This is a genomic window from Azotobacter vinelandii CA, assembly GCF_000380335.1.
Taxonomy (GTDB): domain Bacteria; phylum Pseudomonadota; class Gammaproteobacteria; order Pseudomonadales; family Pseudomonadaceae; genus Azotobacter; species Azotobacter vinelandii.
The window spans coordinates 4064690-4118297 of record NC_021149.1 but is presented as its reverse complement, the minus strand read 5'-3'; the positions used below and the strand labels follow the sequence as shown (position 1 = coordinate 4118297).

The window sequence follows — 53608 nt, the reverse complement described above, 5'->3', positions numbered from 1 at the left end:
CGACGGCAGCGTGTTCGACAGCTCCTACCAGCGCGGGCAGCCGGCCGAATTTCCGGTCAACGGCGTGATCGCCGGCTGGACCGAGGCGTTGCAACTGATGAATAGCGGCAGCAAATGGCGTCTTTATGTTCCGAGCGAGCTGGCCTACGGCGATCAGGCCATCGGCAGCATCCCGCCGCACAGCGTGCTGGTGTTCGACGTCGAACTGCTGGACGTGCTGTAAAAGGCGGATACCCGCCGGTTTGCCGCAGGTGGAACGAAGAAGCCGGGCCCATGGCCCGGCTTCTTCGTTCCGTCCGAACCCGGCTCGGCGTCAGTGGGTGCGTGCCACGGCGAAACGGCTCAGCTCGACGAGGGCATCGCGATATTCGCCGGGCGGCAGGGTATCCAGGCAGGCGATGGCGCGCTCGGCGTGCTCGCGGGCCCGGCGGGCGGTGTAGTCCAGGGCGCCGGCGGCCTCCACGGCGGCGACGATGGCGGTCAGGTCCTCGATCCCGCCCTTCTGGATCGCCCGGCGTACCAGGGCGGCCTGCCCGGGAGTGCCTTCGCGCATCGTATAGATGAGCGGCAGGGTCGGTTTGCCTTCGGCCAGGTCGTCGCCGACGTTCTTGCCCAGGGTCTCGGCATCGCCGCGGTAGTCGAGCAGGTCGTCCACCAACTGGAAGGCGACGCCGAGCGAGTCGCCGAAGCAGCGCAGCGCCTCGGCCTGTTCCGACGTGGCGCCGGCCAGGCTGGCGGCGCCATGGCTGGCGGCCTCGAAGAGCATCGCGGTCTTGCCGCGGATGACTTCCATGTAGGTTTCTTCCGTGGTGCTGGCGTCGCGCACCTTGGACAACTGCAGCACTTCGCCCTCGGCGATCACCCGGGTGGCCTGGGACATGATGCGCATCACCGGCATGGAGGCCAGCTCGACCAGCATCTCGAAGCAGCGCGCATAGAGAAAGTCGCCGACCAGCACGCTCGGCGCATTGCCCCAGAGGGCGTTGGAGGTAGAGCGGCCGCGGCGCAGCTCGGAGTCGTCGACCACGTCGTCGTGCAGCAGGGTGGAGGTGTGCAGGAACTCGATGGCGGCGGCCAGCAGGCGCATCCGCTCGTCACACTTGCCGAGAGCGTTGCCGCACAGCAGCACCAGCAGAGGACGCAGGCGCTTACCACCGGCGGAGATGATGTAGTCGCCGATCGTTTCCACCAAGGGGACACGCGATGTGAGCTGTTTGCGGATGATGCCGTCAACAGCGCTGAAATCGTCCGCGACCACGCGGTAAAAGGCCTGGGGTTGCATCAACGCATCGAGCTCCTGATCAATTGCCGCGGCATGCTAGGTGGCAGGGTATAGGCTGTCAAGGCGAGGCCCGGCGCCGCTTGCGCGGCTTCCGGTGCTTGCGTACAATCGCGGACCCTAACTTTCCTGGGTATTTCCCTGTCTTACGCAATGGCGCAGGCGGTCGAACCCGTCCGCGCAGCCATGCCGGCCAACGACTCCTTCTATAAAGCGCCGGGTGAGCAGGATCAACGGAGACATACCATGTACGCAGTAATTGTGACCGGCGGCAAGCAATACAAGGTTGCCGAAGGCGAATTCCTCAAGATCGAGAAGCTCGAAGTGGGCACTGGCGAATCCGTCACTTTCGACCGCGTGCTGCTGGTCGGCAACGGTGACGACGTGAAGATCGGTGCCCCCGTGGTCGATGGCGCCAAGGTGACCGCCGAGGTCGTGGGCCAGGGCCGTCACGACAAGGTGAGCATCATCAAGTTCCGCCGCCGCAAGCACCACATGAAGCACCAGGGCCACCGTCAGTGGTTCACCGAAGTCAAAATCACCGGTATCCAGGCCTGAGCCTGAATAGCCGCTATCTGGAGTAACGAACTCATGGCACACAAAAAAGCTGGCGGTTCTACCCGCAACGGTCGCGACTCGGAAAGTAAACGCCTTGGCGTGAAGATCTTCGGCGGCCAGGCCATCAGGGCCGGCAACATCATCGTGCGTCAGCGCGGCACCCAGTTCCATCCCGGCTTCGGTGTGGGTATCGGCAAGGATCACACCCTGTTCGCGAAGGTGGAGGGCGTGGTCAAGTTCGAAGTGAAAGGTGCCTTCGGTCGTCGCTACGTGAGCGTCGTACCCGCCTGATTTCGAGAGCGCCGGAAAAGCCCTGTCAAGCGACGGGGCTTTTTTGTTTCTGTATCCTGTATCACCCGTTTCACTCGGCCCGTCCCATTGGCGGGAGGCGTACCCATGAAATTCGTCGATGAAGTTTCGATTTTTGTAAAGGCCGGTGACGGTGGCAACGGCATGATGAGCTTTCGTCGCGAGAAGTTCATCGAAAAGGGCGGCCCCAATGGTGGCGACGGTGGCGACGGCGGTTCCGTGTATCTGGAGGCCGACGAGAACCTCAACACCCTGGTGGACTACCGCTACACACGCCGCTTCGAGGCACAGCGCGGCGAGAAGGGCGGCAGCAACGACTGCACCGGGGCCAAGGGAGATGATCTGATCCTGCCGGTACCGGTCGGCACCACGGTGATCGATTCCGGCACCCAGGAGATCATCGGCGACCTGGTCCGTCCCGGGCAGCGCCTGCTGGTCGCCCAGGGGGGCTGGCACGGCCTGGGCAACACCCGCTTCAAGTCCAGCACCAACCGCGCGCCGCGGCAGACCACGCCGGGCAAGCCGGGCGAGGCGCGGGATCTCAAGCTGGAGCTCAAGGTGCTGGCCGATGTGGGGCTGCTCGGTTTGCCGAACGCCGGCAAGAGCACCTTCATCCGTGCCGTATCGGCCGCCAAGCCGAAGGTCGCCGACTATCCCTTCACGACCCTGGTGCCGAATCTCGGGGTGGTCAGTGTCGGCCGCTACAAGAGCTTCGTGGTCGCCGACATCCCCGGACTGATCGAGGGCGCGGCGGAGGGCGCGGGGCTGGGCATCCGTTTCCTCAAGCATCTGGCGCGTACCCGCCTGCTGCTGCATCTGGTGGACATGGCGCCGCTCGATGGCGGCGATCCGGCCGGGGCGGCGGAAACCATTCTGCGCGAGCTGGAGAAGTTCAGTCCGGCGCTGACCGAGCGCGAGCGCTGGCTAGTGCTGAACAAGGCCGATCAGTTGCTCGACGAGGAGCGCGAGGAGCGGTTGCGCGCGGTGCTCGAGCGACTCGACTGGCAGGGGCCGGTATATGTGATCTCCGCGCTGGAGCGGGAGGGTACCGAGGCACTCTGCCAGGACATCATGCACTACCTGGACGAGCGCGCCCGGCGCATCGCCGAGGAGCCGGAATACGCCGAGGCGCTGGCCGAGCTGGATCGGCACATCGAGGATGAGGCGCGTACGCGCCTGCAGGCGCTTGACGATCAGCGCGCGTTGCGCCGCGCCGGCCTGAAGAGCGCCGATGCGCTGGAGGATGAGGACGACTTCGACGACGAGGACGACGGTGACGGACCGGAGATATTCTACGTGCGGTGATCCTGTAGGGCGGACGGGTTCCGCCCGCGATTGGCGGCGGGGCAGGCCCGCCGTCTGACAGACAGAGCGGAAAGGCGGAGATGATGCGCGATAAGGTGACAGGTGCGCGGCGTTGGGTGGTGAAGATCGGCAGTGCCTTGCTGACCGCCGACGGTCGTGGCCTGGACCGTTCTTCGATGGCGGTCTGGGTCGAGCAGATGGTGGTGCTGCGCGAGGCCGGCGTGGAGCTGGTGCTGGTGTCTTCCGGCGCTGTGGCCGCCGGCATGAGCCAACTGGGCTGGAGCGCCCGCCCGAAGGCCATCCACGAGTTGCAGGCGGCGGCCGCAGTGGGGCAGATGGGGCTGGTGCGGGCCTGGGAGTCGAGTTTCGCCGAGCACAGCCGGCATACCGCGCAGATCCTGCTGACCCATGACGACCTCTCCGACCGCAAGCGCTACCTGAACGCCCGCAGTACCCTGCGCACCCTGCTGGATCTCGGTGTCGTTCCGGTGATCAACGAGAACGACACCGTGGTCACCGACGAGATCCGCTTCGGCGACAACGATACCCTGGCGGCGCTGGTGGCCAACCTGGTGGAGGCGGACCTGTTGGTCATCCTCACCGACCGCGACGGCATGTTCGATGCCGATCCGCGCAACAATCCCGATGCCAGGTTGATCTTCGAGGCGCGCGCCGACGACCCGCGCCTGGACGGCGCCGCCGGCTCCAGCGGTGGCGCCCTCGGCCGCGGCGGCATGCAGACCAAGCTGCGCGCGGCGCGGCTGGCGGCCCGTTCCGGGGCCCATACGGTGATCATCGGCGGGCGCATCGAGCGGGTGCTGGATCGGCTCAAGGCCGGCGAGCGGCTGGGCACCCTGCTGGCGCCCGAGCAGGGCATGCTGGCGGCACGCAAGCAATGGCTGGCCGGGCATCTGCAAATGCGCGGCACCCTGGTGCTGGATGCCGGGGCGGTAGCGGCGCTGACCCACCATCACCGCAGCCTGCTACCGGTGGGGGTGAAGTCGGTGGTGGGGAATTTCCGCCGCGGCGAGATGGTGGTTTGCGTCGATCGAGAGGGGCGCGAGATAGCCCGTGGCCTGGTGAACTACAGTTCCGCCGAGGCGCAGAAGATCGTCGGTCATCCGTCCGAGCAGATCGAGCAGTTGCTGGGTTATGTCGACGAGCCGGAACTGGTGCATCGCGACAATCTGATTCTGGTTTGAGGGGGGGGCGCTATGCGCAGGATTCCGTTGTTGCTGGCGCTGCTGTCGCCGTCTCTGGCCCTGGCCGAGCGGATCGGCGAAGTGTCGACCGTGTTCAAGTGGTTCGGCCCGAACGACCGGATCGTCGTCGAGGCTTTCGACGACCCCAAGGTCGAGGGGGTGACCTGTTACTTGTCGCGTCCCAGGACCGGTGGCGTCAAGGGTGGGTTGGGGCTGGCCGAGGATCGTGCCGAAGCCTCCATCGCCTGTCGTCAGGTCGGCAAGATCCATTTCCGCGAGGAGATCAAGGATGGCGAGGAGGTCTTCAAGGAGCGTACCTCCCTGGTATTCAAGAGCATGCAGGTGGTGCGTTTCTTCGACGAGAAGCGCAATACCCTGGTGTACCTGGTCTACAGCGACCGGGTGATCGAGGGCAGCCCGCAGAACGCGGTGACGGCGATTCCGATCCTGCCCTGGGGGGAGTGAGGCCTATACCACCTTCCCGGAAATTTTCCGGAATGCGGAGCGATGTCTGTCGTGGAGTTCTTGCTGGAACGGGTGGAAACGCCGCTCGGCCAAATGTTGCTCGTCACGGATGAGCAGGGCAGGTTGCGCGCCCTCGATTGGCACGATCATGAAGACCGCATGTGCCTGCTGATGCGCAGGCAATACCCCGGCGTCAGGGTCGGCCTGCGGAAGGCCATGTGCGAGTCGTGCGCCGCGCAGGCGATGCGCGCCTATTTCGACGGTGACATCGCGGTCATCGACAAGCTGACCGTCGCAACGGGCGGCACGGATTTCCAGCGCCAGGTCTGGGCGGCACTGCGCGACATCCCCGGCGGCGAAACGCTCAGCTACCGCGATCTTGCCACGCGAATCGGACGGCCTTCGGCCGTACGCGCGGTGGGTCTGGCCAACGGCGCGAACCCTGTCGGCATCGTGGTGCCTTGCCATCGGGTCATCGGAAGCGACCGCACGCTGACCGGCTACGGCGGAGGTCTGGAGCGCAAGCAATGGCTGCTCGACCATGAGCGCAAGTGGCGGGATGCCGGGTCGGTCTGAATTCAATCGTCGATTTCCGAGTTCTTGCGATTGATTCCGGGCACGGGCGGGGCGCAAGCGCGAGCCCGGAGCCGCCGGCGGAAAACAAAAAACCGGCCTTCGGCCGGTTCTTCGCGGAACGCTTCGGATCAAGCAGCGGCTGTGCCGAGTGCCTTGATGTGTGCGTTCAGGCGGCTCTTGTGGCGAGCGGCCTTGTTCTTGTGGATGATGCCCTTGTCGGCCATGCGGTCGATCACCGGAACGGCGGCAGTGTAGGCGGTCTTGGCCTTGTCCAGGTCCTTGGCGTCGATCGCCTTGACCACGTTCTTGATGTAGGTACGAACCATCGAGCGCAGGCTGGCGTTATGGCTACGACGCTTCTCAGCCTGTTTGGCGCGTTTTTTGGCAGAAGGTGAGTTGGCCACCGTCAAGCTCCTCGAAACTGGGGATACGAACAAATAAGGCCGCGAATCATGCCGAGACGCGGGAGGGATGTCAAGGGAAAGGCTCTGTCAGGTCAATCGCATGAGCGGATACGTCAATCGTCCAGGACAATCGCTTGAAACGCCCGCCGAATGGCGGATTGGAAAAATTGTGTGAGCCTCGACATGGTGGCGGTTGGTTATCTTCACTCCCACGCCTCGGGGGAGTAGTTGGCATGGGGGCTTTGGCCGGGAGAGCCTTCCGGGTGAGCGGTGGATGGTCGGCGTAGTGTGCCGTCAATGCCTGGCGGTGCTTGGTATAGCGCAATATGGGGAACCGAATAGGCCGACAGTACATGTGGTTTTATGTAATAGCAGAATCCTGGCCCCGGCCAGTCCCGATCCTTTGATTTCGCGGACGCGAAAAAAGGTCGAACGGGGTGGTGTGCACTCGGCATGCTCCAGACTTTCCGCCTATCCCTCCTATCAGCCATCGTGACATGGAAGCCTGAGTACCCAGGCCCCATGTTGTCAGCCGCTTTTGATCGCTCTATGGCATGTATCCTGAATACAGCTCTGCTTGTCTGGGGCCGATTACCAACCGATTGGATGGGCTGGCTCCAGCGGGATGCACTGTAACGGATACCGGTCCGCCGGATTTTGCGTTCATTGCATATTTCCAGAGCCGGTTATTACCCAGGGAGTGAATATGGAGATCCAGTACATTACCGAGCGAGCGCTGCTGGCCCGAATCAACCGCAAACTGACCCCTCACGACACGCAACTCAAGCGCTGTCAGGCCGATAGCGTCCGCTACCCTGAAGTGGGTCGTTTCTACCATATCGCCACACCTACCGGTGCAGTGTTGGCCGATCATGTGAATATTGAAACCATGGCGCGGGATATCGGTGTGCTGGCCGACTGGGAGCGGCTGGAAAGGCTTTGATCGGATGGGCCGATGCTGACTTCTCCCTTTGTATTTCAGGCATGAAGAGCGGGCCAGCTTGGGGCTGGGTCATGAGGCATTCCGGGTATAGGGATGGCTGGCGCCGGTGTACGGTTCAGCCGATCAGGTTTTCGAGGATGGCGTCGCCCGCGTGGCCTTCGAGTCGCTGGTGCGCGCTGGCATGGCGCAGCACAGCCTTGGCCGCGTCGCGGTTGCGGGGGCGAATCTCCGCCAGCAGCCCCTCGACGAAGAAACGCCGGACGCTCGCCTCGTTCGGCCCTTCGTCGATATAGGCGCCCGGCGACCACGGAGGCCCACTCCTCATCGCTGGCATCGGTCGGGTAGGGGTGATGGGTTATCGCCTGCATGACTGCGAGATAACCAAGGCAGTGGTTAAAACAGGCTTACGGGAAGCATGGACAACAAAAAACCGGCTCAGAGGCCGGTTTTCTGGGGTTCTCGGTGCGTTTGGTAACGCTTGGGACCGGAAGGGACTCGAACCAATCGCTGTATGCCGCGCTATTACTGGATTTGCGGCAAGTTCTGTTTTTGTCATGCCCCCAAATATGCCCCCAAATCGAAAAGTACCCCCCTTTTCGGCCTGTTTTCTTCCCAAGAAGTGCCATGCAATCCCAAGCCGACAGGGGAGCGGTTGATTGCCGCCCCCTTCTGGTTGACGCTGGTGCATACTGGTTATTCGTACAGCATTCGGTAGATTTCGCCGGTAGCTCTCCGGCCTCAGTCTGAGGGTGGACGATTCGCCCCCCGCCGGGGGATGGACTGGAGCCGGATCGGTCGCGCTTCGTTGCCGGGCGCAGGTCACAGCCCCAACTGGCGGGCGACCTCTGCCGCGTCCATGCCGTCGCGTAGGCGTCGCCGGGCGGCTATGACCAACTCCCGCGTCGCCTTGTCCTCAAGCTGTGCCGCCAGCGCCTGCGCCTTCCTGGCGATCAGCTCGGCCAGTTCACGCGGAAAGGCCGGCTCCTTCCGCTCGAGCAGGTAGTCGCGGTGAATGATGCTCATGGTGTGCCCTCGCTGGTGGTCTGGTCGGCGTAGTGTGCCGCCGCTGGCTGGTACTGGTCATCCGTACAGGCATCCATGTTTCGGTAGCCGGCCAGCTACCGCGGTGGGCGCCACCCCTCCTTATGCACGCTCCCCCCCTGTTGGGTCCTTCCCAGCCCCCCAGGGGGCGCGGGTGATTCGCGCCCCGATCTTGGACTACATACGGGCAATCTGCCGCGGACCTGTTTCCGGTTCCGGTTTTGCCTGAAGGTCGCGCCAGCAGTCGCACAGAGGCTGCCAGCAATGCGGAAACCCCCGGACACAGCCAGCACGTTGAGCGGCCCGCATAGCGCGCACAGCGATCAATGGTGCCTTGCCCTTGATTGGTCTATTCCGAAGCGCCAGCGCCAAGCCGGGGCGGGCCTGGCGCCGCACGACAAAACAACAACCAACCTGCGGAATTTGTTCATACATGTTTCGCGGGCGGGGCGCGAATTACCCGCGACCGCCGGGGGGCCAGGAAGGACCCAACAGGGGGCTGGCTCGACCGGTGCAGACCAGCTACATGCGCCTAGGGAATGCCGCGTGACTCGTCGTGGCAGTGCGTGACCGCTCGTGACTTGTCACGCTGCCGGCAAGGCCCGGCTCATAGTCGAGGGGGACTCAGTGAGACCGATCGGTCTATCTCGTACTTTTGATCCGAAACAGACCAATCGGCGCCAGCCTACCGCTTCACCACGCGGGAGCCGCTGGCGTCGTGCACGGTCAGGTCGGGCCGCTTGATGGTCACGGTGCCGTCCGGCTGGACCATGCGAACCGGGGCGCCATAGAGCGGGCCATCCGGGCCGAACGGATCGGGCAGTGTGCCCTTGGGGGCGGTGCGGATGAAGTGCCCCATGGCCTCGATACACGCCTCGAACAGCGGGCCGCGCTTGAAGTCCTCGCCCCGGTAGCCGTGCCAGTAGACGCCCGGCTTGAGCCTGCTTCCCTTTTCGTTCTGCACCCATCCCTGATAGACGCCCCAGCAGGGGCGTTCTGGCTTGATGGCCGGAGCAGTCCTGGCGAAGGGCACGACGTTGCCGCCTGCGCCGGTGGTGTCGTCTCTATGATCGGTCATGAAGCCTCCTGCCTGCGCTGGCGCTTCAGCCACTGGCGCAGGTCGTTGTAATCGGTCAGGTGGAGCGGCGCCCCGGCGGGCCAGGACGGGAACACCACGTCGCAGCCCAGCGCCACGGAGGCACGGTTGGCGGCGATCCGGCCGGGGTTGCCCTTGCCCTCGACCTCGGTCTGGCGGTCGTCGTCGCCGGCCACGACCAGCACGGCGGCCGGGTGGCGGCGTCGCAGTTCCTGCCCGACCGCCAGCAGGTTGCCGGCATTCAGGGCGCAGGCCACGGGGCAACCGGTTTCCTTGAGGATCGTCGCCTCGGTCGCCCAGCCCTCGCAGAGGTAGAGCGGCTGCCCTGGCTCCAGGCGGCCGATGGGCGAATGGCAGCCCGTCACCCGCCCGCCGTACAGGAAGCGCTTGCCGCCAGCGGGCCGAATACCGATTGCAGGGCATCGCGGAACAGGACTTCGGGGTTACTGGTCATGGTCTGCCTCCTTGGTCCGTGCGGCATTCCGCTGCTTGCGGCGTTCCTCCTCGGCACGGGCATGGGCCAGACGCTGAAGCAGGCTTTCGTCGGACGCGGTGTGGCTGGCGCCAGCAGGAAGCGCCAGCCCGGCATCGATCCGTGCGGCATCCCAGGCAAGGCGCCGGGCATCCGCTGCGTCCTTGGCGGCACGGGTCGCCGCCTCGCATGCTGTGGCACTCAGCAGGCCCACGGTCTCCAGCGCCAGCGCTGCCCCAACGGCAAAGCCCGTGGCGTAGGCCAGTTCCTCCCGGCCCTGTGCCCGGTCCAGTTGCGCCAGGTTCGCGTCGATGAGGGTGGCGGCTTCACCGGGCAAGCCGATCCCGTCGCCGCCGACTGGCAGCGTTGAAAATCCGTCATGGGTCAGTCCTCTTGGATGGCGGCGCGGCGGGCGCGGATGCCGTTTCCGGTGTCAGCCAGCTTGGCGGACAGCTTGCCCAGCGTTTCCAGCAGCCAGCCAAGGTCGCTCATAGCATCGGGATCGAGGCCGTGATCGTCGTTCGTGGCCGTGCCGGCCAGCAGGTTGCCGATGGCAGCGATGCCGAAACCGATGTTCATGCCGTAGTCCTCGGTGGCCTGGCCGGCGGCCTCCAGCTTCTCCGGGCTCATGGCTTCGATGGTTTCGTGGTTCGGCAACAGGGCATTCCAGTCGGCGCGGCTCATGCTTGCACCTCTGCGGCATCCAGCCCTCTTTCCAGGCGCTCGGCTTGCGCATCCAGGTAGTTCGCGCAGTCGCTGCTTAGGTCCCATCCCAGGCTAGCCAGATCGGCCACCCGCCGGCCCTCGTTGTGCTCCAGATCGAGGCGGATGGCGGTCATCAGGGCGCCCAACCAGCGGACGTTATCCTTGCCGTAGCGGATGGTTTCCAGGGCCTTGTCGGCGATGGCGGCGGTAGTGCGGACGATGGTGCTCATGCCAGCACCTCCTGCGCTTCCAGGGCGCGGGCCTTGGTCATGTGATCGTTGTAGCGGCGCAGGCGGACGAACAGGGAGGAGTCGGCGCGCAGGGCGGCCAGGGCCATGGCGCGGTGGGCGGCGGCGCGTTGCCGGAGTGCGGACGGATTGGGGGCGTGCGGGTGCTTCATGGGTACAGCTCCGTTTGCTTGGTTGGAGCCGCCACCGACCGCCGCGACGCGGTAACTGGTGGCGACTGTGCGCGGGTTCGCGGACCGGGGCAAACGGGACCCGGCAGGGCCGAAGCCCTCCCACGCACAGCCGCCATGACACGACATTGCGGACACAAAAAAAGCGCCTGCAATGGTCTTGGGGCGCTGGTGCGCCGTTTGCTGAATCGGCCCGCGACGGCCGGCCACGGGATTGACCGTGACGAGCGCACCATAGCGCCAGCGGGAGCGCTTGGCAACACTCGGGGGCATGTGGGCATTGCCGGGCGAATGCTCAGAGGCTAGGCTATGTATCCCAAATGATACGGCTCCAGCATGAAAAGCATCCTCACCACGGACGTGTTCGACCGCTGGTTCTCCGGCCTGCGGGACAGGCGGGCGGCAGTGCGAGTACAGGCCCGCATTGACCGTGCCGAAGATGGCAACTTCGGCGATTGCGAGCCGGTCGGCGAAGGCGTGTCGGAGATGCGCATCCACTACGGGCCGGGCTATCGCGTGTATTTCACGCAACGCGGGCACGAGTTGGTCATCCTGCTGGCCGGTGGCGACAAGTCCAGCCAAGCGAAAGACATCAAGGCCGCTATCGACATGGCGCGGCATCTGTAGGAGGCGAACATGACTACCGTCAAACTGCGCAAGTGGGATAGCGCCGAACACCTCAAGACCGATGAGGACATGGCGCTTTATCTTGAGGCTTGCATCGAGGAGGCTGGCGACGATGCGGCGTTCATCGCCAAGGCTCTCGGCACCATCGCCCGCGCCAAGGGCATGGCCCAATTGGCACGAGACACCGGCCTCGGGCGCGAAAGTCTGTACAAGGCGCTGTCCGGCGAGGGCAACCCCAGCTTCGCCACCATCCTCAAGGTGATACAGGCGCTCGGCCTCCGGCTTCACGTTGAAGCCGGTGCGGCGCACACTCACTGAGTCACCGGCTTCGGCCGGCAGGAATCTGGTTCCCGTCAAGGTCGAGCCAGTAGCGCGGGGGCGGCGATCAGCCGTGACCCCGCGTTTTTCATTCTCCAGGCGCTGCTGGGTTACCTTGGCTCCTCCACGAAAACGCGAAGTCTGGACCATCATTGCAAGCCCTCCGGTTCGTCATGGATTTCGTGGGGCTGCAAGCGTGCGGCGTCGATGGAGCACACCAGCACGTCACGGTCCAGCCCCTTGGCTTGCAGGATGGTCGCCAGGGTCAGGAGCGCGGCGAAGGTGACTACCTCCGTGGGGGTGTCGCTGGCGCCAGCGTGGTCCACGATCAGCGGCAGAAGCTGCTCCAGGATGAAATCCTCGTGGTCCTCGACGCGGTGTCCGGTGTAGGTCGTCATGCGGCGCGGCCTCCCAGCAGCAGGGCACCGACGCCCGTCATGTAGGCCAGTACCGCAGCCTTCGCCTTGCGGAACGCCTCGTGGTGATCGTCGCCGTGCTCAAGGCTGGCATGCAGATGGTTTCGCCAGACCGCCTGAAGCGTCGTCAGCAGCAGGCGCTGCTCGATAGTCAGCGTGTCGCGCTCGCCGCTGGCAATCCCCATGACGGCGTTCAGCGCCTTGTTGGCGTTGATGTGAAACATGCGCTCCGGCGTGCTGCTGCCGCACTCCTTGGCGCGCCGGGCCAGGGCGGCTACCTCGTCGTGCATGGCGTGGTAGAGCGGCAGGTACTGCGTGTCCGTCACGCTGGCGCGGTCGCGGGCCTCGCGGAAGGCAGCGATAAGGTCAGCCTTCAGGTCCACCACGATTTCGGTATTCCGCGACAGCGACAGCAGGTAGTAGCTCTGGTCCTCGTGCAGCAGGGCATAGCGTTCCGGTTGGCCTCCTGCCGAGCCTGCGGTGGGTTTCTCCATTTGAAATGGGAGAGCCCCGAAGCGCTTGAACTTGGCGGCATAGCGATCTATCAGAGCCATTGATGCTTTGTGCTGGTTGTCCAACTGCCCGGCCAGCAGGCGGCTATCTACTCGCGCCTCGCCTTTGAATTGAACCAGGGTAATGGCGTTGCTCATTCGGCCACCTCCTTGCGGCCCTTGGCCGGCCTGTCCAACAGCGCCAGCACGGCACGGGCACGCTGGTGCTGGCTCTCCGGCAGGCTGTAGCGGGTCACGTCGCAGGGAGCGCCCCAGCGGTTCGGCACCTTCTCCGGCTGGCGCTGGAACTCCAGGCCGTAGTTGTGCGTCAGCTTGGCAATGGTCGAGTTGAGGCAGTGGTCGCCAAGCAGTTCGGCCTCGAAGCGGTTCAGCGAATTGCAGGGCACCAGAACGTAGGCCAGGATGCGAGCGATCTTGGTCGGCATATCCACCAACAGCACGTCGGGGCTGGCGCTGGCGGTGATATGCTGGTCCTGCGACGGGCTGGCCTGCTGGGAAAGGGGCTGGCTCTTTTTCATTTCAGGCCACCTCCCCACGGCTCTCGGCGATACGCTCATCACACCAGGCCAGCACCTCGGCTTCGATCCAGACAACGGACTTCGGGCCAAGGGTGACTTGAGCGGGAAAGGTGCCGGCAGCGATCCGGCGGTAAATCTCAGAACAGGACAGGCCGGTAATGTCTTCTACGGCCTGGCGCTTGATGAAGCGGCGGATGGGGTGGGAAGGGGTGATAGTTGCAGCCATCGTCTGCGCCCTCCGGGGCAGTTTGGGTAACGTCGATGGCTAAATGGTGGTACAGCGGTTCGGCTAGAAAAACTCTCCACCCGTAACGGATATGGGGTTATGCGTAACGCTCAGGGGGTTTTCGGCGGCGGCCACCCTTGCGGGCGTAGTCTGATCTTGCCCAGCCTCAGTGGACACCCCGTTAAGCGATACACTGCAACGAGGTGATCCATGACAAGGCAAGCAAGCCCGATGAAACCAACCCGTATCCGCCACTCCCAAGCCTACAAGGACGAAGCGCTGGCCTTGGCCGAACGGATTGGCGTCAGCAAAGCGGCCGAACAGCTTGGGCTGCCCCCCTCCCAGCTCTATGGCTGGCGGAGCAGGAAACAGCAGGCCCAGACCAGCAGCGAGCGCGAGCAGTTGTTGGCCGACGAAAACGCCCGCCTCAAACGGCTGTTGGCCGAACAGTCCGAGGAGTTGGCCATCGTAAAAATCTATGGTCACCCCCGTTTTTGCAATAGTGATCAGCGATGAGTATTGGGCTTGCCTAAATCTATCCGGCGTCCGTTTGGAGCATGCTCCGCGCCACGATGAGAGTCGCGCCTGGCGATCCTGAAAAAGTCGGCGGCTTCGAAAGCCGATTTTTACGCCAGGTTTTTCGCCAGGCCGGTGGGCCGTTCACGTCATCGCTTGTCCAGCTATCGCAAAACCTGGAAGGTGTTCGGGGTACTGCGCAACGGCAAGGTCAGGCCGCCGAGGCGTCTGGCCCCGCTTCGAACTGCGTGTGGTTGGCCGCGATCGACCAGGCGATGCGAGCCAACTTGTTGGCCAAGGCGCAGGCGACCACGTTCGAGTGGCGGCGACTGCGCAGGGCGCGTACCCAGTCGGCCAGGGCGCCGCGCTGATGCTCCAGTCGTTGCAGGTAAACCCTGGCGCACTGGACCAGCAGTTGCCTGAGCCTCTTGTCGCCGCGCTTGCTGATGCCCAGTAGCCTGGCTTTGCCACCGGTGCTGTACTGCCTGGGCACCAGACCGACGGACGCGGCGAAGTCCCGGCTGCATCCGTATTGCCTGCCATCGCCTATTTCGGCAGCCAATAGGCTGGCGGTGATGGGGCCGATGCATGGGATGGTCAGCAAGCGGCTGCCCAGGTCATCGCTCGCGAGCTGGCCTGCAACCTCCTTGTCCAGTTCCCTGATCTGTTTGTCGAGGTAGTCGAAGTGCGCGTGCAGGCGCTGCAGCAGCAGGCTTAACCGAACAGGCAGTGGCCGCTCGGTCAGGACACCGGGCAGGCGCCTCATGACTGCCAACCCTTTGGGCAGACTGACTCCGAACTCCAGCAGAAAACCATGCATCTGATTGGCGGTTTTGGTCCGATCCCGCACCAGGGATTCCCGCATGCGATGCAGGACCGAGAGCGTCTGCTGGGCCTCGGTCCTGGGCGTCACGAAGCGCATTGAGGAACGTGAAAAGCCGGGAGGTTGCCGAAGAACCGCATCATCTGCTGACGCGACGACTTCCTGCGAAAGACCTCTCGGCCGATCTTGTCTTGTCCGTGAAGATGGAAGCTGTGCTTGCCGAGGTCGATTCCTATCAGTGCCACGTCGCTCATGGTGATGGTCTCCAAAATGAAACACCCTGCGAAAGCATGGCCCTCGCAGGGTGTGGGGGTGACCATCTCATTAAGCCGCCGCGTACTTTGCCAGGAGCCTCAAGTGAAGTACGCCTTCATGCAAGCCCATACTCGGCAGTTTCCACTGAAGGTCATGTGCCGTGTGCTGGGCATTGCCCGCAGCGGCTACTACGCCTGGTGTTCGCGCACGCTCTCGAAGCGCCGCCAGCAACAGACCCAACTGGACCGCCTGGTAGCTCAGGCCTACCACGAGCGGAAGGGGCGCAGCGGGGCTCCGCGGTTATGCCTCGACCTGAAGGCGTCGGGCCTGCCCTGCAATCGCAAGACCGTGGCTGCTTCGATGCGACGCCAGGGACTGCGGGCCAGGGCTGCCAGGAAGTTCAAGGCCACCACGAATTCCAGGCACTCACTACCGGTGGCGGACAACCTGCTCCGGCAGGACTTCACGGCAGCGGCGCCCAACCGGAAGTGGGTGGGCGACATGACTTACCTGCGTACGGAAGAAGGCTGGTTGTATCTGGCCGTGATCATCGACCTGTACTCGCGCAGGGTGATCGGCTGGGCCATGAACGAGCGCATGACGGCCGAGCTGGCCTGCGATGCCCTGCGCATGGCCCTGTGGCGGCGCAAGCAGCCTCAAGGCGTGATCGTGCATACGGATCGAGGCAGCCAGTACTGTTCGGCGGCCTATCGGGAACTGCTTCGTGCCCATCGGCTGCGCGGCAGCATGAGCGCGAAGGGCAATTGCTACGACAACGCCTGTGCCGAAAGCTTCTTTCACAGTCTGAAGGTCGAGTGCATCCATGGGGAACGCTTCGGTACGCATGCCCAGATGCGTCAAACCGTGTTCGAATACATCGAAACCGACTACAACCGCCAGCGTCGTCACAGCACACTGGGATACATCAGTCCGGAAGCCTTCGAGGCCCGGATGCGTGCTTAAACCTGTGTCCACGAGGGCTGGGCAAGATCAGTCCGGGGCGACGGGCTTTATCCATTCCTTGATTCGCGTCATGGTCGGTAACTTCTCGATACCTTCACGCCTTAAAATGTCTTCGATCTGCTCGGCCATATCTAAGAGGCGGAACTCGTGTGTAGTATCGGCTTGCCATAAATCTGTAGCAATTTCTCTTGCTCTTTCTATGGCTCTTGCTTTGCATTGATTTATGTTGCTGATTCCTAAAAGCATTTTTTCTAATTTTTTTGATTCGATGCAACTTTAATTGTTCGCTCGCATGTGAGTGCGGTTAGTGCTCCCGCTAATGCGTCTAGGGCTGCATGGTTGTCTTTTATTTCATTGATCAATTGAAATATATATGTTGTTACTCGATCCATGCTGGCGGATTGGTTGTCAACTGAGTCTTTTTTACTGTCTATTGTTGTTATGATATTTAGCATTCCTAGTGCATAGCTCGCAGCGCCAAGAATATCTTTTGGGGGTTTTAGCTTTCCTTTTTTGAGATTTTTTTGAAGGTGCTCGATTTCGTTTGTAAAAGTTTCCATAGATTTATCCAAATAGTGTGTTGTTAGCATTCATGCTTATGCCCTCTTGATGCTCACCACGTTGGCGCCAGCACACAGCGCGTCTATCGAGTCGGCCCAGGCTTGCATCATGTCCCGGCGCTGCTCCAGGTAGGTGGCATGGTTGTAGGTGTCGCGCATCTCGTCTTGGTCGCCGTGGGCGAGCTGGCGCTCGATCCAGTCCCGGTTGTACCCCCGGCTGTTCAGTTCAGTGCTCAGCAGGTGGCGGAAGCCGTGGCCGGTCTGGCGGCCCCGGTAGCCGGCATCGGCCAGGGCCTTGTTCACCGTGTTTTCGCTCATCGGGCGGGCGCTGTTGTTGCGGCCTGCAAAGACCAGCTCATATGCCCCGGTGATCTCTTGCAGCTCGCGCAGGATCGCCATGGCCTGGCGGGGCAGGGGGACGATATGCGGGCGGCGGGCTTTCATGCGCTCTTTCGGGATCGTCCAGACGGCGGCCTTGAGGTCGAACTCTGACCAGGGGGCGGCGCGCAGTTCGCCCGGGCGAACCCCGGTCAGCACCAGCAGGCGGATGGCGTGGCGGGTCAGGACGTTGATGCTGGCGCCCTCGATCTTGCCCAGCAGCTCGGGCAGCTCGGCAAAGGTGACGTGCGGATGGTGGCGGGTGGCCGGCGCATGGGCTGCCACTACGTCCAGGTCGGTGGCGGGGTTGGCGTCGACGCTGCCCTTGGCCAGCCCGAAGCGGAAAATCTGGCTCAGCCACTGGCGGCACTTCTTGGCGACGTTGTGCGCGCCCCGGTCCTCGATCCCGTGCAGCAGCTCCACCAACTCGGGGCGGGTGATTGCCTTCACCGGACGTTTCCCCAGGACAGGCAGCAAGTCCGACTCCAGATAGGCGGCGGTCTTGTCGGCGGTGGACTTCGCCCAACGTGGCGCCCGGTAGGCGTGCCACTCCCGCGCCAGCGTCTCGAAGGTCAGGCCGTCACTCTGCTGGGCTTCCTGCTCGGCCTTGCGTTCGGCGCTGGGGTCTTTGCCTTCGGCCAGCAACTGGCGGGCTGCGTCACGCAGCTGGCGGGCTTTCTGGAGCGTGACGGCAGGGTAGACGCCAAGCGCCAGCATCTTTGCATTGCCGTTGAAGCGGTAGCGGTAGCGCCACAGCTTGGAGCCGGTGGGCGTCACCTCCAGGCATAGGCCGTTGGCGTCCGCCAGCCGATACAGTTTTTCTCTCGGTTTGGCAGTGCGGATGGCTGAGTCTGATAGCGGCATGGGGCGCCCGGGTGTGAGTAGATTTGAAAACCGAACTCGGTCTACTCACGAAACTACTCACAATGTTTTGGGCTTACAAGGGAAGGCTTGGGAATCGCAGGCAACAAAAAACCGGCTCTAAGGCCGGTTTCTCTAGGCTTTCGGGCTTGCTTGGGAAGTCCCGAAAAGTTTGTGTGGTGCCCCGGGAGAGACTCGAACTCTCACTCTGTCGCCAGAAACGGATTTTGAATCCGCCGCGTCTACCGATTCCGCCACCGAGGCACAATGGCGGCGCAGTATAGGGAGGTGTGCGAGGTGGGTCAATCGTGCCGCGTGGTCACTTGTGGCGCTTTCCGGTAAGCTTTGCGCCCCGAAAAGCTGGCCTCTTCATCATGCGTGTCGCCGATTTCCATTTCGAGCTTCCCGAGTCGCTGATCGCTCGTCATCCGCTGGCTGAACGTCGCGCCAGTCGATTGCTGGTGCTCGATGGGGTGACCGGAGATCTGCAGCACCGGCGTTTCGCCGATCTGCTCGACCATCTCCGGCCCGGCGATCTGATGGTGTTCAACAATACCCGGGTGATTCCCGCACGTCTGTTCGGGTGGAAGGCTTCCGGCGGCAAGCTGGAGATTCTCGTCGAGCGCGTGCTGGATGATGAGCGGGTATTGGCCCACGTGCGTGCCAGCAAGTCGCCCAAGGCCGGTTCGAGGATTCTCATCGAGGGCGGCGGCGAGGCGCAGATGCTCGCCCGCCACGATGCGTTGTTCGAACTGCGCTTCGACCAGCGCGTGCTGCCCCTGCTCGAGCGCGTCGGGCACATGCCGCTACCTCCTTATATAGATCGTCCCGACGAGGCGGCCGATCGCGAGCGTTACCAGACGGTCTACGCCGCGCGTGCCGGTGCGGTGGCGGCGCCTACCGCCGGGCTGCATTTCGACGAGGCGCTGCTTGCCGCGATCGGCGAGAAGGACGTGGCGACCGCTTTCGTCACCCTGCATGTCGGCGCCGGCACCTTCCAGCCGGTGCGTGTCGAGCGCATCGAGGATCACCACATGCACCGTGAATGGCTGGAGGTCGGCCAGGAGGTAGTCGATGCCGTGGCGGCCTGCCGGGCGCGCGGCGGACGGGTGGTCGCGGTCGGCACCACCAGCGTGCGCTCGCTGGAGAGCGCCGCGCGGGATGGCGTGCTTCGGCCGTTCAGCGGCGATACCGATATCTTCATCTATCCGGGGCGGCCCTTCCATGTGGTCGATGCCCTGGTGACCAATTTCCACCTGCCCGAATCCACTCTGCTGATGCTGGTGTCGGCCTTCGCCGGCTATCCCGAGACCATGGCCGCCTACGCGGCGGCCGTGGCACAGGGGTACCGCTTCTTCAGCTACGGCGATGCCATGTTCATCACCCGCAATCCCGCTCCCCGCGCTCCCGAGGAAACCCCATGAGTCACATGACCTTCGAGTTGCTGGCCACCGACGGCAAGGCCCGCCGCGGCCGTCTGACCTTTCCCCGCGGAGTGGTCGAGACTCCGGCGTTCATGCCGGTGGGTACCTATGGCACGGTGAAGGGCATGCTGCCGCGCGACATCGAGGCGATCGGGGCACAGATCATCCTCGGCAATACTTTCCATCTCTGGCTGCGGCCGGGGACCGAGGTGATCCGCCGGCATGGCGATCTGCACGACTTCATGCAGTGGCATGGACCGATCCTCACCGACTCGGGTGGTTTTCAGGTGTTCAGCCTGGGGGCGCTGCGCAAGATCAGGGAGGAGGGGGTGTATTTCGCCTCGCCGGTGGATGGCGCCAAGGTCTTCATGGGGCCCGAGGAGTCGATGCGGGTACAGCGCGATCTCGGCTCGGACGTCGTGATGATCTTCGACGAATGCACGCCCTATCCGGCCGACGAGGAGGTGGCGCGGCGCTCCATGGAGCTGTCGCTGCGCTGGGCCGGGCGCTCGAAGATCGCCCACGAGGGCAATCCGGCGGCGCTGTTCGGCATCGTCCAGGGCGGCATGCACGAGGATCTGCGCTTGCGTTCGCTGGATGGGCTGGAGGAGATCGGCTTCGACGGCCTGGCCATCGGCGGCCTGTCGGTCGGCGAGCCGAAGGAGGAGATGATCCGCGTGCTGGACTTCCTGCCGCCGCGGCTGCCGGCGGACAAGCCGCGTTACCTGATGGGCGTGGGCAAGCCGGAGGATCTGGTCGAGGGCGTACGCCGCGGCATCGACATGTTCGACTGCGTGATGCCGACCCGCAACGCGCGCAACGGCCATCTGTTCGTCGACAGTGGGGTGCTGAAGATCCGCAATGCAGTGCATCGGCACGACGAGTCGCCGCTGGACCCGGCCTGCGATTGTCACACCTGCAAACATTTCTCCCGCGCCTATCTGCATCATTTGGACAAATGCGGCGAAATGCTGGGCAGCATGTTGAATACAATCCACAACTTGCGGCATTACCAGCGTCTGATGACTGGTTTGCGCGAGGCTATCCAACAGGGTAAATTGGCCGCCTTTGTCGATACCTTCTACGCGCGGCGCGGTCTGCCGGTGCCGCCGCTGACCTGATCGGCCATCCTTTCCTCCGAATCCTTTCAACAGGAGAGCTACATGAGTTTTCTGATTCCTGCCGCCTACGCCGAAGCCGCCGCTCCCGCCGGCGCTCCTCCGGGAGCCGGCTTCGAGTGGATCTTTCTGGTCGGTTTCCTGGTCATCTTCTACCTGATGATCTGGCGTCCCCAGGCCAAGCGCGCCAAGGAGCACAAGAATCTGCTGAGCGGCCTGCAGAAGGGCGACGAGGTGGTGACCACCGGCGGTATCGCCGGACGGGTGAACAAGGTGGCCGATGATTTCGTGGTGCTGGAGGTTTCCGACACCGTGGAACTGAAGATCCAGAAAGGCGCGATCGTCGCCTCCCTGCCCAAGGGCACCCTGAAGGCCATCTGAAGCTCCACTTCTTTCATCCGTGACGGGGCGCGCAAGGCGCCCCGCGTCTCAACCGGACGGCGTCATGCTCAACAAGTATCCCCTGTGGAAGTATCTGCTGATCCTGGCCGTGCTGCTGGTCGGCATTGTCTATTCCGCACCCAATCTCTTTCCCGACGACCCGGCCATCCAGATCAGCGGGGCAAGCGCGGCCCGCCAGATCGGACAGGGCGATCTCGAGCATGTCGGCAAGGCGCTGGCCGAGGCCGGCATCGCCGTCAAGGCGAGCAGCCTGACCGATGAAGGCAAGACCGGACTGTTGCGTCTGGTCGACCAGGGACGCCAACTGGAGGCCAAGGACGTGGCGCGCAAGGTGCTCGGCGACGACTACGTGGTCGCGCTGAACCTGGCGCCGACCACGCCCGGCTGGCTGCGCGCCCTGGGCGCCAATCCGATGAAACTGGGCCTGGACCTGTCCGGCGGCGTGCATTTCCTGCTCGAGGTGGACATGGACAAGGCGCTGGATGCGCGTTTGAAGGTGTACGAGGGCGAGGTGAAGAGCCTGCTGCGCAAGGAGCGCCAGCGCTATCGCAGCCTGCCGCAGCAGGACGGTGCCATTCAGCTTGGCTTCGCCGACAGCGGGCAACTGGAGCAGGCACAGGCGTCGATACGCAAGAATTTCAGCGACTTCGATCTGAGTGCCGGCGAACGCAATGGCCAGCCGGTGCTGCGCCTGACGCTGACGGCGGCGAAGCTGGCGGAGATTCGCGAGTACTCGATCAGGCAGAACCTGACCACGGTGCGCAACCGGGTCAACGAACTGGGCGTGTCCGAGCCGCTGGTGCAGCGCCAGGGCGCCAATCGCATCGTCGTCGAATTGCCCGGCGTGCAGGATACCGCCGAGGCCAAGCGGATTCTCGGCAAGACCGCCAGCCTCGAGTTCCGTATGGCCGCCGAATCCGATGCTTCGCGCGCCATTACCGAGACCTTCGAGTTTCGCGAGGGAGGGCGCCCGCCGGTGGCCTTGGAGCGCAGCCTGATCATCACCGGTGATCAGGTCACCGACGCCCAGGCCAGCTACGACGAGAACGGCCGTCCGCAGGTCAACATCCGTCTCGATGGCCATGGCGGCGAATTGATGAACCGGGCGACCCGCAACAGCGTCGGGCGCGCCATGGCCGTGTTGTTCATCGAGCAGAAGCCGGTGACCCGCTACGTCAAGCAGACGATCGACGGCGTCGAGAAGGAGGTGGCGGTCGAAACCTTCCGGGAGGAGAAGAAGATCATCAGCCTGGCGACCATCCAGTCGCCGCTCGGCAGCCAGTTCCGCATCACCGGCCTCAATGGCCAGGGCGAGTCCTCGGAGCTGGCGTTGCTGCTGCGTGCCGGTGGCCTGGCGGCGCCGATGTACTTCGCCGAGGAGCGTACCCTGGGGCCGAGCCTGGGGGCGGAGAACATCCAGTTGGGCATCCAGGCCTCGCTGTGGGGATTCCTCTTCGTCACCCTGTTCATGCTGCTGATCTACAAGTTCTTCGGCCTGCTGGCCGCGGTGGCGCTGGCCTTCAACATGGTGCTGCTGGTGGCGCTGATGTCGCTGCTCGGCGCGACCCTGACCCTGCCGGGCATCGCCGGCATAGTGTTGACCATGGGCATGGCGGTGGATGCCAACGTGCTGATCTTCTCGCGCATCCGCGAGGAAATCGCCAATGGCCTGTCGGTCCAGCGGGCCATCCACGAAGGCTTCGACCGTGCCTTCTCGGCGATTCTCGACGGCAACCTGACCACTCTGCTGGTGGGCGGAATCCTGTTCGCCATGGGGACCGGGCCGGTCAAGGGCTTTGCCGTGACCATGTCGCTGGGGATCGTCACCTCCCTGTTCACCGCCATCATCGTGACCCGCGGCATGGTCAACCTGATCTACGGCGGCCGCGATCTGAAGAAACTGTGGATTTGAGGGGTTCGGCATGAAGCGTGTCATCAATTTCATGGGTATCCGCCGGGTCGCTTTCGTCGCGACCCTGGTGCTGACCCTGTTGTCCCTGGTCAGTCTGGCTGTCCGGGGGCTGAATTTCGGTCTGGATTTCACCGGCGGTACCCTCATCGAACTGAGCTATGAGCGTCCGGTCGAGCTGTCGGACGTGCGTGCCGGACTGGAGACGGCCGGCTACGGCGATGCCCTCGTGCAGAGTTTCGGGGCGACCACCGATGTGCTGGTGCGCCTGAAGGGTGACGATCCGCAACTGGGCGAGAAGGTGGCATCGGCACTGCGCCAATCCGCCTCCGACAATCCGATGACGGTCAAGCGGGCCGAGTTCGTCGGCCCGGCGGTGGGCGAGGAGCTGCGCGACCAGGGTGGTCTGGGCATGCTGCTGGCGCTGGGGGGGATACTGGTCTACGTGGCTTTCCGCTTCCAGTGGAAGTTCGGCTGCGGCGCGGTGCTGTCCCTGTTCCACGACGTCATCGTCACCCTCGGTGTCTTTTCCTTTCTCCAGATCCCCTTCGATCTCACGGTGCTGGCCGCTGTGCTGGCGATCATCGGTTATTCGCTGAACGACACCATCGTGGTGTTCGACCGCATCCGCGAGAATTTCCGCCTGCTGCGCAAGGCCGACCTGGTCGAGAACATCAATATCTCCACGACCCAGACGCTGCTGCGGACCATGGCGACTTCGATTTCCACGCTGTTGGCGATACTGGCCTTGATGCTGTTCGGTGGCGAGCCGCTTTGGGGCTTTTCCCTGGCGCTGTTCATCGGGGTGATGGCCGGCACCTATTCCTCGATCTACATTGCCAACGTCGTGCTGATCTGGCTGAAGCTGACCCGCGACGACCTGATTCCTCCGGTGGCCCAGGAGGCCGAGACGGACCTGCGGCCTTGAGCGCGGGGCCGTGCCGGACGAGTTGTCCGGCGACGTCTTCCCGCTGACGACAAAAAACCCGCATTGGCGGGTTTTTTATTTTCCGGCCTCGCCTCAGCGTTTCAGCGCTGGCGGCAGGTGCGGCTGGATGGCGGTCAGCACGGCCTTGAAGCACTTGGTATTGCCGGCCACCACATGACCCTTCTCGAGGAATTCGTGGCCGCCGCCGAAGTCGCTCACCAGGCCGCCCGCCTCCTGGATCAGCAGGGCGCCGGCGGCCATGTCCCATTCGGACAGGCCGAACTCCCAGAAGGCGTCGTAGCGGCCGGCGGCGACGTAGGCCAGATCCAGGCTGGCGGCGCCGGCGCGGCGGATGCCGGCGGTCTGGCCGGTCAGCGCGCGGAACATGCCCAGGTAGTTCTCGAGGTATTCGAGCTGGCTGTCGCGGAAGGGGAAGCCGGTACCCAGCAGAGCGCCATCCAGGCTCTTGCGCGAGCTGACGCGGATGCGCCGGCCGTTGAGGGCGGCGCCGTTGCCGCGGCTGGCGGTGAATTCTTCCTGACGGACCGGATCGAGCACCACGGCGTGCTCCAGGCGGCCCTTGTGTTTGCAGGCGATGCTCACCGCGAAGTGCGGCACGCCGCGCAGGAAGTTGGTGGTGCCGTCCAGCGGATCGATGATCCACTGGTAGTCGGCGCCCTCGCCGCTGCCCGCTTGCTGTCCGCTTTCCTCGCCGAGGATGGCGTGATGCGGATAGGCCTTGCGCAGGGTGGCGATGATGGTCTGCTCCGCCGCGCGATCGACCTCGCTGACATAGTCCTTGGCGTCCTTCTCGTCGACCGAGATGACGTCCAGGCGTTCGATGGAGCGGAAGATCAGTTCGCCGGCGCTGCGGGCCGCGCGCAGCGCGATATTCAGCATGGGCTGCATGGAGGTTTCACCTGGGTCGTTGTCGAGGAAAGCCGGCCATACTAGCAGAAACGGGTAGGGTATGCAGTCGCCGGGCGCGTGGCGCTCGCCACCCGGCTTCTGTAAGATTCCAGCCCCTTTGGCCGTATACGTCGTGGAGCCGGTGTTGCTGCAGAGCATTCGTGTTGTCCTGGTGAATACCAGTCACCCCGGCAATATCGGAGGGGCGGCCCGCGCCATGCGGAACATGGGGCTGAGCCGTCTCTATCTGGTCGCTCCCGAAGACTTTCCGAGCAGCGAGGCGGTTGCCCGGGCCTCCGGCGCCACCGACATCCTGGACAATGCGCAGGTGGTCGCCACTCTGGAAGAGGCGCTGGTCGGTTGCACGCTGGCGCTCGGCACCAGCGCCCGCGACCGGCGCATTCCCTGGCCGTTGCTGGACCCGCGCGAATGCGCCGCGACCTGTCTGGAGCAGGTCGGTCAGGGCGCCGAGGTGGCGCTGGTGTTCGGTCGCGAATACGCCGGGCTGACCAACGAAGAACTGCAGCGCTGCCAGTTCCATGTGCACATTCCCTCGGATCCTTCGTTCAGCTCTCTGAATCTGGCGGCGGCGGTGCAGGTGCTCGTCTATGAGGTGCGCATGGCCTGGCTGGCGGCCGAAGGGGTGCCGAGCAAGCAGGAAAAGCTGGAAACCACGGCGATGCTCAATTCCCAGCCGGCCACCATGGACGAACTGGAGCTGTTCTACGGGCACCTGGAAAGCACCCTGGTGGAGATCGGCTTCCTCGATCCGGAAAAGCCGCGCCACCTGATGTCGCGCCTGCGCCGGCTGTATGGCCGCGGCGGGATCAGCAAGCTGGAAATGAATATCCTGCGTGGCATCCTGACGGAAACCCAGAAGGCGGCCCGCGGCGAGGCCCATACGCGGAGAAAGCGGTGATGTTCGAACGCATGCGAGAAGATATCCGGAGCGTTTTCCAGCGCGATCCTGCCGCGCGCAATGCCCTCGAGGTGCTGATCTGCTATCCGGGGCTGCACGCGCTGTGGCTGCATCGCCTGGCGCACGGGCTGTGGTGCTCCGACTGGAAGCTGCTGGCGAGGCTGGTTTCGCATGTGGGGCGCTGGCTGACCGGCATCGAGATCCATCCGGGCGCGCGGATCGGCCGGCGCCTGTTCATCGACCACGGCATGGGCGTGGTGATCGGCGAGACCGCCGAGATCGGCGACGACGTCACCCTCTATCACGGGGTGACCCTGGGTGGTACCAGTTGGAACAAGGGCAAGCGCCACCCGACCCTGGAGGACGGGGTGATCGTCGGCGCCGGGGCGAAGATTCTCGGTCCCTTCACCGTCGGCGCCGGCGCCAAGATCGGCTCCAACGCCGTGGTGACGCGGGCGGTGCCGGCCGGCGCCACGGCGGTGGGGATTCCCGGACGCATCGTCGCCAGGCCGGACGACGAACAGGAGGCCAGGCGCCGGGCGATCGCCGAGAAATATGGCTTCGACGCCTACGCGCTCGGCCAGAACACGCCGGACCCGGTGGCGCAGGCCATCGGCCAGTTGCTCGACCATCTGCAGGCCGTCGACGAGCGGCTCGAGGGCATGTGTCAGGCGCTCCGGGCGCTGGGCAGCGATTATCATGCCAAGGAGCTGCCGGCGCTTCGCGAGGAGGATTTCGCCGGCGTCAAGGATGAGGGCGGCAAGTCGTCGGCCTGAGCTTTTATGGCCCGCTCCGGTCGAATCGCTGAGTCGATGCAATTCCGAGTGAATTGCAAGGATTAATAGTTGATCCTGTTTGTCGGGTATTGCATACTCGACGTACATCAGCGATTCCCTGGTATCGATCATGCGACTGACAACCAAAGGCCGGTATGCCGTTACGGCCATGCTCGATCTGGCATTGCATGCCCAGAACGGCCCCGTTTCCCTCGCCGACATCTCCGAGCGCCAGGGCATTTCCCTTTCCTACCTGGAGCAGTTGTTCGCCAAGCTGCGGCGCAACAGCCTGGTGACCAGCGTTCGCGGTCCCGGCGGTGGTTACCAGCTCTCCCGCAGTATGGCCGCCATCCAGGTAGCCGAAGTGATCGATGCGGTCAACGAATCGGTGGACGTGACGCGCTGCCAGGGCGATCGCGGCTGCCGTTCGGGAGAGGTCTGCCTGACCCACTACCTCTGGTGCGACCTCAGCCACCAGATCCACGAATTCCTCAGCGGCATCAGCCTGGCCGACCTGGTCGCCCGCAGCGACGTCCAGGATCTCGTCCGCTTGCAGGACCGGCGCCAGGGGGGCGGTTGTCCGCTGCCGTATGCCGGAAAGATCGAAGCGTCCGCCATCGAATGAGCCGGATGCCAGCCCGACAGGAGAGACTCATGAAGTTGCCGATTTATCTGGATTATTCCGCCACCACTCCGGTCGACCCGCGGGTGGCGCAGAAGATGTGCGAGTGCCTGACCATGGAGGGCAATTTCGGCAATCCGGCCTCGCGTTCCCACGTCTTCGGCTGGAAGGCCGAGGAGGCCGTGGAGAACGCCCGCCGTCAGGTGGCGGAACTGGTCAACGCCGATCCGCGGGAGATCGTCTGGACTTCCGGCGCCACCGAGTCCGATAACCTGGCGATCAAGGGCGTCGCGCACTTCTACGCGAGCAAGGGCAAGCACATCATCACCTCGAAGATCGAACACAAGGCGGTGCTGGATACCACCCGCCAGCTCGAGCGCGAAGGTTTCGAGGTGACCTACCTCGAGCCCGGCGAGGATGGCCTGATCACTCCGGCGATGGTCGCGGCGGCGCTGCGCGAGGACACCATCCTGGTCTCGGTGATGCACGTCAACAACGAGATCGGCACCGTCAACGACATCGCAGCCATCGGCGAACTGACCCGTTCGCGCGGCGTGCTCTATCACGTGGATGCCGCCCAGTCGACCGGCAAGGTGGCCATCGACCTAGAGCGCATGAAGGTCGACCTGATGTCCTTCTCCGCCCACAAGACTTACGGCCCCAAGGGGATCGGCGCGCTCTACGTGCGGCGCAAGCCGCGCGTACGCCTGGAGGCGCAGATGCACGGCGGCGGCCACGAGCGCGGCATGCGTTCCGGTACCCTGGCGACCCACCAGATCGTCGGCATGGGCGAGGCCTTTCGCATCGCCAGGGAAGAGATGGCCGCGGAAAGCCGGCGTATCGCCGGGCTCAGCCATCGCTTCCACGAGCAGGTCAGCACCCTCGAAGAGGTCTACCTGAACGGCAGCGCCACGGCACGGGTGCCGCACAACCTCAATCTCAGCTTCAACTACGTGGAAGGCGAGTCGCTGATCATGTCGCTCAGGGATCTGGCGGTTTCCTCTGGGTCGGCCTGCACCTCGGCGTCCCTGGAGCCGTCCTACGTGCTGCGCGCTCTGGGTCGCAACGACGAACTGGCGCACAGCTCGATCCGCTTCACTTTCGGTCGTTTCACCACCGAGGAAGAGGTCGATTACGCTGCGCGGAAGGTATGCGAGGCGGTCGGCAAGCTGCGCGAGCTGTCGCCGCTCTGGGACATGTACAAGGATGGGGTCGATCTGTCCAAGATCGAGTGGCAGGCCCACTGACGCCCTTCCCGGAAATTGCCCGTGATTAACGAGGTATTGCATCATGGCTTACAGTGACAAGGTCATCGACCACTACGAAAACCCGCGCAACGTCGGCAAGCTCGACGCGCAGGACCCCGACGTCGGCACCGGCATGGTGGGCGCCCCCGCCTGCGGCGACGTGATGCGCCTGCAGATCAAGGTCAACGAGCAGGGCATCATCGAGGACGCCAAGTTCAAGACCTACGGCTGCGGTTCGGCCATCGCCTCCAGTTCCCTGGCCACCGAGTGGATGAAAGGCAGGACCCTGGAAGAAGCCGAAACCATCAAGAACACCCAGATCGCCGAGGAACTGGCTTTGCCGCCGGTCAAGATCCACTGCTCGGTCCTGGCGGAGGATGCCATCAAGGCCGCCGTGCGCGATTACAAGCACAAGAAAGGCCTGGTTTGAACCACCCTGAACATAAGGAGTTGCAATGGCCGTCACCATGACCGAAGCCGCCGCCCGCCACATCCGGCGTTCCCTCGATGGACGCGGCAAGGGCGAGGGCATCCGCCTGGGCGTCCGCACCAGCGGTTGCTCGGGGCTGGCCTACGTGCTCGAGTTCGTCGACGAGGTGGCCAGCGAGGACCAGGTGTTCGAGAGTCACGGGGTCAAGGTGATCGTCGATCCCAAGAGCCTGGTCTACCTGGATGGCACCGAGCTGGACTTCGTCCGCGAAGGACTCAACGAAGGCTTCAAGTTCAACAACCCGAACGTGCGTGGCGAGTGTGGCTGCGGCGAAAGCTTCAACATCTGAGATCATCGCATGGGTAATGCCAGCCATTTCGCCCTGTTCGACCTCGAGCCGGATTTTCGCCTCGATCAGGACCGGCTCGCGGTGCGTTACCGCGAACTGGTGCGCCGGGTGCATCCCGACCGTTTCGCCGGTGCCCCCGAACGCGAACAGCGCCTGGCGCTGGAGGAGGCCGCCCGGCTCAACGAGGCCTACCAGACGCTGAAAAGTCCGTCGCAGCGCGCCCGTTACCTGCTGTCCCTGCAGGGAGAAGAGCTGTCCCAGGAAACCACGGTGCAGGACCCTGCCTTCCTCATGCAGCAGATGGAGTTGCGTGAAGAGCTCCAGGAACTGCAGGACAGTGCCGACCTGGCCGGGGTGGCGCGCTTCAAGCGCCGGCTCGTGCAGGACCAGGAGCAACTGAACGAAGGTTTCGCCGCCTGCTGGGCCGATCCGCGGCGGCGCGACGAGGCCGAACGCCTGGCACGGCGCATGCAATTTCTCGACAAGCTCTTTGCCGAGGTCCGCCAGCTCGAAGAGCGTCTCGACGACTAACCCCGCGCCGCTCCGGCCGCGCCTCCGACATATCTGAATGCCATGGCCTTATTGCAGATCGCCGAACCCGGACAAAGCCCGCAACCCCACCAGCGTCGCCTGGCGGTCGGGATCGACTTGGGAACCACCAATTCGCTGGTCGCCACCTTGCGCAGCGGCCTGGCCGAATCCCTGAAGGACACCGAGGGGGAAACGATCCTGCCGTCGGCGGTACGCTACCTGCCCGACGGCCGGGTCGAGGTCGGCCGCGCAGCCAAGGCTGCCGCCGCCGTGGACCCGTTGAACACCGTGCTCTCGGTGAAGCGCCTGATGGGACGCGGCATCGCCGATGTCAAGCTGCTCGGCGAGCAGTTGCCGTACCGTTTCGCCGAGGGCGAGTCGCACATGCCCTTCATCGAGACGGTGCAGGGACCGAAAAGCCCGGTCGAAGTGTCGGCGGAGATCCTCAGGGTGCTGCGCCGGCGCGCCGAGGAAGCCCTGGGCGGCGAACTGGTCGGCGCGGTGATCACCGTGCCGGCCTATTTCGACGAGGCGCAGCGCCAGGCCACCAAGGATGCCGCGCGGCTGGCCGGCCTCGATGTGCTGCGCCTGCTCAACGAGCCGACCGCGGCGGCGGTCGCCTACGGCCTCGACCGGGGCGCCGAGGGCGTGGTAGCGATCTACGACCTGGGCGGCGGTACCTTCGACATCTCCATCCTGCGCCTGACCCGCGGGGTCTTCGAGGTGCTCGCCACCGGCGGCGACAGCGCCCTGGGCGGCGACGACTTCGACCATGCCATCGCCAACTGGATTGTCGAGCAGGCGGGACTGTCCGCCGATCTCGACCCGGGCGTCCAGCGCCATCTGCTGCAACTGGCCTGTGCGGCCAAGGAGGCGCTGAGCGACAGCGGCTCGGTGGCGCTCGCCTATGGTCCCTGGCAGGGCGAGCTGTCCCGCGAGCGTTTCGAGGCACTGATCGAGCCCCTGGTGGCACGCAGCCTCAAGGCCTGCCGGCGGGCGCTGCGCGATGCCGGGATCGAGCCGCAGGAGATCGCCGCGGTGGTCATGGTCGGCGGCTCCACCCGGGTGCCGCGGGTGCGCCGGGCGGCCGCCGAACTGTTCGACCGCCAGCCGCTGACCGACATCGACCCCGATCAGGTGGTCGCCATCGGCGCGGCGCTCCAGGCCGACACCCTGGCCGGCAACGGGCGCGACGGCGAGGAGTTGCTGCTGGATGTCAATCCGCTGTCCTTGGGCCTCGAGACCATGGGCAGGCTGATGGAAAAGGTCATCCCGCGCAACACCACCCTGCCCGTGGCGCGAGCCCAGGAATTCACCACTTACAAGGATGGCCAGACGGCCATGCTGATCCACGTCCTGCAGGGGGAGCGCGAACTGGTCAAGGACTGTCGCTCCCTGGCGCGCTTCGAGCTGCGCGGGATTCCGCCCATGGTGGCGGGGGCGGCGAAGATCCGGGTCACCTTCCAGGTCGATGCCGACGGCCTGCTCAATGTCTCCGCCCGCGAGCTGGGCTCCGGCATCGAGGCGAGCGTGCAGGTCAAACCGTCCTACGGCCTGACCGACGGCGAAATCGCACGGATGCTCAAGGACTCCTTCGAGTATGCCGGCGGCGACAAGGCTGCCCGCGCGCTGCGTGAGCAGCAGGTCGAGGCGCAGCGTTTGCTGGAAGCGGTGCAGGCGGCCCTGGAGGCCGATGGCGAGGCGCTGCTGAGTCCCGCCGAGCGGGCCGCCATCGAGGCGCAGATGCAGGCGTTGCGCGGCGTGCTGGACGGGCCGGACGCCGCCGTCATCGAGACGCACGTCCGCCATCTGACGCAGGTCACCGATGCCTTCGCCGCCCGGCGCCTGGACGCTTCGGTGAAGGCCGCGCTGTCCGGGCGCCGACTGAACGAAATCGAGGAGTGAATGATGCCGCAGATCGTTTTTCTGCCCCATGAGGTGCATTGCCCCGAGGGCAGGGTGGTCGAGGCCGAGACTGGCGAGAGCATTCTCGAGGCCGCCCTGCGCAACGATATCGAGATCGAGCACGCCTGCGAGATGTCCTGTGCCTGCACCACCTGCCATGTGATAGTGCGCGACGGCTTCGATTCCCTCGAGCCGTCCGACGAACTGGAAGACGACATGCTCGACAAGGCCTGGGGGCTGGAGCCGGAGTCGCGGCTATCCTGTCAGGCGAGGGTCGGCACTGAGGATCTGGTGGTGGAGATTCCGCGCTACACCATCAATCAGGTTTCGGAACAGCACTGAGGGCATGCGCGTGAGCCTGAAATGGACCGACGTACGGGAAATCGCCCTGCAACTGGTCGACACCCATCCGCAGATCGATCCGCGCTATCTCAATTTCCTCGACCTGCACCAGTGGGTACTGGCCCTGCCGGAATTCGACGACGACCCGGCGCGAGGCGGCGAGAAGGTGCTGGAGGCCATCCAGGCGGCCTGGATCGAAGAAGCCGACTGATCCGCGAGCCGGCCTTATGTATTTCACCGGAACCCGCGTATAATTCGCGGGTTTAATTTTCCGCTTTTCAACCCCCCCGATTGACTGGAGCTATTCCATGGCCGTTGAACGTACCCTTTCCATCATCAAGCCCGACGCCGTCGCCAAGAACGTCATCGGTGAGATCCTCACCCGTTTCGAGAAGGCCGGCCTGAGCGTCGTCGCGGCGAAGATGGTCCAACTGTCCGAGCGTGAGGCCGGCGGCTTCTACGCCGAGCACAAGGAGCGTCCGTTCTTCAAGGATCTGGTGTCCTTCATGACCTCCGGCCCGGTCGTCGTGCAGGTGCTGGAAGGCGAGGGCGCGATCGCCAAGAACCGTGAGCTGATGGGCGCCACCGATCCGAAGAAGGCCGAGCCGGGCACCATTCGCGCCGATTTCGCCGTGTCCATCGACGAGAACGCCGTGCACGGTTCCGACTCCGAGGCTTCCGCTGCCCGCGAGATCGCCTACTTCTTCGCCGCCACCGAGGTGTGCGCCCGCATTCGCTGATCGGGCGATGGGGGAGGGTGAATCCATGAACGAAACCACTAAGGCGAACCTGCTGGGATTGACCCAGCCGCAGTTGGAGAGCTTCTTCGAGTCCATCGGCGAGAAGCGCTTTCGTGCCGGGCAGGTGATGAAATGGATTCACCACTTCGGCGTCGACGACTTCGATGCCATGAGCAACATCGGCAAGGCCTTGCGCGAGAAGCTCAAGGCCTGCGCCGAGATCCGCGGTCCGGAAGTCGTCAGTCAGGATATTTCCGGCGACGGCACCCGCAAGTGGGTGGTGCGCGTGGCGTCCGGCAGTTGCGTCGAAACCGTTTACATCCCGCAGGCCGGGCGCGGAACCCTGTGCGTATCGTCCCAGGCCGGCTGTTCGCTCGACTGCAGCTTCTGCTCCACCGGCAAGCAGGGCTTCAACAGCGACCTGACCGCCGCCGAGATCATCGGCCAGGTGTGGATCGCCAACAAATCCTTCGGCACCGTCCCGGGCAAGATCGACCGCGCCATCACCAACGTGGTGATGATGGGCATGGGCGAGCCGCTGATGAACTTCGACAACGCGGTCGCCGCCATGCAGATCATGATGGACGATCTCGGTTATGGCATCTCCAAGCGCAAGGTGACCCTGTCCACCTCGGGCGTGGCGCCGATGATCGACGAGTTGGGCAAGATCATCGACGTATCCCTGGCGCTGTCGCTGCACGCGCCCAACGACGAGCTGCGCAACCGGCTGGTGCCGATCAACCGCAAGTACCCGCTGGCCCAGGTGCTCGACGCCTGCCGGCGCTACATCTCGCGTCTCGGCGAGAAGCGCGTGCTGACCGTGGAATACACCCTGCTCAAGGACGTCAACGACCAGCCCGAGCATGCGGCGCAGATGGTCGAACTGCTGCGCGACGTGCCGTGCAAGATCAACCTGATCCCCTTCAATCCCTTTCCCCACTCCGGTTACGAGCGGCCGAGCAACAACGCCATCCGCCGCTTCCAGGACCTGTTGCACAAGGCCGGGCACAATGTCACGGTGCGTACCACCCGGGGTGAGGACATCGATGCCGCCTGCGGCCAACTGGTCGGTCAGGTCATGGATCGCACCCGGCGCAGCGAGCGCTATATCGCCGTGCGCCGGATCGGTGACGAGGCGGCGCCATCCTCCGGCGCCGCCGACCGGACCTGAACGAGGATGTTTATGACCCCGCGCGCTGCGCTGCTGCTGTTTTCCGCCACGCTGCTGGCCGGTTGCGTCTCGACCGGAGCGGTCGACCCCATGCGGACCGAGCAGGGGCGCAAGGAGGCTCGCGAGGCGTATATCCAGCTCGGCCTCGGTTATCTCAAGCAGGGACGGACCGACCGTGCCAAGGTGCCGCTGGGCAAGGCCCTGGAGCTGGACCCGTCCGATGCCGACGCCCACGCCGCCCTGGCCCTGGTGTTCCAGACCGAACTCGAGCCCGACCTGGCCGACCGGCACTATCGCAAGGCGCTCGCCGAGCGTCCCGGCGATGCGCGTATCCTGAACAACTACGGCAGCTTCCTGTTCGAGCAGCGTCGCTACCAGGATGCCTACGAGCGTTTCCAGCAGGCCGCGGCCGATACCCTGTACCCCGAGCGCGCGCGGGTCTACCTCAACCTCGGGCTGGCCGCTATCGGGCTCGGCCGGCAGGATCTCGCCAAGGCCCATCTGGAAAAATCCCTGCGGATCAACTCCCAGCAGCCGCTGACGCTGCTGGAGATGGCCACACTGAATTTCGAGACGCGCGACTACGTGGCGGCGCGTTCCTATTACTCCAGTTTCAGCCGCATGGGCGAGCAGAGCGCCCGCAGTCTGTTGCTGGGGACCCGCCTGGCGAAGGTCTTCGATGACCGCGACCAGGCTGCCACCTTCGGCCTGCAACTGAAGCGTCTTTACCCGGGCACGCCGGAATATCAGCAATATCTGTCGGAGCAATGATGAACGCGTCGCAAACCGAGAGCACGGCCGCGGCCTCCGTCAACCCGGGCGAGATCCTGCGCAAGGGCCGCGAGGCCAACGACTGGTCGCTGGCCCAGGTGGCCGGCCATCTGCATCTCCCCACCCGCACCCTGGCCCTGCTGGAGGCCGGCGAGTTCGAGCGGCTGCCGGGACATACCTTCGCGCGTGGCTACGTGCGCTCCTACGCCAAGCTGCTGGGAATGGATCAGGCCCGCCTGGTCGAGGCCTTCGACCGCTACACGGGCACCGACGCCAAGGGCAGCGAAGTGCACAGCCTGGGGAATATCGAGCAGCCGGTGCGTCTTTCCCAGGGCATCCTGCGCCTGGTCGGTCTCGTCCTGATCCTTCTGCTGGTCGGTTCCGGCCTGTTCTGGTGGCAGGAGCGTTCCGCGTACCAAGGGGTCCGGAACGCGCTCAACCTGGCCCATGTCGAAGTCGACAGCGCCGATGGCACCACCCAGATCCATCCGCTCGACGAGCCCGAGGATCAGGCCGTGGCCCAGGCGCTCCAGCCCGCCGAGCAGCAATCCCGGCCGGCTCCGCTGACCGGCGCCGCCGTCGCTCCGAACGGCCCGCCGGCGGCCGGAACCACGCCACCGTCTCCGGCGCCGCTCGCACGCGGTACGGACAGACCGCTGGTCGAGTCGGCGCCCGCGCCCGTGGCACCGGCCACTTCCGCCCCTGCCGTCGCCTCCGCTCCGGAGGCCGCCGTTCCGCCGGAAGCCGCTCCCGCTTCGCCGCCGGTCGAGCCGGCCGCCGGCGAAGGACTGCTGAACATCCGCTTCACGGCCGATTGCTGGGCGCAGGTCATCGATGCGCGCGGCAAGGTGCTGCTGCGCGGCCTGAAGCGTGCCGGCGATACGCTCGAACTGCGCGGTCAGAAGCCGCTGGACGTGCGCCTCGGCTTCGCCCACGGCGCCGAAGTCAGCTTCGATGGCCAGCCGGTCGATCTGGCCCCCCACACCGCGCGTGGTGCGACCGCCCGCCTGAAACTTGGGAATTAACCGCCATGCATAGCGAATCCCCCATCCAGCGCCGCCCGTCGCGCAAGATCTGGGTCGGCCCGGTGGCGGTCGGCGGCGATGCACCGATCTCGGTGCAAAGCATGACCAACACCGACACCCACGATGTCGAGGCCACCGTGGCGCAGATCCGCCGCCTGGAGGCGGCCGGCGCCGACATCGTCCGCGTCTCGGTGCCGGACATGGATGCCGCCGAGGCCTTCGGCCGGATCAAGCAGCAGGTACAGCTGCCGCTGGTCGCCGACATCCACTTCGACTACCAGATCGCCCTGCGCGTGGCCGAGCTGGGTGTCGACTGCCTGCGCATCAATCCGGGCAACATCGGCCGCGAGGACCGGGTCCGCGCCGTGGTGGATGCCGCGCGCGACCGGGGTATCCCGATCCGTATCGGTGTCAACGCCGGCTCCCTGGAGAAGGACCTGCAGAAGAAGTACGGCGAGCCGACCCCGCAGGCGCTGGTGGAGTCCGCCCTGCGTCACGTCGAGCACCTCGACCGCCTGGATTTCCAGAACTTCAAGGTCAGCGTCAAAGCGTCCGACGTGTTCATGGCGGTGGCCGCCTATCGCCTGCTGGCCGGGCAGATCGAGCAGCCGCTGCACCTGGGCATCACCGAGGCCGGCGGGCTGCGCTCCGGCACCGTGAAGTCCGCGGTGGGCCTCGGCATGCTGCTCGCCGAGGGCATCGGCGACACCATCCGCGTCTCGCTGGCCGCCGATCCGGTGGAGGAGATCAAGGTCGGCTTCGACATCCTCAAGTCGCTGCACCTGCGCTCGCGCGGCATCAATTTCATCGCCTGCCCGAGCTGTTCGCGGCAGAACTTCGACGTGGTGAAGACCATGAACGAGCTGGAAACCCGCCTCGAGGACCTGCTGGTGCCGCTCGACGTGGCGGTGATCGGCTGCGTGGTGAACGGCCCGGGCGAGGCCAAGGAGGCGCACGTCGGCCTGACCGGCGGCACCCCGAACAACCTGGTCTACATCGACGGCAAGCCGGCGCAGAAGCTGGGCAACGAGAATCTGGTGGACGAGCTGGAGCGGCTGATCCGCCGCAAGGCCGCGGAAAAGGCCGCGGCCGATGCCAGCCTGATCGTCCGCAGCTAAGGAATCCGCGTGAGCAAGAACATCCAGGCCATCCGTGGCATGAACGACATCCTGCCGGAGCAGACCCCGCTCTGGCGCTATTTCGAGAAAAGCGTAGCCGGCCTGCTGGACGGCTACGGCTACCGGCAGATCCGCATGCCGATCGTCGAGTTCACCGAGCTGTTCAAACGCTCCATCGGCGAGGTCACCGACATCGTCGAGAAGGAGATGTACACCTTCGAGGACCGCAACGGCGACTCCCTGACCCTGCGTCCGGAAGGTACCGCCAGTTGCGTGCGGGCGGTGCTCGAGCACGGCATCAGCGGCGGCGGCCAGGTGCAGAAGCTCTGGTACGTCGGTCCGATGTTCCGCCACGAGCGCCCGCAGAAGGGCCGCTACCGGCAGTTCCACCAGATCGGCGTGGAGGTCTTCAACCTTCCGGGGCCGGACATCGATGCCGAGCTGATCGTGCTGACCTGGCGCCTCTGGGGGCTGCTCGGCCTGCGCGAGGCGGTGACCCTCGAACTCAACAGCCTGGGCAGCAGCGAGGCCCGCGCGCGCTACCGCGAGGCGCTGGTCGAGTACCTCTCGGCGCGTTTCGAGCGGCTCGACGAGGACAGCCAGCGGCGCCTGTCCAGCAACCCGCTGCGCATTCTCGACAGCAAGAACCCGGAGACCCAGGCCCTGCTGGTGGATGCGCCCAAGTTGGCGGACTATCTGGACGAGGACTCGCGCCAGCATTTCGAGGGCCTCAAGGCGCGCCTGGATGTCGCCGGCATCCCCTACGTGATCAATCCCAAGCTGGTGCGCGGCCTGGACTACTACGGCAAGACAGTGTTCGAGTGGGTCACCGACAAGCTCGGCGCCCAGGGCACCGTCTGCGCCGGCGGCCGCTACGACGGTCTGGTCGAGCAGTTGGGCGGCAAGCCGACCCCGGCGGTGGGGTTCGCCATGGGCGTCGAGCGCCTGGTGCTGCTGCTGGAAACCCTGGAGCGGGTGCCGGCCGAGCTGTCCCGGCAGGTCGACGTGTATTTCTGCGCCTTCGGCGAAGCGGCCGAGCTGGCGGCCCTGGGCCTGGCCGAGCGGCTGCGTGACGCGCTGCCGGGGCTGCGCCTGGCGGTCAACGCCGGAGCTGGCAGTTTCAAGAGCCAGTTGAAGAAGGCCGACAAGAGCGGCGCGCTCTACGCCCTGGTGCTGGGCGAGGACGAACTGGCCGGGCGCATCGTCGGCCTGAAGTCGCTGCGTGCCGAGGGCGAACAACAGAGCGTGGGCTGGGACGAGCTGGGCGAGCGCCTGGCGGCTTGCCTGCGGGCTTGAACACTGGATTGAGGAGTTATCGGGGTGACCTCGCATACCGAAAATGAAGAGCTGGCGCAGATCAAGGACTGGTGGAAGCGCAGCGGCAGGCCCCTGCTCAGCGGTGGTGTCCTGGCCTTGGCGCTGGTGCTCGCCTGGCAGGGCTGGCAGAAGTACCAGACCGGACGGGCGCACGGGGCTTCGGCACTCTACCAGCAATTGCTGGATGCCAGCCTGAGGCCGTCCGGGAAACCGGACACGGCCCGGATCGCCGAACTCTACGGGCAGTTGCAGAGTGATTTCGGCGGCACCCATTACGCCCAGTACGGCAGCCTGCTGGTCACCAAGGTGGCGGTGGAGGAGGGCCGGCTCGACGAGGCCGCCGCCGCGCTGCGGGCGATTCTCGACAAGCCGGCCGACGCCACGCTCGGCGAAGTGGCGCGTCAGCGCCTGGCACGGGTTCTGGCGGCCCAGGACAAGGCCGAGGAGGGACTCGCCCTGCTCGCCGGCGAGGCCGATCCGGCCTTCCAGGCCGCCCGCGAGGAAGTCCGCGGCGATCTGCTGGTGCGGCTCGGCCGCCTCGACGAGGCGCGGGCCGCCTACGAGAAGGCCAGGAGCGCCCAGCCTGCCGATGCCGGTCCGGGGCCCCTGCAACTGAAGCTCGACGAGTTGGCCAAGGGAGACGCCTGACGTGAAGCCCTGGAAACACGCCACGGTGCTGGCGATGGCCGCGACGCTCGCCGGCTGCAGTATCGCCAACTGGTTCAACAGTTCCAAGGAGCAGCCGCCGGCCCCGTTGCAGAAGTTCAAGGAGGAGGTCCGTCTGCACGAGGAGTGGAGCCGCAGCATCGGCGAGGGACAGGGCAAGACCTACAATCTGCTGGTGCCGGCGGTGGAGGGGGACACCCTGTTCGTCGCCGATGTCGGCGGCCAGGTGATGGCCCTCGACCGCTTCAGCGGCAAGGTCATCTGGCGCAAGAATCTGGATGTTCCGGTATCCGGCGGTGTGGGCGCCGGCTATGGCCAGGTCCTGCTCGGCACCCTGCAGGGCGAGGTGATCGCGCTGGACTCGGGCAGTGGCGAGGTGCTCTGGCGCAGCCGCGTCAGCAGCGAGGTGCTGGCTCCTCCGGTGAGCAACGGCGATGTGGTGGTGGTGCAGACCCAGGAAGACCGCCTGATCGCCCTCGAGGCGAGCAGCGGCAGCCAGCGCTGGACCTACGAGAGCACCCCAGCCGTACTCACCCTGCGCGGAACCGGTGCGCCGCTGGTCACCAACCAGTTGGCGATCGCCGGCCTGTCCAGCGGCAAGGTGCTCGCTCTGGAAACCCAGCGTGGCCTGCCGATCTGGGAGCAGCGGGTGGCGGTGCCCTCCGGGCGTTCCGAGCTGGAGCGGGTGGTGGATATCGACGGCGGCCTGGAGATGTCCGGCGGCACCCTGTACGTCGCGACTTTCCAGGGCAGTATCGCCGCGCTCGACCTGCAGACCGGACGTCCCCGCTGGCAGCGCCAGGCCTCCAGCAACGGCAGTGTGGCGCTGGGCTATGGCAGCGTCTACGTGAGTCTGGCCGAGGGCGCGGTCGAGGGTATCGACGAAGGCAGCGCCTCGGCGCTGTGGAAGAACGACGGGCTGGCCCGCCGCCAGTTGTCGTCGCCGGCGGTGTTCTCCAGCTATGTCGCGGTCGGCGACCTGGAGGGCTATCTGCACCTGCTCAGCCAGGTGGACGGTCGCTTCGTCGGGCGCATCCGCATCGACAGCGAGGGTCTGCGCGCCCGTCCGCTGGTGGTGGGCGACTGGCTGTACGCCTATGGCAACGGCGGCAATCTGGTCGCGCTGACCATTCGCTGAATGCGGGTCTGTTGACACTACTGCACGCGACCGCGGCGGAGCCTGTTTTTACGTGGCAAATGGCGCCATGCGTCGTTGCGGGACTTGGCGAGGGAGTGCCATTCCCTGCGCTCGCGCCTAGCCGTACGCGGCCCGGCCTGGCGCCATTCGCCGCGGCAACGCGGCTCGCGGAGGCCGGTGTCGACAGGTCCATGGTCGGCACGGACCGACCTTCTCATCCGGCCGCTGCCCCGCGCAGCGGCCGTTGTATTTTCCGAACATTGCAGGTGAGAGCCTTATGGTTCCCGTAATCGCCCTGGTGGGCCGCCCGAACGTCGGCAAGTCGACGCTGTTCAACCGTCTGACCAAGACCCGCGACGCCATCGTCGCCGAATACGCCGGACTGACCCGCGACCGCCAGTACGGCGAGGCCAAGTGGCAGGGCCGCACATACATCGTCATCGACACCGGGGGCATCTCCGGCGACGAGGAGGGCATCGATGCGAAGATGGCCGAGCAGTCGCTGCAGGCCATCGAAGAGGCCGACGCCGTGCTGTTCATGGTCGACTCCCGCGCCGGGATGACCGCCGCCGACCAACTGATCGCCGAACACCTGCGCAAGCGCAACAAGCGCAGTTTCCTGGTGGCGAACAAGGTCGACACCGTCGACCCGGACATCGCCCGCGCCGAGTTCAGCCCGCTGGGCCTGGGCGACGCCCTGCCGATCGCCGCCGCCCACGGGCGCGGCATCAACGCCATGCTCGAGGCCGCCCTCGGCATCTTTCCCCGCGACGACGAAGGCGAGGAAGGGGAAGGCGAGGCGGAGGTCGTCGCCGAGGGCGAGGAGCCCAAGCGGGTGCCCGGTCCCAGCGAGAAGGACGGCATCAAGATCGCCATCATCGGCCGGCCCAACGTCGGCAAGTCGACCCTGGTCAACCGCATGCTCGGCGAGGAGCGGGTGATCGTCTACGACCAGGCCGGCACCACCCGCGACAGCATCTACATCCCCTTCGAGCGCGACGAGGATAAGTACACCCTGATCGACACCGCCGGCGTGCGTCGCCGCGGCAAGATCTTCGAGGCGGTGGAGAAGTTCTCGGTGGTCAAGACCCTGCAGGCCATCCAGGACGCCAACGTGGTGATCTTCGTGATGGACGCCCGCGAAGGGGTGGTCGAGCACGATCTCAATCTGCTCGGCTTCGTGCTGGAAACCGGCCGCGCCCTGGTCATCGCGCTGAACAAGTGGGACGGCATGGAGCCGGGCCAGCGCGACTACGTGAAGATCGAACTGGAGCGCCGGTTGATGTTCGCCGACTTCGCCGACATCCACTTTATCTCCGCCCTGCACGGCACCGGCGTCGGCCACCTCTACAAGTCGGTGCAGGCCGCCTTCCAGTCGGCGGTGACCCGCTGGCCGACCAGCCGCCTGACCCGCATCCTCGAGGACGCGGTGCAGGAGCACCAGCCGCCGCTGGTCAACGGCCGGCGCATCAAGCTGCGCTACGCCCACCTGGGCGGCGCCAACCCGCCGTTGATCGTGATCCACGGCAACCAGGTGGAGGCGGTGCCCAAGGCCTACACGCGCTATCTGGAGAACACCTACCGCCGCGTGCTCAAGCTGGTCGGCACGCCGATCCGCATCGAATACAAGGGCGGCGACAACCCCTACGAGGGCAAGAAGAACAGCCTCACCGAGCGGCAGGTGAACAAGAAGCGCCGCCTGATGAGTCACCACAAGAAGGCCGAGAAGAAGCGCAGGGACAAGAAGCGCTGAGCCCGTCGGTCTTCGGGTTGTCGCGGTCATGGCGGCGGTGAGTCCAGAGGCGGCGTTCGCCGTCTCCGGTCACGCCGGGCCGATACGCCACAGGGTGAGAATCCCCGATCCGGCTGGTATAATGCGAATTATTATCAAGTACGGTCCGGCTGTCCTCCCATGTCGAGCTCCCCACCTCCCGATGACCTGATGGATACCCTGGCGCTGCATTATCACGACCTGGTCGAATACATCCGGCGCCGCTTCAGTTGCCGCCAGTTCGCCCACGACGTGGTGCACGATGTCTGCGTCCAACTGCTGGAGAAGCCGCCGCAACGGCCCGTCGCCCAGCCGTTCGCCTTCCTGCGCCGGGTATCCTTCAACCGGGCCATCGACCGCAACCGTTCGGACTGCGCGCGCAGCGCCCGCTTCGAGGGCATGGCGGAGTTGCCCGACACCCTCGGCGACGATTGCGATGGCGCCATGGCGCTCGATTTCGAACAGCAACTGAAGGCGCTGCTGGCCATTATCGACGCCCTGCCAGCGCGCCCGCAGCAGATCTTCCTGCTGCACCGCATCCATGGCATGCCGCAGCGGGAAATCGCGGATGAACTGGGGATCTCGCTCAATATGGTGACCCGGCATTTCGGTCGCGCCATGCGCACCATCGTCCGCGATTGGGAGCCGGCGCGCCGCGCCGTGCTGCCCGGGCACTGCTGATCGTGTCCACTCCCGACGCTCCGCAGCCCCCCAGCGAACGAGCCCGACGCCGCGCGCCGTCCTCGCCCGGGCGGGACGATGCGCTGGCGCCGTTCGCCGAGGCCTTGCGGGAGCGCGTCCCTTCGCGCGACGCCCTGCTGGCCGAAGCCAAGGCGCAGAGCGCCCGCCAGCGCGCCAGGCTGGCCGCCGGAGGACTGTCGATGCTGCTGCTGGCCGGTGCCGTCTGGATGCTCGACCCCGCCTGGCGTACCGAGGACATCCGCACCGCCGTCGGTGAGCGCGGCACGATCCGGCTGGCCGACGGCAGCGAGGCGATCCTCAATACCGGCAGCCACCTGCGCGTCGAAAGCCGCCTGCGCAGCCGGCGGCTGGAACTGGTGCGGGGCGAGGCCGGCTTCAGCGTGGCGCACGCCTCCAAGCCGTTCATCGTGCGCAGCCAGGGCGTGGAGGTGCGCGACATCGGTACCGTGTTCACTGTGCGTAGCGACGGCCGTGGCGTCCTCGTCAGCGTGGTCGAGGGGACTGTCGAGGTAAGCGGCCGGCAAACGCCGGTGCGCCGGCTCGAAACCGGTCAGCAGGTACGGGCCGGCCGCGAAGGCATCGGCGCGACCCGCCGCATCGACCCGGACGCGGTCACGGCCTGGCAGCGGGGCAAGCTGCGTTTCGACGGCACTCCCTTGGGCGAGGCGATCGTCGATATCCAGCGCTACCGCCAGGCGCCGGTCCGCCTCGGCGAGGCCCGGCTCGCCAGCCTGCGCCTCTCCGGCGAATACGACACCGACGCCATCGAATCCCTGATCGACCTGTTGCCCGCGATCCTGCCCGTCAGCCTCGTTCGCGGAGGCGATGGAACGGTCGTGATTTTCGGTGTGCGTTAGGCATGTCCGGCCCGCTCTGGACTTCGGAACTCGTCGAGGCCGCGGGAGGCCGGTACGGAGCCCCGTATCGGCCGGCCTCCAGGCGATTTCCCGGCGATCGCTCGAGGAAATGAGAATTTTTCTCGAGCGCACATCAACATCATCTCCGGCTGAAACGCCAACCCCAGTGAACACCTTTCACTCACCGTTCGATTGGGGGAATGCATGGGCAAGGCGCTATCGCAACGACATCCACGACAACAGGGGCGCCTGAGCCTGCTCACCGCCAGCCTGTTGCTGGCTTCCGCCGTGTATGCGCAAGAAGTGGCGTACACGCTCGACATCCCGGCCCAGGCGCTCGACCAGGCGCTCAACGCCCTGGCGGGACAGACCGGCCGGCGCATCCTGTTCGCCACCGATATCGCCGAAGGCCACAGCGCTCCGGCGCTGCATGGGTCGCTGACCGTCGAACAGGCCCTGCAGCGCCTGCTCGGCGGCTCGAACCTGGCGATGCGCAAAACGGATGACGGCAGTTACGTGGTTTTTGCCCAGGCCGCCGGGGAGGCAATGGGGCTGGATGTCATGACCGTGGTCGACAACCAGCTCGGCACCATCACCGAGACGTCGAAATCCTACACCCCCGGCACCATCGCCACCGCCACCCGCCTGGTACTGAGCCCGCGCGAAACGCCGCAGACCGTCACCGTGGTGACCCGCCAGCACATGGACGACTTCAACCTCACCAACATCGACGAGGTGCTGCAGCACGCGCCGGGCGTCACCGTGGGCGGTCTCGACAGCGAGCGGTCGCAGTACTACTCGCGGGGTTTTCCGATCACCAACTTTCAGTACGACGGCATCCCGATGATGCGCAACGCCGCCTATTCCTCGGGCAACACCTTGAGCGACATGGCGATCTACGACCGCATCGAGGTGCTCAAGGGCGCCACGGGTCTGGTCACCGGCGCCGGCGGAGCCGGCGCGACGCTGAACTTCGTGCGCAAGAAACCGACCTACGAGTTCCAGGCCCACATCACCGGCGAGGCCGGCTCCTGGGACAACTACCGCACCGAGTGGGACGTGAGCGGCTCGCTCAACGCCAGCGGCAGCGTCCGCGGCCGTGCGGTGGCCGCCTACCAGGACAAGAAATCCTTCCAGGACCACTACGACCGCAACACCAGCGTGTATTACGGCATCCTGGAAATGGACCTGACGTCGGAAACTCTGCTGACGCTCGGCTTCGACTACCAGGACAACAAGCCGAAGGGCTCCAGTTGGGGCGGCGTGCCCATCTTCGACAGCAAGGGCGACGAAGTCAGCGTTTCCCGCTCGTTCAATCCGGGGGCGGACTGGAGCCGCTGGGAGCAGTACACGCGGACCTTCTTCACCCAGTTGGAGCACAATTTCTCCAACGGCTGGGTGGGCCGGGGCCAGTACAACTATCAGGTCAACGGCTACGACGCCAAGCTCGGCTCCATGCTGAGCAGCCCGGACGTGGACAACGGCTACCGGACCTCGCTGACCGCCGGCCAGTACCGGGGCGACACCGTCAACCACGCCATCGAGGTCTATGCCAGCGGCCCCTTCCAGTGGCTGGGGCGCGAACACGAACTGGTGGTCGGCGCCAGCGCCTACCGGACCCACTGGAAAGGCAAGTCCTACTACGGCTACAGCGCCGAGAACGGCGGTCTGGTCGAAAACTTCTACAGGGCCGACGGCAACATTCCCGAGCCGGACTGGGGCGCGATCAGCGCCCGCCAGGACGAACTCACCAACCAGCGGGCGCTCTATTTCACCGCACGCTTCAGGCCGACCGACGATCTCGCCCTGATCCTCGGCGGCCGCGTCACCGACTACCACCTCAGCCGCGACAGCCACGCCCGCGACTCCGGCAAGGTGGTGCCCTTCGCCGGCATCACCTACGACCTGAACGACACCTGGTCGCTCTATGCCAGCTACACCAGCATCTTCCTGCCGAACAGCTACAAGGACAGCAGCGGCAGCCTGCTCGAACCCGACGAGGGCGACAGCTACGAGGCCGGGATCAAGGGCGAATGGTTCAAGGGGCGCCTCAACGCCAGCCTGGCCTACTTCGAGATCCGCGAGGACGACCGCCCCGAATGGGCCGGCTACGACTACGAAACCAACCAGGACGTCTACGAGGGCCTGAAGGCCAAGACCAAGGGCATCGAGGCGGAGATTTCCGGCGAACTGGCGCCGGGCTGGAACATCCAGGCCGGCTACACCTACAAGACCATCCGCCGGGACGACGACAACAAGAAGATCACCACCGAGGAGCCGGAACACCTGTTCAAGGTCTACACCACCTACCGGCTGCCCGGCCGGCTGAACCAGTTCACCGTCGGCGGTGGGGCCACCTACCAGGGCACCACCTGGATGGAGGTCAGCAACCCGGCCAAGGACTACGCGGCGGAACAGTACCACCAGGAAGCCTACTGGCTGGTGAATCTCATGGGCCGTTACCAGGTGACCGAAAACCTTTCCACCACCCTCAACATCAACAATCTGTTCGACAAGTACTACTACACCAACATCGGTTTCTACAGCACCAAGGCCTATGGCGAACCGCGCAACATGATGCTGACCACCCGCTGGGACTTCTGAGGCCGCGAGCCAGGGACGGCTTGTGCAGGAGCGGATTCATCCGCGACCGGGGTCACGCCCGAAGCCCCATATCCACTCCGGTCGCGAACGAGTCCGCTCCTACGGGGGAGCATCGGAAATCCGCTGCCATGGGGCCTGACGTTCGCTTTCTGGGAGGCGGACTCATCGGCTATGCTCGCGACTTCGCCCGTCGCTTGCCCGTGAATCCCAGGCCATGATCCAAAGCAAACTGCCCAACGTCGGCACCACCATCTTCACCACCATGTCCCAGCTCGCCGCGCAGACCGGCGCCATCAACCTGTCCCAGGGCTTTCCGGATTTCGACGGCCCGCAGGCGCTGCGCGAGGCGGTCGGCCACCATGTGATGGCCGGGCACAACCAGTATGCGCCGATGACCGGCCTGCCGGCGCTGCGCGAACAGGTCGCGCGGAAGATCGCCCGCAGCTACGGCCGCCAGGTGGACATGGACGAGGAAATCACCATCACCCCCGGCGCCACCGAGGCGATTTTCTGCGCGGTGCAGGCGCTGGTCCGGCCGGGCGACGAGGTGATAGTCCTCGACCCCTGCTACGACAGCTACGAGCCCTCGGTGGAACTGGCCGGCGGGCGCTGCGTGCACGTGCCGCTGGCCCTGCCGGATTTCTCCATCGACTGGCAGCGCCTGGCCGACGCCCTCAGCCCGCGCACCCGGCTGATCATCCTCAACAGCCCGCACAACCCCAGCGGCGCGCTGCTCTCCCGCGACGAACTGGAGCAGTTGGCCCGGCTGATCCGCGGCTTCGACATCTATCTGGTCAGCGACGAGGTCTACGAGCACCTGATCTACGACGGCGTGCGCCATGCCAGCGTGCTGGCCCACGAGGAACTCTATGCGCGCGCTTTCGTGGTCAGTTCCTTCGGCAAGACCTACCACGTCACCGGTTGGAAGACCGGCTACGTGGTGGCGCCGCCGGCGTTGAGCGCCGAGTTGCGCAAGGTCCACCAGTTCATCACCTTCTGCGGCGTCAGCCCGCTGCAGTGGGCGCTGGCCGACTACATGGCCGCCTGTCCGGAACACGTCGACGAACTGCCGATCTTCTACCAGGCCAAGCGCGACCTGTTCTGCGACCTGCTGGCCGGCTCGCGCTTCACCTTCACCCGCGCGCCCGGTACCTATTTCCAGCTCGCCGACTACTCGGCGATCCGCGACGACCTCGACGACGTCGAGATGTCCCTGTGGCTGACCCGCGAGCATGGCGTGGCGACCATCCCGGTGTCGGTGTTCTACCAGAGCCCGCCGGCCGGCCTGCGCCTGGTGCGCTTCTGCTTCGCCAAGCGCGAGGAGACCCTGCGCCAGGCCGCCGAGAGGCTGTGCCGGGTCTAGGGCGTGTCATCAATTGTTTCCCGCGTTGCGACGGAGCCTGTTTTGGCACAGGGCAAGGCGCGAGGAGGGAAGTTTGGTCATTCCAAACGAACGACGAGCAACGCCGCGCTGTGCCAAAACAGGCCCGTCCCTGCGGGTGGGGCCGCCTAGGTTGCGCCGGAAATGGGGCCATGCGGCGTTGCAGCCTTTGGCAAGGGAATGACCATTGCCTACAGGCTGCGCCTTGCCGAACGCGGCCCGGCCTGGCCCCATTTCCGGCAGCAACGCAACCGGGGAAACAATTGATGACACGCCCTAACGGCCCGCAGGATGGATGACCGCGCAGCGTCATCCACCGTCGAGCCCCCTGGCGAGCAATCGCCGCGCGCGTTTTCCACGGGGTGGCCATCCACCCCACGTCTGTCCGACGACCAAGGATTTGTGGAGGCTTCCCATGCGTGACCTGACCGCCTTGCCCGACCTGACGCTGGCCCTGGTGCAAACCGCCCCGGTCTGGCAGGACCCCGCCGCCAACCACGCCCACTTTGGCGCGCTGCTGGAGCGGGCCGCCGGCGCCGATCTGGTGATCCTGCCGGAGATGTTCAGCACCGGCTTCTCCATGGACGCCGCGGCGCTGGCCGAGGAAGAGGACGGCCCGAGCCGCGCCTGGCTGCTGGCGCAGGCCGCGCGCTTGAGCGCGGTGGTGGTCGGCAGCGTCATCACCCGCGCCGGCGACGGCAGCTACCGCAACCGTCTGTACTGGGCGCGCCCCGATGGCAGTTGCGCCCACTACGACAAGCGCCACCTGTTCCGCATGGCCGGCGAGCACGAGCACTACGCCGCTGGACAGGAGCGCGTGCTGCTCGAACTCAAGGGTTGGCACGTGCGTCCGCTGGTCTGCTACGACCTGCGCTTCCCGGTGTGGAGCCGCGATCCCCACGACACCGACCTCTTGCTCTACATCGCCAGTTGGCCGGCGGCCCGGCGCAACGCCTGGAACCGCCTGCTACCGGCGCGCGCCATCGAAAACCTGTGCTTCGTCGCGGCGGTCAACCGCGTCGGCGCCGACGGTAATGGCTATCCGCACGCCGGCGACAGCCAGGTGCTCGACTTCCAGGGCGAACCGCTGCTGGCCGCGGGCGAGGACGACGGCGTGTTCCGGGTCACGCTCCCGGCCCAGGCCCTGGCCAAATTCCGCGCGCGTTTCCCGGCCTGGCGCGACGCGGACGACTTCGAACTGAAGGGCTGAGCCGTGCGTCAGGCTTCCCGCGCCTCGCCGGGCGCCAGGCGTTCCTCGCGCACCAGATAGGCCTGCTTGTGGCCGCGCCGTTCGTACTCGCGCATCAGCGCCTCGGCCTCGGCGCGTTCGGCGAAGCGGCGCATCGCCACTTCGTTGCCGTTGTCGTCGATACGGTAGAGAAGCCAGCGCGTTTCGTCCCGTGCCGCCATGGTGTCGTTCAAGAGAGGGCTCTCGCACGCTCCCGGATGGGACTATGGTTGATGGGGACGCCATTCGTTCCTGTCCGGGAGTAGTTTCATGAAAGTCCAGCTTCCCCTCGCCGAGGTCTATGCCGTCCTCGAGCCCGGGCCGGTGCTGCTGCTCAGCACCAGCCACGCCGGGCGCGGCAATCTGATGCCGATGTCCTGGCACTGCATGCTGGAGTTCGAACCGCCGCTGGTGGGCTGCGTGGTCAGCGCGGCGAACTTCACCTTCGCCGCGCTGAGCGAGACCGGCCAGTGCGTGCTCAACGTCCCGACGGTAGAACTGGCGGAACAGGTGGTCGGCTGCGGCAACTGCTCCGGGCGCGAACTGGACAAGTTCGCCCGTTTCGGCCTGACCGCGCGGCCGGCCAAGCAGGTGTCGGCGCCGCTGGTGGCCGAGTGCTACGCCAATCTGGAATGCCGGGTGACCGACCGCCAACTGGTCGGCGGCTACAACTTCTTCATCCTCGAAGTGGTGGAAGCCTGGCACAACCCCGCGGTGAGCGCGCCGCGCACCCTGCATCACCGCGGCTTCGGCAAGTTCATGGTGGCCGGCGAGGAGCTAAGCCTGCCCTCGGCCATGCGCTGAGCGCTCCAGCTCGTCGATCTGCCGGTCCTGCAGGCGGCCGAGGCCGAGCAGGGCGGTGCCGGCGCCGATCAGCGCGAGGAAGATGTCCGACTGGGTGTCCCAGGGATCGCCCTGGGTGCCGAGGAATTCCACCGCGCCCTGGCCGGCGAGCAGCGCCACCCACCATTCGATCAATTCGTAGAAGGCGCTGACCGCCAGCGCCACGCACAGGCTGAGGAAGGCCAGCATCCGCCCGTTGGCCAGGAAGCGCCCGCGCAGCAGGATCTCGCGGGCCAGCAGCGCCGGCACCAGGCCCTGCATGAAATGGCCGAGCTTGTCGTAGGGATTGCGGCTCAGGCCGAACAGCTCCTGCACCCAGAAGCCCGGCGGCACCCGCGCGTAGGTATAGGCGCCGCCGAGGATCAGCACCAGGGCGTGGACGGCGATCAGCAGGTAGAGCAGGGTGGTCAGCGGAAAGCGCTCGCGGGTGCAGGCCAGCAGCGGTGCGGCGATCAGCACGGGGGCGACTTCCAGCAGCCAGGTGGCCCGGTCGTAGGGCGCGATGGCGGAGATGAGCAGGGCGGCCAGGACGGTCAGGCCGAGGATCGCAAGAAGTCGGTTCCGTTGCATGGCGCTCCTCGCCAGGGTCGTCGGGGAGCGCGACAGTTAGCATTCCGCCGCGTCTCTGGCAAGGGGCCGGCCGGCTACTTCTTCTTCGCGCAAGCGCGCAGGTCGACCTCGCCCACCAACGGGTTGGCGTTGCCCTGCGCGCAGGCGATGCGCTGGTTGCGCCAGCGTTCCCATTCGCTCACCGGATACTGACGGTTCCAGATGTCGTAGAGGCGCTGGTCCTGCCGGGACAGGCGCAGCCGGTAGCGCTGGCTCATGTACAGGTAGGTGCGGGCGATGACGCCGCGGGTGTATTCCGGCGGCATGGCGGTGCGCTGCTTGAAGTCGACCACGAAGGGACAGGCGCCGTACTGGGTGGGCTTCTCGGTGAGCATGCCGAAGCCGAAGTTGCTGCGGTCGCCGTTGACCTCGCCGACCACCGGCACCAGGTTGTGCAGGTCGGCCTCGGCCTGGCTGAACAGCGGGTCGTTCTCCGTGCAGTTCTTGCGTCCGCCGTCCTGCCAGCACTGGCGCTGGTGGCCGATCACCCAGGCCGGGACTATGTGCTCCCACTCGACGCGCCCGGCGCGGTTGGCGTCCTTGCGCGGCCGGTAGCCGCAGCTTTTCTGGTCGATGCGGTTGCCCTGGTAGGCGCACTGGCAATAGAAGTCCACCGGGCGCTCGGCGTAGATCTTCCAGGCGATCTTCTTCGCCTCGCGGAAGGTGCGCGGGGCGTCGGCCTGGACGAAGGTGAAGGGCAACAGCAGCAGGGGAAGAACGAAACGGCGCATGGGACTCTCGTGGTTGATTTGGTACGAGCGTCCATGCCGGTGCGCCGAATGTTACCCGGTTATGGAAAGAAATCCAGGCGACCACGGATTGGTTAGAAGCGTTCGGTATAACTCGAAGAAAGCAGAAAACGGGGGAAGAGCGGGTAACCCGACTCTCTCCCCGGCCGGCGGGGAGAGGGGCAGCGGAGACTCAGGCCGCGCGGATCGACGCCTGCTGGCCGAGGGCGCGGTTGAGGGCACTGAACAGGGCGCGGATGCTCGCCGTGGTCAGGTTCTCGTCGATGCCCAGGCCGTGCAGCGAACGCTGGCCGTCGAGGCGCAGCTCGATGTAGGCCGCGGCCCTGGCATGGCTGCCGGCGCCGATGGCGTGCTCGTGGTAGTCCATGATCTCCACGCGGACCGGCAGGCAGGCGACCAGCGCCTCCAGCGGGCCCTTGCCGATGCCGCGCCAATGGCGGCTCTCGCCCTTGTCGAAGACTTCCACGTCCAGCGCGCAGGTACCGTTCTCCTCCTGCAGGCGATGGCCCTTCAAGGCGTAGGGCGTCTCGGCGCGCAGGTACTCGGCTTCGAGCAGCGCGTGGATCTGCGCGGCGCTCATCTCCAGGCCGAGGCGATCGGTCTCCTTCTGCACCACCTGGCTGAACTCGATCTGCATGCGCCGCGGCAGGCTGATGCCGTACTCCTGTTCGAGCAGGTAGGCGATGCCGCCCTTGCCCGACTGGCTGTTGACGCGGATCACCGCCTCGTAGCTGCGGCCGATGTCGGCCGGGTCGATCGGCAGATAGGGCACCTCCCAGACGCCCTCCGGGTCCTGCTGGGCGAAGCCCTTGCGGATCGCGTCCTGGTGCGAGCCGGAGAAGGCGGTGTGCACCAGGTCGCCGACGTAGGGATGGCGCGGGTGTACCGGCAACTGGTTGCATTCCTCGACCACCTTGCGCACCGCGTCGATGTCGGAGAAGTCCAGCCCGGGGTCGACGCCCTGGGTGTAGAGGTTCAGCGCCAGGGTCACCAGGTCGACGTTGCCGGTACGCTCGCCGTTGCCGAACAGGCAGCCCTCGACGCGGTCGGCGCCGGCCATCAGGCCCAGCTCGCTGGCGGCCACGCCGGTGCCGCGGTCGTTGTGGGTGTGCAGACTGACGATGACGCTGTCGCGCCTGTCGACATGCCGGCAGAACCACTCGATCTGGTCGGCGTAGTGGTTCGGCGTGGCGCATTCGATGGTGGCCGGCAGGTTGAGGATCAGGCGGTTGGCCGGGGTCGGCTGGAACACCTCGACCACCGCGTTGCACACCTCGACGGCGAAATCGCTCTCGGTGGAGCTGAACACCTCGGGGGAATACTCGAAGCCCCACCGGGTTTCCGGCGCGGCGGCGGCCAGGCGCTTGATGGTCCGGCCGGCGGCGACGGCGATCCGCTTGACGCCTTCCTTGTCCTGGTCGAACACGATGCGCCGGAAGCTCGGCGCGCAGGCGTTGTAGTAGTGGACGATGGCCTTCTTCGCACCCTTCAGCGATTCGAAGGTCCGCTCGATGAGGTCGTCGCGGGCCTGGGTCAGCACCTGGATGGTTACGTCGTCGGGGATGTGGCCGCCCTCGATCAGTTCGCGGACGAAGTCGAAATCGGTCTGCGAGGCGGACGGGAAGCCCACCTCGATCTCTTTCAGGCCGACCTGCACCAGGGTCTTGAAGAAGCGCATCTTCTTCGCGGCATCCATCGGCTCGATCAGCGACTGGTTGCCGTCGCGCAAATCGGTACTCAGCCAGAGCGGCGCCTTGTCGATCACCCGGTCCGGCCAGGTGCGGTCGCGCAGGGCGATCGGCGCGAAGGGGCGGTATTTCTGCGACGGATCTTTGAGCATGGGCATGGCGACTTCCTGAATCTGTTCTCGGCTCTGATTGGCCGGCCGGAAAAGCGGGGCCGGGCAGCGTTCGTGGAGCGTACGCTAGAGTCTTGATCTTATGGATTGCAAGCTTTGTCTGAAAATTGGTTATTTGATTTATTTTTATCGATATCAATGGGTATTTATTGCGTAAAAATCCCGTGTTCTTGGGGTTGTTTGTTTCGCGCTCTTGCGCTGTATTGTCGCTGGTCGGTCATGCTCGGCTCGTGCGAACATCCCCTCCCACGCCGGAGGGGCCGGCGGTACGGCAGGGTATCCCGGTGACACGCAAGGGCAGGACGACAGCAGGAATCTGGCTTGGCCTGTTCGCCATGCTGATGATCCATGCCGGCCCCCTGTATTCCGCCCTGCGCGTCCTGCCGGCGCAGGAAGTCGTCCAGTCGCCGGTGGCGGGCGATTCCGCCTTCTGCGGCGAGGCACCCGAGCCCGCCGTCCACCACCATGCGCCGGCGGCCGATGGCGAACTCGCCTGGCTGGCGGCCCTGGAGCTGTGCGGCTATTGCGAACTGCTGACGCTCAATCCGCCGCTGGCCCTGTCCCTCGACCTCAGCCTGCCGTACTACGCGCCGGCCTTCATCCTGCCGTTGCCGGAGAAACCGCTGCCGGTCGCGCCCCGCCGCGGCGTCGGGCATCCGCGCGCGCCCCCCGTCTTCCACGCCTGACCGGCTTCCCGGCCACCTTCATCGTCCGCTCGCGTCGCATCGCGCGCCGGCAGCGCTTCGTTCGCTCGCCGGGTCCGATCTGCGCCCGTGCGGACGATCCGGTGCGCCTTTCCGAAATCCGACGACGTGGAAATCCGATGAACCGCGACAAGTTTCGCCGTGCGGCGCGCCCGCACCTGCCCAAGACCTTTTCCCGCCTCCTGCCGCACTGGCGCCGGGCACCGGCGCATGCCGCGCTGCTCGGCCTACTGGCCAGCGGCAGCCTGCCGGCCGCCGAGCCGGAAGACGACAGCGACTCCCTGCAAATGTCGCCGCTGGTGATCACCGGCGTGGCCCTGGATGCGCCGCTGACCGTGGTGACCGACCCGCGCATCCCCCGCCAGCCGGTGCCGGCCAGCGACGGCGCCGACTACCTGAAGACCATTCCCGGCTTTTCCGCGATCCGCAGCGGCGGGGTGAACGGCGACCCGGTGTTCCGCGGCATGTTCGGCTCGCGGCTCAAGCTGTTGACCAACGGCGGCGAGATGATCGGCGCCTGCCCGGCGCGGATGGATTCGCCCAGTTCCTACATCGCGCCGGAAACCTTCGACGAACTGACCGTCATCAAGGGCCCGCAGAGTGTGCTGCATGGCCCCGGCGCCTCGGCCGCCACCGTCCTCTTCGAACGCAACCCGGAACGTTTCGACGCGCCGGGCGGGCGTGTCGACATGAGCTTCCTGGCCGGCTCCAACGGTCGCTTCGACCGCCGCATCGATGCTGCCGCCGGCGCCGAGCAGGGTTATTTCCGCCTGCTCGCCAACCGCTCCGACGCGGACGA

General features: G+C 65.5%; 64 protein-coding genes, 1 tRNA gene and 3 pseudogenes (2 of these 68 cut by a window edge). 44 read left to right on the top strand and 24 right to left on the bottom strand.

Translation table 11 applies throughout. The features are described 5' to 3' along the window. A protein-coding gene (locus tag AVCA_RS18565) for an FKBP-type peptidyl-prolyl cis-trans isomerase (RefSeq protein WP_012702590.1) crosses the window boundary here: on the top strand, window positions 1-223 show its final stretch. Its footprint begins 395 nt before the window's first position; 223 of the gene's 618 nt are visible here — the last part of the coding sequence; the start codon falls outside the window, past its left edge; it ends in the stop codon at window positions 221-223. A 90-nt stretch (window positions 224-313) separates the two neighbouring features. Here the strand turns inward: AVCA_RS18565 and AVCA_RS18560 are convergent, their stop codons facing one another. After that, window positions 314-1282: a polyprenyl synthetase family protein gene (locus AVCA_RS18560; protein WP_012702589.1), complete on the bottom strand. Its 969-nt coding sequence runs from the start codon at window positions 1280-1282 to the stop codon at window positions 314-316. A gap of 243 nt (window positions 1283-1525) precedes the next feature. On the opposite strand from AVCA_RS18560, the gene rplU reads away from it, so the two are divergent. The 6 genes from rplU to ogt all read left to right on the top strand — a co-directional run bounded on the left by rplU (window position 1526) and on the right by ogt (window position 5694). After that, entirely contained in the window at window positions 1526-1837 is a 312-nt protein-coding gene (rplU, locus tag AVCA_RS18555) for a 50S ribosomal protein L21 (protein ID WP_012702587.1), read from the top strand. A 33-nt stretch (window positions 1838-1870) separates the two neighbouring features. Then, complete coding sequence (gene rpmA / locus AVCA_RS18550; RefSeq protein ID WP_012702586.1) at window positions 1871-2128, top strand: 50S ribosomal protein L27; 258 nt, start codon at window positions 1871-1873, stop codon at window positions 2126-2128. A gap of 105 nt (window positions 2129-2233) precedes the next feature. Further along, complete coding sequence (cgtA, locus tag AVCA_RS18545; protein WP_012702585.1) at window positions 2234-3451, top strand: Obg family GTPase CgtA; 1218 nt, start codon at window positions 2234-2236, stop codon at window positions 3449-3451. An 83-nt stretch (window positions 3452-3534) separates the two neighbouring features. Then, window positions 3535-4653 (top strand): glutamate 5-kinase, encoded by a 1119-nt coding sequence (proB, locus tag AVCA_RS18540; protein WP_041807612.1) that lies wholly within the window; start codon window positions 3535-3537, stop codon window positions 4651-4653. 12 nt (window positions 4654-4665) lie between these two features. Further along, on the top strand, window positions 4666-5118 hold the full coding sequence (locus AVCA_RS18535) for a CreA family protein (protein ID WP_012702583.1): 453 nt from the start codon (window positions 4666-4668) through the stop codon (window positions 5116-5118). Window positions 5119-5160: 42 nt separating this feature from the next. Then, window positions 5161-5694 (top strand): methylated-DNA--[protein]-cysteine S-methyltransferase, encoded by a 534-nt coding sequence (ogt, locus tag AVCA_RS18530; protein WP_072432562.1) that lies wholly within the window; start codon window positions 5161-5163, stop codon window positions 5692-5694. A gap of 128 nt (window positions 5695-5822) precedes the next feature. On the opposite strand, the gene rpsT is transcribed toward ogt, so the two are convergent. Then, on the bottom strand, window positions 5823-6098 hold the full coding sequence (rpsT, locus tag AVCA_RS18525) for a 30S ribosomal protein S20 (protein WP_012702580.1): 276 nt from the start codon (window positions 6096-6098) through the stop codon (window positions 5823-5825). 706 nt (window positions 6099-6804) lie between these two features. On the opposite strand from rpsT, the gene AVCA_RS18520 reads away from it, so the two are divergent. Further along, complete coding sequence (locus AVCA_RS18520) at window positions 6805-7041, top strand: hypothetical protein (protein ID WP_012702579.1); 237 nt, start codon at window positions 6805-6807, stop codon at window positions 7039-7041. Window positions 7042-7156: 115 nt separating this feature from the next. Here the strand turns inward: AVCA_RS18520 and AVCA_RS18515 are convergent, their stop codons facing one another. The 8 genes from AVCA_RS18515 to AVCA_RS26525 form a co-directional block, all read right to left on the bottom strand. After that, the gene (locus AVCA_RS18515) at window positions 7157-7366 is read right to left on the bottom strand and encodes a hypothetical protein (RefSeq protein ID WP_012702578.1); all 210 of its coding nucleotides are present in this window, start codon (window positions 7364-7366) and stop codon (window positions 7157-7159) included. A gap of 494 nt (window positions 7367-7860) precedes the next feature. Then, on the bottom strand, window positions 7861-8064 hold the full coding sequence (locus AVCA_RS18510) for a hypothetical protein (protein WP_012702577.1): 204 nt from the start codon (window positions 8062-8064) through the stop codon (window positions 7861-7863). 703 nt (window positions 8065-8767) lie between these two features. Then, window positions 8768-9160 carry a hypothetical protein gene (locus tag AVCA_RS18505; protein ID WP_012702576.1) on the bottom strand — a complete coding sequence of 131 codons (393 nt, stop codon included), beginning with the start codon at window positions 9158-9160 and terminating at the stop codon, window positions 8768-8770. Continuing rightward, the gene (locus AVCA_RS18500; protein WP_012702575.1) at window positions 9157-9543 is read right to left on the bottom strand and encodes a toprim domain-containing protein; all 387 of its coding nucleotides are present in this window, start codon (window positions 9541-9543) and stop codon (window positions 9157-9159) included. Before AVCA_RS18500 ends, AVCA_RS18505 begins: the two co-directional genes overlap by 4 nt. A 78-nt stretch (window positions 9544-9621) precedes the next feature. Beyond that, window positions 9622-9987 (bottom strand): hypothetical protein, encoded by a 366-nt coding sequence (locus AVCA_RS26170; protein ID WP_012702573.1) that lies wholly within the window; start codon window positions 9985-9987, stop codon window positions 9622-9624. A 47-nt stretch (window positions 9988-10034) separates the two neighbouring features. Further along, window positions 10035-10334, bottom strand: a complete 300-nt coding sequence (locus AVCA_RS18490) for a hypothetical protein (RefSeq protein ID WP_012702571.1) — start codon at window positions 10332-10334, stop codon at window positions 10035-10037. Next, window positions 10331-10585 carry a hypothetical protein gene (locus AVCA_RS18485; RefSeq protein WP_012702570.1) on the bottom strand — a complete coding sequence of 85 codons (255 nt, stop codon included), beginning with the start codon at window positions 10583-10585 and terminating at the stop codon, window positions 10331-10333. The genes AVCA_RS18490 and AVCA_RS18485 overlap by 4 nt, the downstream gene beginning before the upstream one ends. Continuing rightward, window positions 10582-10755 (bottom strand): hypothetical protein, encoded by a 174-nt coding sequence (locus AVCA_RS26525; RefSeq protein ID WP_012702569.1) that lies wholly within the window; start codon window positions 10753-10755, stop codon window positions 10582-10584. Before AVCA_RS26525 ends, AVCA_RS18485 begins: the two co-directional genes overlap by 4 nt. A 354-nt stretch (window positions 10756-11109) precedes the next feature. Here AVCA_RS26525 and AVCA_RS18480 point away from each other — a divergent pair, with 354 nt between their 5' ends. Further along, the gene (locus AVCA_RS18480) at window positions 11110-11400 is read left to right on the top strand and encodes a type II toxin-antitoxin system RelE/ParE family toxin (protein WP_012702568.1); all 291 of its coding nucleotides are present in this window, start codon (window positions 11110-11112) and stop codon (window positions 11398-11400) included. A 9-nt stretch (window positions 11401-11409) separates the two neighbouring features. Beyond that, window positions 11410-11718, top strand: coding sequence for an addiction module antidote protein (locus AVCA_RS18475; protein ID WP_012702567.1), 309 nt, complete (start codon window positions 11410-11412; stop codon window positions 11716-11718). Between the two features lie 149 nt (window positions 11719-11867). Here the strand turns inward: AVCA_RS18475 and AVCA_RS18470 are convergent, their stop codons facing one another. From AVCA_RS18470 to AVCA_RS18455, 4 genes are read right to left on the bottom strand one after another with little or no spacing between them, the layout of a single operon-like run. After that, the gene (locus AVCA_RS18470; RefSeq protein ID WP_012702566.1) at window positions 11868-12116 is read right to left on the bottom strand and encodes a hypothetical protein; all 249 of its coding nucleotides are present in this window, start codon (window positions 12114-12116) and stop codon (window positions 11868-11870) included. After that, window positions 12113-12784, bottom strand: a complete 672-nt coding sequence (locus AVCA_RS18465; RefSeq protein ID WP_012702565.1) for a Rha family transcriptional regulator — start codon at window positions 12782-12784, stop codon at window positions 12113-12115. Before AVCA_RS18465 ends, AVCA_RS18470 begins: the two co-directional genes overlap by 4 nt. Next, window positions 12781-13164 (bottom strand): hypothetical protein, encoded by a 384-nt coding sequence (locus tag AVCA_RS18460; RefSeq protein ID WP_012702564.1) that lies wholly within the window; start codon window positions 13162-13164, stop codon window positions 12781-12783. Before AVCA_RS18460 ends, AVCA_RS18465 begins: the two co-directional genes overlap by 4 nt. 1 nt (window position 13165) lies before the next feature. Continuing rightward, window positions 13166-13390 (bottom strand): helix-turn-helix transcriptional regulator, encoded by a 225-nt coding sequence (locus AVCA_RS18455; protein WP_012702563.1) that lies wholly within the window; start codon window positions 13388-13390, stop codon window positions 13166-13168. Window positions 13391-13600: 210 nt separating this feature from the next. Here AVCA_RS18455 and AVCA_RS18450 point away from each other — a divergent pair. Next, window positions 13601-13864: pseudogene (locus AVCA_RS18450) on the top strand (transposase); the annotation flags it as partial. 253 nt (window positions 13865-14117) lie between these two features. Here AVCA_RS18450 and AVCA_RS18445 read toward each other — a convergent pair. Further along, a pseudogene (locus tag AVCA_RS18445) lies at window positions 14118-14983 on the bottom strand (IS110 family RNA-guided transposase). Between the two features lie 76 nt (window positions 14984-15059). Here AVCA_RS18445 and AVCA_RS18435 point away from each other — a divergent pair. Further along, window positions 15060-15947, top strand: a pseudogene (locus AVCA_RS18435) (IS3-like element ISAzvi9 family transposase); the annotation flags it as partial. 27 nt (window positions 15948-15974) lie between these two features. Here AVCA_RS18435 and AVCA_RS26165 read toward each other — a convergent pair. The 4 genes from AVCA_RS26165 to AVCA_RS18425 all read right to left on the bottom strand — a co-directional run bounded on the left by AVCA_RS26165 (window position 15975) and on the right by AVCA_RS18425 (window position 18010). Continuing rightward, a complete protein-coding gene (locus tag AVCA_RS26165; RefSeq protein WP_144061666.1) occupies window positions 15975-16193 on the bottom strand; it encodes a hypothetical protein in 219 nt (72 codons plus the stop codon). A gap of 5 nt (window positions 16194-16198) precedes the next feature. After that, on the bottom strand, window positions 16199-16537 hold the full coding sequence (locus tag AVCA_RS26160) for a hypothetical protein (RefSeq protein ID WP_144061665.1): 339 nt from the start codon (window positions 16535-16537) through the stop codon (window positions 16199-16201). Between the two features lie 6 nt (window positions 16538-16543). Then, on the bottom strand, window positions 16544-17749 hold the full coding sequence (locus AVCA_RS18430; protein ID WP_012702561.1) for a tyrosine-type recombinase/integrase: 1206 nt from the start codon (window positions 17747-17749) through the stop codon (window positions 16544-16546). A 174-nt stretch (window positions 17750-17923) separates the two neighbouring features. Further along, window positions 17924-18010 (bottom strand) — tRNA-Leu (locus AVCA_RS18425). Between the two features lie 110 nt (window positions 18011-18120). Here AVCA_RS18425 and queA point away from each other — a divergent pair. From queA to secF, 5 genes are all read left to right on the top strand, one after another. Continuing rightward, the gene (gene queA, locus AVCA_RS18420) at window positions 18121-19170 is read left to right on the top strand and encodes a tRNA preQ1(34) S-adenosylmethionine ribosyltransferase-isomerase QueA (RefSeq protein WP_012702560.1); all 1050 of its coding nucleotides are present in this window, start codon (window positions 18121-18123) and stop codon (window positions 19168-19170) included. A 5-nt stretch (window positions 19171-19175) separates the two neighbouring features. Further along, the gene (gene tgt / locus AVCA_RS18415) at window positions 19176-20291 is read left to right on the top strand and encodes a tRNA guanosine(34) transglycosylase Tgt (protein WP_012702559.1); all 1116 of its coding nucleotides are present in this window, start codon (window positions 19176-19178) and stop codon (window positions 20289-20291) included. A gap of 42 nt (window positions 20292-20333) precedes the next feature. Beyond that, the gene (gene yajC, locus AVCA_RS18410) at window positions 20334-20669 is read left to right on the top strand and encodes a preprotein translocase subunit YajC (RefSeq protein WP_012702558.1); all 336 of its coding nucleotides are present in this window, start codon (window positions 20334-20336) and stop codon (window positions 20667-20669) included. A gap of 64 nt (window positions 20670-20733) precedes the next feature. Continuing rightward, window positions 20734-22602: a protein translocase subunit SecD gene (secD, locus tag AVCA_RS18405; RefSeq protein WP_012702557.1), complete on the top strand. Its 1869-nt coding sequence runs from the start codon at window positions 20734-20736 to the stop codon at window positions 22600-22602. A 10-nt stretch (window positions 22603-22612) separates the two neighbouring features. Continuing rightward, window positions 22613-23527: a protein translocase subunit SecF gene (gene secF, locus AVCA_RS18400; RefSeq protein ID WP_012702556.1), complete on the top strand. Its 915-nt coding sequence runs from the start codon at window positions 22613-22615 to the stop codon at window positions 23525-23527. 93 nt (window positions 23528-23620) lie between these two features. Here secF and suhB read toward each other — a convergent pair whose 3' ends face one another. After that, window positions 23621-24436, bottom strand: coding sequence for a type III secretion system regulator SuhB (suhB, locus tag AVCA_RS18395; RefSeq protein ID WP_041807389.1), 816 nt, complete (start codon window positions 24434-24436; stop codon window positions 23621-23623). A 142-nt stretch (window positions 24437-24578) separates the two neighbouring features. Here suhB and trmJ point away from each other — a divergent pair, with 142 nt between their 5' ends. From trmJ to AVCA_RS18275, 24 genes are all read left to right on the top strand, one after another. Further along, the gene (gene trmJ, locus AVCA_RS18390; protein ID WP_012702554.1) at window positions 24579-25355 is read left to right on the top strand and encodes a tRNA (cytosine(32)/uridine(32)-2'-O)-methyltransferase TrmJ; all 777 of its coding nucleotides are present in this window, start codon (window positions 24579-24581) and stop codon (window positions 25353-25355) included. Then, complete coding sequence (gene cysE, locus AVCA_RS18385) at window positions 25355-26131, top strand: serine O-acetyltransferase (RefSeq protein ID WP_041807388.1); 777 nt, start codon at window positions 25355-25357, stop codon at window positions 26129-26131. Before trmJ ends, cysE begins: the two co-directional genes overlap by 1 nt. A 130-nt stretch (window positions 26132-26261) precedes the next feature. After that, window positions 26262-26756: a Fe-S cluster assembly transcriptional regulator IscR gene (gene iscR, locus AVCA_RS18380; RefSeq protein WP_012702552.1), complete on the top strand. Its 495-nt coding sequence runs from the start codon at window positions 26262-26264 to the stop codon at window positions 26754-26756. 29 nt (window positions 26757-26785) lie between these two features. Further along, entirely contained in the window at window positions 26786-28000 is a 1215-nt protein-coding gene (locus AVCA_RS18375) for an IscS subfamily cysteine desulfurase (RefSeq protein ID WP_012702551.1), read from the top strand. 43 nt (window positions 28001-28043) lie between these two features. Then, entirely contained in the window at window positions 28044-28430 is a 387-nt protein-coding gene (gene iscU, locus AVCA_RS18370; protein ID WP_012702550.1) for a Fe-S cluster assembly scaffold IscU, read from the top strand. A 25-nt stretch (window positions 28431-28455) separates the two neighbouring features. After that, window positions 28456-28779 carry an iron-sulfur cluster assembly protein IscA gene (gene iscA, locus AVCA_RS18365; protein ID WP_012702549.1) on the top strand — a complete coding sequence of 108 codons (324 nt, stop codon included), beginning with the start codon at window positions 28456-28458 and terminating at the stop codon, window positions 28777-28779. Window positions 28780-28788: 9 nt separating this feature from the next. Beyond that, window positions 28789-29310, top strand: coding sequence for a co-chaperone HscB (gene hscB / locus AVCA_RS18360; RefSeq protein WP_012702548.1), 522 nt, complete (start codon window positions 28789-28791; stop codon window positions 29308-29310). Between the two features lie 42 nt (window positions 29311-29352). After that, window positions 29353-31215, top strand: a complete 1863-nt coding sequence (hscA, locus tag AVCA_RS18355; protein WP_015589516.1) for a Fe-S protein assembly chaperone HscA — start codon at window positions 29353-29355, stop codon at window positions 31213-31215. 3 nt (window positions 31216-31218) lie between these two features. Further along, window positions 31219-31557 carry an ISC system 2Fe-2S type ferredoxin gene (fdx, locus tag AVCA_RS18350; protein ID WP_041807608.1) on the top strand — a complete coding sequence of 113 codons (339 nt, stop codon included), beginning with the start codon at window positions 31219-31221 and terminating at the stop codon, window positions 31555-31557. A gap of 10 nt (window positions 31558-31567) precedes the next feature. After that, on the top strand, window positions 31568-31768 hold the full coding sequence (gene iscX, locus AVCA_RS18345) for a Fe-S cluster assembly protein IscX (RefSeq protein ID WP_041807606.1): 201 nt from the start codon (window positions 31568-31570) through the stop codon (window positions 31766-31768). 97 nt (window positions 31769-31865) lie between these two features. After that, on the top strand, window positions 31866-32297 hold the full coding sequence (ndk, locus tag AVCA_RS18340) for a nucleoside-diphosphate kinase (RefSeq protein ID WP_012702544.1): 432 nt from the start codon (window positions 31866-31868) through the stop codon (window positions 32295-32297). Window positions 32298-32322: 25 nt separating this feature from the next. Then, window positions 32323-33468: a dual-specificity RNA methyltransferase RlmN gene (gene rlmN, locus AVCA_RS18335; RefSeq protein WP_012702543.1), complete on the top strand. Its 1146-nt coding sequence runs from the start codon at window positions 32323-32325 to the stop codon at window positions 33466-33468. Between the two features lie 12 nt (window positions 33469-33480). Next, entirely contained in the window at window positions 33481-34239 is a 759-nt protein-coding gene (gene pilW, locus AVCA_RS18330) for a type IV pilus biogenesis/stability protein PilW (RefSeq protein ID WP_012702542.1), read from the top strand. Next, a complete protein-coding gene (locus AVCA_RS18325; RefSeq protein WP_012702541.1) occupies window positions 34236-35264 on the top strand; it encodes a RodZ domain-containing protein in 1029 nt (342 codons plus the stop codon). Before pilW ends, AVCA_RS18325 begins: the two co-directional genes overlap by 4 nt. A 5-nt stretch (window positions 35265-35269) precedes the next feature. Continuing rightward, complete coding sequence (ispG, locus tag AVCA_RS18320; protein ID WP_012702540.1) at window positions 35270-36382, top strand: flavodoxin-dependent (E)-4-hydroxy-3-methylbut-2-enyl-diphosphate synthase; 1113 nt, start codon at window positions 35270-35272, stop codon at window positions 36380-36382. Between the two features lie 9 nt (window positions 36383-36391). Next, window positions 36392-37678 (top strand): histidine--tRNA ligase, encoded by a 1287-nt coding sequence (hisS, locus tag AVCA_RS18315; RefSeq protein ID WP_012702539.1) that lies wholly within the window; start codon window positions 36392-36394, stop codon window positions 37676-37678. Between the two features lie 24 nt (window positions 37679-37702). Further along, window positions 37703-38347, top strand: a complete 645-nt coding sequence (locus tag AVCA_RS18310) for a YfgM family protein (protein ID WP_012702538.1) — start codon at window positions 37703-37705, stop codon at window positions 38345-38347. Between the two features lies 1 nt (window position 38348). Beyond that, window positions 38349-39503, top strand: a complete 1155-nt coding sequence (bamB, locus tag AVCA_RS18305; protein WP_012702537.1) for an outer membrane protein assembly factor BamB — start codon at window positions 38349-38351, stop codon at window positions 39501-39503. Between the two features lie 277 nt (window positions 39504-39780). Beyond that, window positions 39781-41256: a ribosome biogenesis GTPase Der gene (der, locus tag AVCA_RS18300; RefSeq protein ID WP_012702535.1), complete on the top strand. Its 1476-nt coding sequence runs from the start codon at window positions 39781-39783 to the stop codon at window positions 41254-41256. Between the two features lie 189 nt (window positions 41257-41445). Continuing rightward, window positions 41446-41955: an RNA polymerase sigma factor gene (locus tag AVCA_RS18295; RefSeq protein WP_012702534.1), complete on the top strand. Its 510-nt coding sequence runs from the start codon at window positions 41446-41448 to the stop codon at window positions 41953-41955. 83 nt (window positions 41956-42038) lie between these two features. Then, window positions 42039-42833, top strand: coding sequence for a FecR family protein (locus AVCA_RS18290; RefSeq protein WP_012702533.1), 795 nt, complete (start codon window positions 42039-42041; stop codon window positions 42831-42833). 204 nt (window positions 42834-43037) lie between these two features. Beyond that, window positions 43038-45437 (top strand): TonB-dependent siderophore receptor, encoded by a 2400-nt coding sequence (locus tag AVCA_RS18285; protein ID WP_012702532.1) that lies wholly within the window; start codon window positions 43038-43040, stop codon window positions 45435-45437. 214 nt (window positions 45438-45651) lie between these two features. Beyond that, window positions 45652-46800 carry a pyridoxal phosphate-dependent aminotransferase gene (locus AVCA_RS18280; protein WP_012702530.1) on the top strand — a complete coding sequence of 383 codons (1149 nt, stop codon included), beginning with the start codon at window positions 45652-45654 and terminating at the stop codon, window positions 46798-46800. Between the two features lie 433 nt (window positions 46801-47233). Beyond that, complete coding sequence (locus tag AVCA_RS18275; protein ID WP_012702528.1) at window positions 47234-48028, top strand: amidohydrolase; 795 nt, start codon at window positions 47234-47236, stop codon at window positions 48026-48028. Window positions 48029-48036: 8 nt separating this feature from the next. Here the strand turns inward: AVCA_RS18275 and AVCA_RS18270 are convergent, their stop codons facing one another. Then, on the bottom strand, window positions 48037-48240 hold the full coding sequence (locus AVCA_RS18270; protein ID WP_373878258.1) for a hypothetical protein: 204 nt from the start codon (window positions 48238-48240) through the stop codon (window positions 48037-48039). Between the two features lie 76 nt (window positions 48241-48316). Between AVCA_RS18270 and AVCA_RS18265 the strand changes: the two genes are divergently transcribed. After that, the gene (locus AVCA_RS18265; protein ID WP_012702526.1) at window positions 48317-48850 is read left to right on the top strand and encodes a flavin reductase family protein; all 534 of its coding nucleotides are present in this window, start codon (window positions 48317-48319) and stop codon (window positions 48848-48850) included. Here AVCA_RS18265 and AVCA_RS18260 read toward each other — a convergent pair. The 3 genes from AVCA_RS18260 to leuA form a co-directional block, all read right to left on the bottom strand. Continuing rightward, window positions 48824-49459 (bottom strand): DUF2238 domain-containing protein, encoded by a 636-nt coding sequence (locus AVCA_RS18260; protein WP_012702525.1) that lies wholly within the window; start codon window positions 49457-49459, stop codon window positions 48824-48826. The genes AVCA_RS18265 and AVCA_RS18260 overlap by 27 nt on opposite strands. Before the next feature lie 74 nt (window positions 49460-49533). Continuing rightward, entirely contained in the window at window positions 49534-50229 is a 696-nt protein-coding gene (locus AVCA_RS18255) for an endonuclease (RefSeq protein WP_012702524.1), read from the bottom strand. 190 nt (window positions 50230-50419) lie between these two features. Beyond that, window positions 50420-52093 carry a 2-isopropylmalate synthase gene (gene leuA / locus AVCA_RS18250; RefSeq protein WP_012702523.1) on the bottom strand — a complete coding sequence of 558 codons (1674 nt, stop codon included), beginning with the start codon at window positions 52091-52093 and terminating at the stop codon, window positions 50420-50422. A gap of 296 nt (window positions 52094-52389) precedes the next feature. Here leuA and AVCA_RS18245 point away from each other — a divergent pair, with 296 nt between their 5' ends. Continuing rightward, window positions 52390-52791 carry a DUF2946 domain-containing protein gene (locus AVCA_RS18245; protein ID WP_012702522.1) on the top strand — a complete coding sequence of 134 codons (402 nt, stop codon included), beginning with the start codon at window positions 52390-52392 and terminating at the stop codon, window positions 52789-52791. A gap of 137 nt (window positions 52792-52928) precedes the next feature. Then, a protein-coding gene (locus AVCA_RS18240; RefSeq protein WP_012702521.1) for a TonB-dependent copper receptor crosses the window boundary here: on the top strand, window positions 52929-53608 show its beginning. The gene runs 1501 nt beyond the window's last position; only the first 680 of its 2181 coding nucleotides appear in the window; its start codon is at window positions 52929-52931; its stop codon lies off the right edge, out of view.

Excerpts from the sequence above, each read along its gene's own strand:
- AVCA_RS18485 (WP_012702570.1), bottom strand. The coding sequence starts at position 10,585 with ATGAGCACCATCGTCCGCACTACCGCCGCCATCGCCGACAAGGCCCTG.
- queA (WP_012702560.1), top strand. The coding sequence starts at position 18,121 with ATGCGTGTCGCCGATTTCCATTTCGAGCTTCCCGAGTCGCTGATCGCT.
- iscU (WP_012702550.1), top strand. The coding sequence starts at position 28,044 with ATGGCTTACAGTGACAAGGTCATCGACCACTACGAAAACCCGCGCAAC.
- yajC (WP_012702558.1), top strand. The coding sequence starts at position 20,334 with ATGAGTTTTCTGATTCCTGCCGCCTACGCCGAAGCCGCCGCTCCCGCC.
- rplU (WP_012702587.1), top strand. The coding sequence starts at position 1,526 with ATGTACGCAGTAATTGTGACCGGCGGCAAGCAATACAAGGTTGCCGAA.
- AVCA_RS18430 (WP_012702561.1), bottom strand. The coding sequence starts at position 17,749 with ATGCCGCTATCAGACTCAGCCATCCGCACTGCCAAACCGAGAGAAAAA.
- AVCA_RS18510 (WP_012702577.1), bottom strand. The coding sequence starts at position 8,064 with ATGAGCATCATTCACCGCGACTACCTGCTCGAGCGGAAGGAGCCGGCC.
- hscB (WP_012702548.1), top strand. The coding sequence starts at position 28,789 with ATGGGTAATGCCAGCCATTTCGCCCTGTTCGACCTCGAGCCGGATTTT.
- proB (WP_041807612.1), top strand. The coding sequence starts at position 3,535 with ATGCGCGATAAGGTGACAGGTGCGCGGCGTTGGGTGGTGAAGATCGGC.
- AVCA_RS18535 (WP_012702583.1), top strand. The coding sequence starts at position 4,666 with ATGCGCAGGATTCCGTTGTTGCTGGCGCTGCTGTCGCCGTCTCTGGCC.
- AVCA_RS18295 (WP_012702534.1), top strand. The coding sequence starts at position 41,446 with ATGGATACCCTGGCGCTGCATTATCACGACCTGGTCGAATACATCCGG.
- ispG (WP_012702540.1), top strand. The coding sequence starts at position 35,270 with ATGCATAGCGAATCCCCCATCCAGCGCCGCCCGTCGCGCAAGATCTGG.
- AVCA_RS26165 (WP_144061666.1), bottom strand. The coding sequence starts at position 16,193 with ATGCTTTTAGGAATCAGCAACATAAATCAATGCAAAGCAAGAGCCATA.
- AVCA_RS18480 (WP_012702568.1), top strand. The coding sequence starts at position 11,110 with ATGAAAAGCATCCTCACCACGGACGTGTTCGACCGCTGGTTCTCCGGC.
- tgt (WP_012702559.1), top strand. The coding sequence starts at position 19,176 with ATGACCTTCGAGTTGCTGGCCACCGACGGCAAGGCCCGCCGCGGCCGT.
- rpmA (WP_012702586.1), top strand. The coding sequence starts at position 1,871 with ATGGCACACAAAAAAGCTGGCGGTTCTACCCGCAACGGTCGCGACTCG.
- AVCA_RS18265 (WP_012702526.1), top strand. The coding sequence starts at position 48,317 with ATGAAAGTCCAGCTTCCCCTCGCCGAGGTCTATGCCGTCCTCGAGCCC.
- AVCA_RS18465 (WP_012702565.1), bottom strand. The coding sequence starts at position 12,784 with ATGAGCAACGCCATTACCCTGGTTCAATTCAAAGGCGAGGCGCGAGTA.
- leuA (WP_012702523.1), bottom strand. The coding sequence starts at position 52,093 with ATGCCCATGCTCAAAGATCCGTCGCAGAAATACCGCCCCTTCGCGCCG.
- AVCA_RS18560 (WP_012702589.1), bottom strand. The coding sequence starts at position 1,282 with ATGCAACCCCAGGCCTTTTACCGCGTGGTCGCGGACGATTTCAGCGCT.
- AVCA_RS18460 (WP_012702564.1), bottom strand. The coding sequence starts at position 13,164 with ATGAAAAAGAGCCAGCCCCTTTCCCAGCAGGCCAGCCCGTCGCAGGAC.
- AVCA_RS18375 (WP_012702551.1), top strand. The coding sequence starts at position 26,786 with ATGAAGTTGCCGATTTATCTGGATTATTCCGCCACCACTCCGGTCGAC.
- AVCA_RS18325 (WP_012702541.1), top strand. The coding sequence starts at position 34,236 with ATGATGAACGCGTCGCAAACCGAGAGCACGGCCGCGGCCTCCGTCAAC.
- cgtA (WP_012702585.1), top strand. The coding sequence starts at position 2,234 with ATGAAATTCGTCGATGAAGTTTCGATTTTTGTAAAGGCCGGTGACGGT.
- suhB (WP_041807389.1), bottom strand. The coding sequence starts at position 24,436 with ATGCAGCCCATGCTGAATATCGCGCTGCGCGCGGCCCGCAGCGCCGGC.
- AVCA_RS18255 (WP_012702524.1), bottom strand. The coding sequence starts at position 50,229 with ATGCGCCGTTTCGTTCTTCCCCTGCTGCTGTTGCCCTTCACCTTCGTC.
- AVCA_RS18275 (WP_012702528.1), top strand. The coding sequence starts at position 47,234 with ATGCGTGACCTGACCGCCTTGCCCGACCTGACGCTGGCCCTGGTGCAA.
- iscR (WP_012702552.1), top strand. The coding sequence starts at position 26,262 with ATGCGACTGACAACCAAAGGCCGGTATGCCGTTACGGCCATGCTCGAT.
- AVCA_RS18455 (WP_012702563.1), bottom strand. The coding sequence starts at position 13,390 with ATGGCTGCAACTATCACCCCTTCCCACCCCATCCGCCGCTTCATCAAG.
- der (WP_012702535.1), top strand. The coding sequence starts at position 39,781 with ATGGTTCCCGTAATCGCCCTGGTGGGCCGCCCGAACGTCGGCAAGTCG.
- iscA (WP_012702549.1), top strand. The coding sequence starts at position 28,456 with ATGGCCGTCACCATGACCGAAGCCGCCGCCCGCCACATCCGGCGTTCC.
- AVCA_RS26160 (WP_144061665.1), bottom strand. The coding sequence starts at position 16,537 with ATGCTAACAACACACTATTTGGATAAATCTATGGAAACTTTTACAAAC.
- AVCA_RS18505 (WP_012702576.1), bottom strand. The coding sequence starts at position 9,160 with ATGACCGATCATAGAGACGACACCACCGGCGCAGGCGGCAACGTCGTG.
- secD (WP_012702557.1), top strand. The coding sequence starts at position 20,734 with ATGCTCAACAAGTATCCCCTGTGGAAGTATCTGCTGATCCTGGCCGTG.
- ogt (WP_072432562.1), top strand. The coding sequence starts at position 5,161 with ATGTCTGTCGTGGAGTTCTTGCTGGAACGGGTGGAAACGCCGCTCGGC.
- fdx (WP_041807608.1), top strand. The coding sequence starts at position 31,219 with ATGCCGCAGATCGTTTTTCTGCCCCATGAGGTGCATTGCCCCGAGGGC.
- pilW (WP_012702542.1), top strand. The coding sequence starts at position 33,481 with ATGACCCCGCGCGCTGCGCTGCTGCTGTTTTCCGCCACGCTGCTGGCC.
- AVCA_RS18520 (WP_012702579.1), top strand. The coding sequence starts at position 6,805 with ATGGAGATCCAGTACATTACCGAGCGAGCGCTGCTGGCCCGAATCAAC.
- AVCA_RS18285 (WP_012702532.1), top strand. The coding sequence starts at position 43,038 with ATGGGCAAGGCGCTATCGCAACGACATCCACGACAACAGGGGCGCCTG.
- AVCA_RS18475 (WP_012702567.1), top strand. The coding sequence starts at position 11,410 with ATGACTACCGTCAAACTGCGCAAGTGGGATAGCGCCGAACACCTCAAG.
- AVCA_RS26525 (WP_012702569.1), bottom strand. The coding sequence starts at position 10,755 with ATGAAGCACCCGCACGCCCCCAATCCGTCCGCACTCCGGCAACGCGCC.
- AVCA_RS18490 (WP_012702571.1), bottom strand. The coding sequence starts at position 10,334 with ATGAGCCGCGCCGACTGGAATGCCCTGTTGCCGAACCACGAAACCATC.
- AVCA_RS18280 (WP_012702530.1), top strand. The coding sequence starts at position 45,652 with ATGATCCAAAGCAAACTGCCCAACGTCGGCACCACCATCTTCACCACC.
- secF (WP_012702556.1), top strand. The coding sequence starts at position 22,613 with ATGAAGCGTGTCATCAATTTCATGGGTATCCGCCGGGTCGCTTTCGTC.
- AVCA_RS18515 (WP_012702578.1), bottom strand. The coding sequence starts at position 7,366 with ATGAGGAGTGGGCCTCCGTGGTCGCCGGGCGCCTATATCGACGAAGGG.
- AVCA_RS18260 (WP_012702525.1), bottom strand. The coding sequence starts at position 49,459 with ATGCAACGGAACCGACTTCTTGCGATCCTCGGCCTGACCGTCCTGGCC.
- ndk (WP_012702544.1), top strand. The coding sequence starts at position 31,866 with ATGGCCGTTGAACGTACCCTTTCCATCATCAAGCCCGACGCCGTCGCC.
- cysE (WP_041807388.1), top strand. The coding sequence starts at position 25,355 with ATGTTCGAACGCATGCGAGAAGATATCCGGAGCGTTTTCCAGCGCGAT.
- AVCA_RS18470 (WP_012702566.1), bottom strand. The coding sequence starts at position 12,116 with ATGACGACCTACACCGGACACCGCGTCGAGGACCACGAGGATTTCATC.
- hscA (WP_015589516.1), top strand. The coding sequence starts at position 29,353 with ATGGCCTTATTGCAGATCGCCGAACCCGGACAAAGCCCGCAACCCCAC.
- rlmN (WP_012702543.1), top strand. The coding sequence starts at position 32,323 with ATGAACGAAACCACTAAGGCGAACCTGCTGGGATTGACCCAGCCGCAG.